The organism is Polaromonas sp. CG_9.5 (assembly GCF_035984465.1).
Classification (GTDB): domain Bacteria; phylum Pseudomonadota; class Gammaproteobacteria; order Burkholderiales; family Burkholderiaceae_C; genus Polaromonas.
The window spans coordinates 1-57,671 of the sequence record NZ_JAXCHR010000013.1 but is presented as its reverse complement, the minus strand read 5'-3'; the positions used below and the strand labels follow the sequence as shown (position 1 = coordinate 57,671).

At 57.9% G+C, this 57,671-nt stretch carries 48 protein-coding genes and 2 pseudogenes (1 of these 50 running past the window's edge); 20 read left to right on the top strand and 30 right to left on the bottom strand.

The window, feature by feature from the left end; genetic code table 11:
* The 13 genes and pseudogenes from RCH06_RS11600 to RCH06_RS11540 all read right to left on the bottom strand — a co-directional run.
* Window positions 1-423: the beginning of a glutamate synthase-related protein gene (locus RCH06_RS11600; protein WP_327081622.1), read on the bottom strand. It extends 4,320 nt beyond the left edge of the window; only the first 423 of its 4,743 coding nucleotides appear in the window; the start codon lies at window positions 421-423; the stop codon falls past the left edge of the window.
* A gap of 202 nt (window positions 424-625) precedes the next feature.
* A complete protein-coding gene (locus RCH06_RS11595) occupies window positions 626-1,324 on the bottom strand; it encodes an REP-associated tyrosine transposase (RefSeq protein WP_327081621.1) in 699 nt (232 codons plus the stop codon).
* Window positions 1,325-1,532: 208 nt separating this feature from the next.
* The gene (locus tag RCH06_RS11590; protein WP_327081620.1) at window positions 1,533-2,339 is read right to left on the bottom strand and encodes an MFS transporter; all 807 of its coding nucleotides are present in this window, start codon (window positions 2,337-2,339) and stop codon (window positions 1,533-1,535) included.
* A 68-nt stretch (window positions 2,340-2,407) separates the two neighbouring features.
* Window positions 2,408-2,812: pseudogene (locus RCH06_RS11585) on the bottom strand (MFS transporter); the annotation flags it as partial.
* The gene (locus tag RCH06_RS11580) at window positions 2,775-3,974 is read right to left on the bottom strand and encodes a deoxyguanosinetriphosphate triphosphohydrolase (protein WP_327081619.1); all 1,200 of its coding nucleotides are present in this window, start codon (window positions 3,972-3,974) and stop codon (window positions 2,775-2,777) included. The gene RCH06_RS11580 and the pseudogene RCH06_RS11585, both read right to left, overlap by 38 nt.
* A gap of 86 nt (window positions 3,975-4,060) precedes the next feature.
* Window positions 4,061-5,179 (bottom strand): 3-dehydroquinate synthase, encoded by a 1,119-nt coding sequence (aroB, locus tag RCH06_RS11575; RefSeq protein WP_327081618.1) that lies wholly within the window; start codon window positions 5,177-5,179, stop codon window positions 4,061-4,063.
* Between the two features lie 87 nt (window positions 5,180-5,266).
* On the bottom strand, window positions 5,267-5,800 hold the full coding sequence (locus RCH06_RS11570; protein WP_327081617.1) for a shikimate kinase: 534 nt from the start codon (window positions 5,798-5,800) through the stop codon (window positions 5,267-5,269).
* 5 nt (window positions 5,801-5,805) lie between these two features.
* Window positions 5,806-7,548: a hypothetical protein gene (locus RCH06_RS11565; protein WP_327081616.1), complete on the bottom strand. Its 1,743-nt coding sequence runs from the start codon at window positions 7,546-7,548 to the stop codon at window positions 5,806-5,808.
* A gap of 34 nt (window positions 7,549-7,582) precedes the next feature.
* Entirely contained in the window at window positions 7,583-9,721 is a 2,139-nt protein-coding gene (gene pilQ / locus RCH06_RS11560; protein WP_327081615.1) for a type IV pilus secretin PilQ, read from the bottom strand.
* A complete protein-coding gene (locus RCH06_RS11555; protein WP_327081614.1) occupies window positions 9,718-10,269 on the bottom strand; it encodes a pilus assembly protein PilP in 552 nt (183 codons plus the stop codon). The genes pilQ and RCH06_RS11555 overlap by 4 nt, the downstream gene beginning before the upstream one ends.
* Complete coding sequence (locus RCH06_RS11550) at window positions 10,266-10,940, bottom strand: type 4a pilus biogenesis protein PilO (RefSeq protein ID WP_327081613.1); 675 nt, start codon at window positions 10,938-10,940, stop codon at window positions 10,266-10,268. The genes RCH06_RS11555 and RCH06_RS11550 overlap by 4 nt, the downstream gene beginning before the upstream one ends.
* Window positions 10,941-10,961: 21 nt before the next feature.
* Entirely contained in the window at window positions 10,962-11,570 is a 609-nt protein-coding gene (locus RCH06_RS11545; RefSeq protein ID WP_327081612.1) for a PilN domain-containing protein, read from the bottom strand.
* Window positions 11,567-12,646 carry a pilus assembly protein PilM gene (locus RCH06_RS11540; RefSeq protein ID WP_327081611.1) on the bottom strand — a complete coding sequence of 360 codons (1,080 nt, stop codon included), beginning with the start codon at window positions 12,644-12,646 and terminating at the stop codon, window positions 11,567-11,569. The genes RCH06_RS11545 and RCH06_RS11540 overlap by 4 nt, the downstream gene beginning before the upstream one ends.
* Before the next feature lie 258 nt (window positions 12,647-12,904).
* On the opposite strand from RCH06_RS11540, the gene RCH06_RS11535 reads away from it, so the two are divergent.
* Window positions 12,905-15,328: a penicillin-binding protein 1A gene (locus RCH06_RS11535; RefSeq protein WP_327081610.1), complete on the top strand. Its 2,424-nt coding sequence runs from the start codon at window positions 12,905-12,907 to the stop codon at window positions 15,326-15,328.
* Between the two features lie 64 nt (window positions 15,329-15,392).
* On the opposite strand, the gene cyaY is transcribed toward RCH06_RS11535, so the two are convergent.
* Entirely contained in the window at window positions 15,393-15,728 is a 336-nt protein-coding gene (cyaY, locus tag RCH06_RS11530) for an iron donor protein CyaY (protein ID WP_327081609.1), read from the bottom strand.
* Window positions 15,729-15,740: 12 nt separating this feature from the next.
* Between cyaY and lptM the strand changes: the two genes are divergently transcribed.
* Together lptM and lysA are read left to right on the top strand one after the other, a co-directional pair.
* Entirely contained in the window at window positions 15,741-15,968 is a 228-nt protein-coding gene (gene lptM, locus RCH06_RS17895; RefSeq protein ID WP_442799647.1) for an LPS translocon maturation chaperone LptM, read from the top strand.
* A 111-nt stretch (window positions 15,969-16,079) separates the two neighbouring features.
* A complete protein-coding gene (lysA, locus tag RCH06_RS11525; protein WP_327081608.1) occupies window positions 16,080-17,363 on the top strand; it encodes a diaminopimelate decarboxylase in 1,284 nt (427 codons plus the stop codon).
* A gap of 141 nt (window positions 17,364-17,504) precedes the next feature.
* Here lysA and RCH06_RS11520 read toward each other — a convergent pair whose 3' ends face one another.
* The 5 genes from RCH06_RS11520 to RCH06_RS11500 form a co-directional block, all read right to left on the bottom strand.
* The gene (locus tag RCH06_RS11520; protein ID WP_327081607.1) at window positions 17,505-18,167 is read right to left on the bottom strand and encodes a sulfite oxidase heme-binding subunit YedZ; all 663 of its coding nucleotides are present in this window, start codon (window positions 18,165-18,167) and stop codon (window positions 17,505-17,507) included.
* Window positions 18,167-19,165, bottom strand: coding sequence for a protein-methionine-sulfoxide reductase catalytic subunit MsrP (msrP, locus tag RCH06_RS11515; RefSeq protein ID WP_327081606.1), 999 nt, complete (start codon window positions 19,163-19,165; stop codon window positions 18,167-18,169). The genes RCH06_RS11520 and msrP overlap by 1 nt, the downstream gene beginning before the upstream one ends.
* A 73-nt stretch (window positions 19,166-19,238) precedes the next feature.
* Window positions 19,239-20,627, bottom strand: a complete 1,389-nt coding sequence (gene ccsB, locus RCH06_RS11510) for a c-type cytochrome biogenesis protein CcsB (RefSeq protein WP_327081605.1) — start codon at window positions 20,625-20,627, stop codon at window positions 19,239-19,241.
* Window positions 20,624-22,855: a cytochrome c biogenesis protein ResB gene (locus RCH06_RS11505; protein WP_327081604.1), complete on the bottom strand. Its 2,232-nt coding sequence runs from the start codon at window positions 22,853-22,855 to the stop codon at window positions 20,624-20,626. Before RCH06_RS11505 ends, ccsB begins: the two co-directional genes overlap by 4 nt.
* Before the next feature lie 205 nt (window positions 22,856-23,060).
* Window positions 23,061-23,714: a c-type cytochrome gene (locus tag RCH06_RS11500; protein WP_327081603.1), complete on the bottom strand. Its 654-nt coding sequence runs from the start codon at window positions 23,712-23,714 to the stop codon at window positions 23,061-23,063.
* Between the two features lie 201 nt (window positions 23,715-23,915).
* Here RCH06_RS11500 and yihA point away from each other — a divergent pair, with 201 nt between their 5' ends.
* Together yihA and RCH06_RS11490 are read left to right on the top strand one after the other, a co-directional pair.
* Window positions 23,916-24,716 carry a ribosome biogenesis GTP-binding protein YihA/YsxC gene (gene yihA, locus RCH06_RS11495; RefSeq protein WP_327081602.1) on the top strand — a complete coding sequence of 267 codons (801 nt, stop codon included), beginning with the start codon at window positions 23,916-23,918 and terminating at the stop codon, window positions 24,714-24,716.
* 108 nt (window positions 24,717-24,824) lie between these two features.
* Entirely contained in the window at window positions 24,825-25,736 is a 912-nt protein-coding gene (locus RCH06_RS11490) for an alpha/beta fold hydrolase (protein ID WP_327081601.1), read from the top strand.
* 113 nt (window positions 25,737-25,849) lie between these two features.
* Here the strand turns inward: RCH06_RS11490 and RCH06_RS11485 are convergent, their stop codons facing one another.
* Window positions 25,850-26,746, bottom strand: coding sequence for an LpxL/LpxP family acyltransferase (locus RCH06_RS11485; RefSeq protein WP_327081600.1), 897 nt, complete (start codon window positions 26,744-26,746; stop codon window positions 25,850-25,852).
* A complete protein-coding gene (locus RCH06_RS11480) occupies window positions 26,743-27,684 on the bottom strand; it encodes a lysophospholipid acyltransferase family protein (protein WP_327081599.1) in 942 nt (313 codons plus the stop codon). The genes RCH06_RS11485 and RCH06_RS11480 overlap by 4 nt, the downstream gene beginning before the upstream one ends.
* Window positions 27,685-27,760: 76 nt before the next feature.
* Here RCH06_RS11480 and metK point away from each other — a divergent pair, with 76 nt between their 5' ends.
* Window positions 27,761-28,951: a methionine adenosyltransferase gene (gene metK / locus RCH06_RS11475; RefSeq protein ID WP_327081598.1), complete on the top strand. Its 1,191-nt coding sequence runs from the start codon at window positions 27,761-27,763 to the stop codon at window positions 28,949-28,951.
* A gap of 135 nt (window positions 28,952-29,086) precedes the next feature.
* Here metK and RCH06_RS11470 read toward each other — a convergent pair whose 3' ends face one another.
* The 3 genes from RCH06_RS11470 to RCH06_RS11460 all read right to left on the bottom strand — a co-directional run bounded on the left by RCH06_RS11470 (window position 29,087) and on the right by RCH06_RS11460 (window position 33,737).
* Window positions 29,087-29,311 carry a hypothetical protein gene (locus RCH06_RS11470; protein WP_327081597.1) on the bottom strand — a complete coding sequence of 75 codons (225 nt, stop codon included), beginning with the start codon at window positions 29,309-29,311 and terminating at the stop codon, window positions 29,087-29,089.
* 405 nt (window positions 29,312-29,716) lie between these two features.
* The gene (locus RCH06_RS11465) at window positions 29,717-30,406 is read right to left on the bottom strand and encodes a hypothetical protein (protein WP_327081596.1); all 690 of its coding nucleotides are present in this window, start codon (window positions 30,404-30,406) and stop codon (window positions 29,717-29,719) included.
* Window positions 30,407-30,455: 49 nt separating this feature from the next.
* Complete coding sequence (locus RCH06_RS11460) at window positions 30,456-33,737, bottom strand: PAS domain S-box protein (RefSeq protein WP_327081595.1); 3,282 nt, start codon at window positions 33,735-33,737, stop codon at window positions 30,456-30,458.
* 422 nt (window positions 33,738-34,159) lie between these two features.
* Between RCH06_RS11460 and groES the strand changes: the two genes are divergently transcribed.
* Both groES and groL read left to right on the top strand, forming a co-directional pair.
* On the top strand, window positions 34,160-34,450 hold the full coding sequence (gene groES / locus RCH06_RS11455; protein ID WP_011800072.1) for a co-chaperone GroES: 291 nt from the start codon (window positions 34,160-34,162) through the stop codon (window positions 34,448-34,450).
* Between the two features lie 103 nt (window positions 34,451-34,553).
* A complete protein-coding gene (gene groL, locus RCH06_RS11450) occupies window positions 34,554-36,203 on the top strand; it encodes a chaperonin GroEL (RefSeq protein ID WP_327081594.1) in 1,650 nt (549 codons plus the stop codon).
* A 223-nt stretch (window positions 36,204-36,426) separates the two neighbouring features.
* On the opposite strand, the gene pgi is transcribed toward groL, so the two are convergent.
* Window positions 36,427-38,013, bottom strand: a complete 1,587-nt coding sequence (gene pgi, locus RCH06_RS11445; protein WP_327081593.1) for a glucose-6-phosphate isomerase — start codon at window positions 38,011-38,013, stop codon at window positions 36,427-36,429.
* 16 nt (window positions 38,014-38,029) lie between these two features.
* Entirely contained in the window at window positions 38,030-38,977 is a 948-nt protein-coding gene (gene tal / locus RCH06_RS11440; protein ID WP_327081592.1) for a transaldolase, read from the bottom strand.
* A 148-nt stretch (window positions 38,978-39,125) separates the two neighbouring features.
* Here tal and zwf point away from each other — a divergent pair, with 148 nt between their 5' ends.
* The gene (zwf, locus tag RCH06_RS11435; RefSeq protein WP_327081591.1) at window positions 39,126-40,592 is read left to right on the top strand and encodes a glucose-6-phosphate dehydrogenase; all 1,467 of its coding nucleotides are present in this window, start codon (window positions 39,126-39,128) and stop codon (window positions 40,590-40,592) included.
* A 159-nt stretch (window positions 40,593-40,751) separates the two neighbouring features.
* Window positions 40,752-41,597: a MurR/RpiR family transcriptional regulator gene (locus RCH06_RS11430; protein WP_327081590.1), complete on the top strand. Its 846-nt coding sequence runs from the start codon at window positions 40,752-40,754 to the stop codon at window positions 41,595-41,597.
* 132 nt (window positions 41,598-41,729) lie between these two features.
* Here RCH06_RS11430 and RCH06_RS11425 read toward each other — a convergent pair whose 3' ends face one another.
* The 3 genes from RCH06_RS11425 to RCH06_RS11415 form a co-directional block, all read right to left on the bottom strand.
* Window positions 41,730-43,067 carry a M20 aminoacylase family protein gene (locus tag RCH06_RS11425; protein ID WP_327081589.1) on the bottom strand — a complete coding sequence of 446 codons (1,338 nt, stop codon included), beginning with the start codon at window positions 43,065-43,067 and terminating at the stop codon, window positions 41,730-41,732.
* A gap of 270 nt (window positions 43,068-43,337) precedes the next feature.
* Window positions 43,338-44,390: a porin gene (locus RCH06_RS11420; protein WP_327081588.1), complete on the bottom strand. Its 1,053-nt coding sequence runs from the start codon at window positions 44,388-44,390 to the stop codon at window positions 43,338-43,340.
* 352 nt (window positions 44,391-44,742) lie between these two features.
* Window positions 44,743-45,813, bottom strand: a complete 1,071-nt coding sequence (locus tag RCH06_RS11415) for a porin (protein WP_327081587.1) — start codon at window positions 45,811-45,813, stop codon at window positions 44,743-44,745.
* A 687-nt stretch (window positions 45,814-46,500) separates the two neighbouring features.
* On the opposite strand from RCH06_RS11415, the gene RCH06_RS11410 reads away from it, so the two are divergent.
* Window positions 46,501-47,763: a porin gene (locus RCH06_RS11410; RefSeq protein ID WP_327081586.1), complete on the top strand. Its 1,263-nt coding sequence runs from the start codon at window positions 46,501-46,503 to the stop codon at window positions 47,761-47,763.
* A gap of 196 nt (window positions 47,764-47,959) precedes the next feature.
* Window positions 47,960-48,589 carry a 2-polyprenyl-3-methyl-6-methoxy-1,4-benzoquinone monooxygenase gene (coq7, locus tag RCH06_RS11405; protein ID WP_327081585.1) on the top strand — a complete coding sequence of 210 codons (630 nt, stop codon included), beginning with the start codon at window positions 47,960-47,962 and terminating at the stop codon, window positions 48,587-48,589.
* A 61-nt stretch (window positions 48,590-48,650) separates the two neighbouring features.
* Here the strand turns inward: coq7 and RCH06_RS11400 are convergent, their stop codons facing one another.
* Window positions 48,651-49,115 (bottom strand): OsmC family protein, encoded by a 465-nt coding sequence (locus RCH06_RS11400; RefSeq protein WP_327081584.1) that lies wholly within the window; start codon window positions 49,113-49,115, stop codon window positions 48,651-48,653.
* A gap of 327 nt (window positions 49,116-49,442) precedes the next feature.
* Between RCH06_RS11400 and ilvA the strand changes: the two genes are divergently transcribed.
* From ilvA to RCH06_RS11360, 8 genes and pseudogenes are all read left to right on the top strand, one after another.
* Entirely contained in the window at window positions 49,443-51,092 is a 1,650-nt protein-coding gene (gene ilvA, locus RCH06_RS11395; RefSeq protein WP_327081583.1) for a threonine ammonia-lyase, biosynthetic, read from the top strand.
* Window positions 51,093-51,103: 11 nt separating this feature from the next.
* The gene (locus RCH06_RS11390; protein ID WP_327081582.1) at window positions 51,104-51,349 is read left to right on the top strand and encodes a cysteine-rich CWC family protein; all 246 of its coding nucleotides are present in this window, start codon (window positions 51,104-51,106) and stop codon (window positions 51,347-51,349) included.
* The gene (gene cobT, locus RCH06_RS11385; RefSeq protein ID WP_327081581.1) at window positions 51,312-52,373 is read left to right on the top strand and encodes a nicotinate-nucleotide--dimethylbenzimidazole phosphoribosyltransferase; all 1,062 of its coding nucleotides are present in this window, start codon (window positions 51,312-51,314) and stop codon (window positions 52,371-52,373) included. Before RCH06_RS11390 ends, cobT begins: the two co-directional genes overlap by 38 nt.
* A 140-nt stretch (window positions 52,374-52,513) precedes the next feature.
* A complete protein-coding gene (locus tag RCH06_RS11380; protein WP_327081580.1) occupies window positions 52,514-53,350 on the top strand; it encodes an adenosylcobinamide-GDP ribazoletransferase in 837 nt (278 codons plus the stop codon).
* Between the two features lie 9 nt (window positions 53,351-53,359).
* Entirely contained in the window at window positions 53,360-53,974 is a 615-nt protein-coding gene (locus tag RCH06_RS11375) for a histidine phosphatase family protein (protein WP_327081579.1), read from the top strand.
* Between the two features lie 69 nt (window positions 53,975-54,043).
* Entirely contained in the window at window positions 54,044-55,045 is a 1,002-nt protein-coding gene (locus tag RCH06_RS11370; RefSeq protein ID WP_327081578.1) for a 5'-nucleotidase, read from the top strand.
* Between the two features lie 50 nt (window positions 55,046-55,095).
* On the top strand, window positions 55,096-56,928 hold the full coding sequence (locus RCH06_RS11365) for an ABC transporter ATP-binding protein/permease (RefSeq protein WP_327081577.1): 1,833 nt from the start codon (window positions 55,096-55,098) through the stop codon (window positions 56,926-56,928).
* A 12-nt stretch (window positions 56,929-56,940) separates the two neighbouring features.
* A pseudogene (locus tag RCH06_RS11360) lies at window positions 56,941-57,594 on the top strand (MFS transporter); the annotation flags it as partial.
* Window positions 57,595-57,671 lie beyond the last annotated feature (77 nt).

The window sequence follows — 57,671 nt, the reverse complement described above, 5'->3', positions numbered from 1 at the left end:
CGGCATGTCACGGTCTACCGGCACATCGCGCCAGCCCAACAACACCTGACCTTCGGCCTTGACCGTGCGCTCCAATGCCTGTTCGCAGGCTAGGCGCGACGCATGTTCTTTCGGTAAAAACACCATGCCCACGCCATATTCGCCGGGTGGCGGCAGCGTCACGCCTTGCGCGGCCATTTCTTCGCGGTACAACGCGTCAGGCAGCTGGATCAAAATGCCAGCACCGTCGCCCATCAGCTTGTCCGCACCCACCGCGCCCCGATGGTCGAGGTTTTCAAGAATCTTCAGGGCCTGCGCGACGATGGCATGGCTTTTGTGACCCTTGATGTGGGCGACAAAACCGACACCGCAGGCATCGTGCTCATTGGCGCCGGCGTACAAACCGTGTTGTTCAAAATGCTTGATTTCAGCAGCCGTAGTCATCGCGAGTCCTTTTTCAACATCCACCGGGGATTCAAATAATTTTTCCAAGATGCCAAGCATAGTGCAATGATTAACCCCTAACGAAATTTTTAATCGGGGTCAGATTCCAATTAAATTTCAAAATCACACCATTTACTTAAATAAGGGACACATCAAAAATCATAGCTGATAGCGCCCGCACAGCATGCGCAATCGCCTGTTTTTAATCAGATTTAAGCGGTGCAACAGGCCTGCCGGGCTGGTTTTTTTGCACCCGGCGTTCGGTGCGTTTTTGCAAATCAGCCATAAATTTTTCATCGCCCAGCGCCCAGCCGCTCAGTGCTGAGCGCGTCAGCGCGTCTTGCTGGTCTTGCGAGACACCGGCGGCCGTGAGTTCGGCATAAGCCGCTTCTCGGGCAAACGGTGTGTTGCCCAACGCCCAATAAAGCGGGTGCGGCGTGATGAGCCGGTCGGGCCGCAGGCCGACATGGTGGCCGTGGCTTGACCACGGGTAGTCTCTCGGGTCGCTGACCAGGCCGGCGCGCACCGGATTGAGGTCGATATACGCCATGCAGGCCAGCAGATAACGCTCGGTGTCGATCAGCGTCGAGCGGTAGCGCCCTTCCCAGAGCGTGCCCGAGCGGCCTTGGCGGTCATTGAAATAGCGCACGTAACGCCGGCCAATGGCCTGCATCATCTGCGGCAAACCTTCTTCGGTGGTGGGCGTGGCGAGCAGATGAAAATGGTTGCCCATCAGGACATAGGCATGCAGCGCGACGCCGAATTTATGCGCGTTCTCATCGAGCAGCGCCAGCAGCAGCTGGTAGTCAGCCGTGGATGAAAAAATGGCTTGCCGGTTATTGCCGCGCTGGATGATGTGGTGGGGATAACCGGGAACGGTAAGGCGGGGAAGACGGGCCATGAAATGCAATGCCGGAAGTGTGCGCCATGATAAATTGATCCGGCGCCTTCACTTTACTGAGCCGCTTGCCGGACGCTCTTTGCGTGCGGCGTGATAGAGACAAGATCAATGGGTGCCTGATCGGTCTGGTTGTACCCGCCAGCGCCGCTTTGAGGCTCAAGTCCAACTTGTGATGTCGCCATGCACCGCTTGTCACGTGCCCCACGCATCACTTCTTCAGCAATGCAACCGATTCGGCAGACAGCACGCCACGAATTTGCCATGCCAAAAGTATGCCGATGACACAGCAAACCGAGGTGGTCCAGCCCGTCAGTTGCCAGCCCCCGTGTCGCGCGGTGACCCAGGCTACCAGCAACTGGCCCAGCGCCGACCATTGCTGCATCCAGCCCACCGTGGTCGATACGGTGTCGGTGCTGGGTGCCAGCCTGATCGACAAGCTAAAAAGCGTCGCAGGAATCAAGCCGCCCAGCATTGAGAACACCAGAACCCCTGCGTATTGCCCAACAGGAAATGCCGTTGCGCCGAAAGCCAGCAACGCACCGGTGGCCATCGCCACAAAACCGGTGGCCAACAGCGCAAACGGCGGCGTGCCGCGCCCGAGCAAACGTCCGGCCAGCAAGTTCCCCAAAATATTGACCGCCGCCGCTCCTGCCGTCAGCCAGGCAGTAACGCCGCCAGGCAAGCCTGCCTGCGCATAAATTGACGGCAGAAAACCAATCACCGCCAGCCATTGGCCTGAATACATGGCAAAAGTCAGCGCCATCAGCCAGACAGCGCGGGAACGCAAGGTCAGGCTGAGCAGTTTTTTATTCTGTGAATTTTGGCGGCCTTGCCGCGCCCCGGCTGATGCCAGCGACCTTGGCGGATCCGCCGGAAGCTTGCCCGCCAAAAGCAGCGCCAGCACGACCGCCAGCCCGGAAAGAAGCCACCACCACGCTCGACAACCCCAGTCGGGCGCGCCCAGATGCATGACCCACGGGCCGGCCAGCAAGGCCAGCGACGTGCCCAATGGCATGTGGGCACCCAAACGCCCAGCATGCCGTGCAGGCGTTCGGGCGGCACCAGCCGGCGCACGAGACCGGGGGCCGGCAACACAATCCATAAAAATCCCAGCCCTTCCAGCACGCGCGTCGCCAACAGCCAGGTCGCGCTCTGCGCCATGCCGCCCAGCGCACTGGCGCTTGCCAGTATCAGCAAGCCAGCGGCCATGCTGCGCTTGAGGCCGATGCGTTGCGCAGCCAGACCGGTGAACAGCCCCAGCGCCATGCCCGCCAGCTGCACCAGCGACAACAAAAACCCGGCCTGCAGCAGTGAAATGCCCAGCACTTCTTTGAGCACAGGCAGCGCGGGCGGCAATTTGCCGACATGCAGCGCAGCGACGACGCCGGCCGCAATCACATAGCGCGCCGCGCGCAGATTTTGCGCCGCTTCTGGCGTCAGTTTTTCCACGTCACACCGGGAAAATGGCGTGGCCCTTGAGCCTTTCATGCTCTTTGGCGGCAAAGCGGTCGGTCATGCCGGCAATGTAATCGGCCACCACGCGCTCAGGCCGGGCGTTCGGGGCCAGGTCGCTGTCGATGCCGTCAAAGCGGTCAATATGGGCCTGCGGCATTTCCGCCGGGTCGGCCATATAGCTATCGAACAGATCATGCACCACCTGCTGCGCTGCTTGTGTGGTCTGCAACACCTGTGGATGACGGTATAAATTTTGTAGCAGGAAACGCTTGAGGGACGTGGACTGCAACGCCATTTGATCTGAAAAACAGACCAGTGCGGCGTGCTGACGCACGGCATCGACATCAGCGGGCCTGGCGCGCTGCAGCGCCAGCCGCGTGGCGTCAATCACGTCATAAACCTGCGCACTGAGCATGCGCCGTATGGTTTCAAACAGCAGCCGCCGGCCCTGCAAACCCGGATAGACCGTCAGCGTTTCGCGCCGGTACTGGCTGAACAGCGGCACATCTTCCAGCTGCTCCAGACTGAGCAAGCCTGAGCGCACACCGTCGTCCATGTCGTGGGCGTTGTAGGCAATTTCATCAGCCAGATTGGCCAGTTGCGCCTCCAGGCTGGGCTGGCGCCAGACTGGCCCGTTAGGCGCCTGCCCGACAAAACGATGTGCCACACCGCCCGGTTCGCGTGCCTCAATATGCCGCGCATTGCGTTTGGAACAGTGCTTCAAAATGCCTTCGCGCGTCTCGAACGTCAGGTTCAGGCCGTTGTAGGTCGGGTAACGCTCTTCCAGCGTATCGACCACGCGCAGGCTTTGCAGGTTGTGCTCAAATCCCGCGCTCTCGGGGTTGTGGCGTTGCAAACAAGCGTTCAGCGCATCCTGCCCGGCATGGCCGAACGGCGTATGGCCCAGGTCGTGCGCCAGCGCAATCGCTTCGACCAGGTCTTCATTGAGCTGCAGGGTGCGGGCGATGGAACGCCCCAATTGCGCCACTTCCAGCGAATGCGTCAGGCGGGTGCGGAACAGGTCGCCTTCGTGGTTTAGAAAAACCTGGGTTTTATAAACCAGCCGACGAAACGCGGTCGAATGCACGATGCGGTCGCGGTCACGCTGAAAATCCGAGCGAGTTGGCGCAACGGGTTCGGGGATGCGGCGGCCACGCGTCAGCGCTGAATCACAGGCGTAGGCAGCCAAAATCATGATTTATGCATCAAACAGGCCTCTGGCGCAATAAGGACGGGCGCAAGCAGCTATCAAATAGAGAGTAAATTCAAGCTTCAAAAAAATCAGGCGCAGCACCCATCGATGACTTCACGCACCAGCGCATCGGGCGCGGCGCACACGGCCGCCTTGCCAGGCCCGTCAATCACCACGAAACGAATCTCGCCGGCTTCGGATTTCTTGTCAATCCGCATCAGGTCGAGGTAACGGCCGGCATTGTCAGTGGCCGACAGAACAGGCCCCTTGACCGGCAACCCGGCGCGCTCGATCAGCGTCGTCAGGCGCTGGACAAATGCTGCATCCACCCGGCCCAGTCGCTGCGACAGATGCGCCGCCATCACCATGCCGCAACCGACGCCCTCGCCGTGCAGCCATTCGCCATAGCCCAGGCCGGATTCAATCGCGTGGCCGAAGGTGTGGCCGAAATTCAAAATCGCCCGCAAGCCCGATTCACGTTCATCCTGCCCAACCACCCATGCCTTGATCTCGCAACTGCGCTGAACGGCGTGGGCCAGCGCGGCAGGGTCTTTGGCCAGCAGCGCATCGAGGTTAGCTTCCAGCCAGCCGAGAAACGCCATGTCGGCAATCGGCCCGTATTTGATGATTTCGCCCAAGCCGGCGCTCAACTCACGGTCGGGCAGTGTCTTGAGCGCGTCCAGGTCGCAGACCACCAGTTGCGGCTGGTAAAACGCGCCAATCATGTTCTTGCCCAGCGGATGGTTGATGGCCGTCTTGCCGCCGACCGACGAATCCACTTGCGCCAGCAACGTGGTGGGCACTTGCACAAACGGCACGCCGCGCATGTAGCTGGCGGCGGCAAAACCCGTCATGTCGCCGACCACGCCGCCACCCAGAGCAAACAACACGGTCTTACGGTCGCAGCCGTTTTCAAGCAGCGCATCAAAAATCAGTTGCAGCGTCGGCCAGTCTTTATAAACTTCGCCATCGGGCAGCGTCACCTGCAAGACCTTGGAAAAGTGCGGCTGCAGCGCCTGCATCAATTGCGCGGCATACAAAGGCGCCACGGTCGTATTGGTCACGATCAGCGCCGTTGCGGCTTTGGGCAGGTGCTGGTAAGTGAGCGTATCGGCCAGCAGTGAGGTGCCAATCAGAATGGGATAGCTGCGTTCGGCCAGATCAATCTGGACCTGCGCCGCTGCGGGAAGAGAAGAATTTGCGTGCATCACCGAAGTGTAGAGGCACTTTCAGTGCGACTGGACAGGTGAAGCGTCTGCGCTACCCGCCAGGCCAACCCAGGCATAAAAGCTGAACTATTGCCCCGGCACGATGCCGGCCAGTTCCAGTTGCATGGCGATCATGTTGACCAGTGTGGCAACGGAAGGCCTGCCGGTTTCGATCACGAAATGGGCGGTTTCCCGGTACAGCGGGTCGCGCTGCGTGTAAAGGTCTCGCAATCGGCCCAAGGGATCAGCCACTTGCAGCAACGGACGACTGGTGTCGTGACGCAAGCGGCGAAACAACTCTTCAGGCGAAGACCGCAGGTACACGACGTGCCCCCGCTCATGCAGGTGCAGCCGGTTCGCCGGGCGCAAGACAGCGCCGCCGCCCGTCGAGAGAACGCTACTTGCCTGCAGGGTCAGTTCATCAATGACCGACTCCTCAACATCGCGGAAGCTGGCCTCCCCTTCCCGCTCAAAATAGTCACGAATCGCGCAACCGATGCGCTCCTCGATGACATGGTCGGAGTCAAGAAAAGGAAGCTGCAGCCGCCGGGCAAGTTGCCGCCCGACGGTAGATTTACCGGAGCCGGGGAGGCCTACTAAGACGATCTTTTTGGCGTTCACATCAATTAGTTACGCGCATTGCATGCTTTGGAGCCAAAAGGAGGAGTTAGGAATGAACCGTTTCCAACATCTTCCTTCAATACATCTGTGACGTAGCTCTTCGATGCATCACCTTCGGAACCTGCTACGCCAGTCGTGGCTCTCAGCGTATATGCAAGCCAACTCCCCATATTCTGCCCATATGTAATTTGTACAAGCATCTGACCGTTAGCGTCTGTCTTATTTCCGTTGACATAAGAGACAATGATTTCAGCCTTACGCGGTTGCAAAATCCCATCCCGATTCCAATCTTCTTGGCCATCACGGAAACCATTGCGGTTCCAGTCTTCATTAATACACCAAATTTTTTCATCATTGAGAGGCGCATAACTCGAAGAAGATAGATTTTGAATAGCTCCCACTGGTGGCGGTTGCGGCAAATAGTCAGCGTGAAAATTATTGATTTCTGGAATAGAAACATCACGGTACAGATTAGTCCACGTGAGACCTTTTCCATAATGAGTAATATCAACGCTGGCTGAGATAATTGCATCCTTAACTGCTACACCAGAAGAATCGTTTACTTGAATAAGAAATTTCTTTAAATAAGCAATTTCTCCCAAGCCTTTTTCCAGTTTATTGTTATCGGTAATAGTGATGCTCAATGGTGTGCCTGCAACAGTTAAGTTTGCAGTAAGTAACTGCGACGGCAAACATTCTGTTTTAGATGAGAAATCAGTTCGTTTGAAGCATGCTCGAATTGTTACACCGTTAGTTGGACTTGTACGTGTCCCTGCAATATAGTCAGCTTCCGCTGTACCGCTGGAATCCGTATAAACAGTAGCAGTTCCAGTAGAAATTGTTTCTCCGCTGCCAAGTGCAGGCTCAACGATTTCAAAACGCACACGCATATTTGGTATAGCTGCATTACCAGTTGTCAGAAACTTGGCACTTAACTTGGAACGATTTATGTTACTGCCAGTTGCATTGGCCAAAATGGAGGTAGGCAAAGGATTAAGAGAAGCAGAGCTAATAACCACAGAATCAGGTACGACAGGTTTTCCAGAACTAGTAGCAGCAATAACCTCAATCAATTTAGTTGTTGAAACTCCTAAACCCTTGACAACTATTTCATAAGAACCAGCAACTGCAGGGGCACTGAAAACAACTACTTTATTGCCCGATAAATCTGTAATTACTGATCCTGACGCCCCAGATGTACCGCTTAAAACAAGAGCAGTATTCTGAATTGCAACACCAGCACTGTCCGTTGTCGCAATATTCAACGTTACAAGTTGACCAGGTGCAGGAGTCGCAGGCAGCGGAATCACTGTAATCTGACTTCCAGTCACAATAATTGAAGCAATCTTGGATATGCCGTTTACTAAAATAGTTGCATTAATCGTCCGATTAGTTTTATCACCGCCGATGGAAATACTTCCAGAAAATTGACCCTTAGCATCCGTATTGACACCCAAATTACTTGCAAATACACCGCCAGCATCTACGGCCACAGAAACAGGAACACCAGCAACAACGTTACGGTTGCTATCAAGTGCTGTTACTGTGACCAGCGCCTTGTCGTTTCCAGTGTTAAGAATGGTGCTCTTATCAAGTTCAAAAATGAAATCTGCTGCAACTGGCACAACAGTTCCAGTTCCAGTTCCAGTTCCAGTTCCAGCAGTCGTACCCGAACTTCCGCCTCCACCCCCACAGGCAACCAAAGCCACAGTCAGCACGCTCATCGATAAGTATTTAAGCAACTTCATTTCACTCTTCCCCAATTCACAAAATAAATTCTTGTTACCGAGTCGCAGAACGATCAGTAATCATCTTCGGCGTAATGAACACCAGCATTTCCTGTTTCCTGGAAGTGCGTTCGCGGCTTTTGAAGAGGTTCCCCAAATAAGGCACATCGCCCAGCAATGGCACCTTGGTTTCATTATTGGTTTCTTCGAGTGTAAAAATACCCCCAATCACGACCGTGCCACCATTTTCGACCAGTACCTGCGTCTTGATGTGTTTGGTGTCAATGGCAATGCCGGCAGCCGTCGTCTCACCTCGGCTGTCCTTGTTTACATCCAGATCAAGAATGATGTTGCCTTCTGGCGTAATTTGCGGCGTGACTTCAAGTTTCAGATTGGCTTTGCGAAATGCCAGTGAGGTGGCTCCGCTGGAAGTGGCTGTCTGATAAGGGAATTCGGTTCCCTGCTCAATCAGTGCCTTGGTCTGATCTGCGGTGACGACGCGTGGGCTGGAAACGATCTTTCCCTTGCCATCGGCTTCCAGTGCAGACAGTTCCAGATTAAGAAAGCGGTTTGCCGATGCATTAAAAATAGAAACTGCAAAGGAGGCCGCTGAATTGGCGACACCCAGTGTAGAAGCAGGAAAGTTCACAAAATTTCCGGTAGTGTCCGCTGCAGTAGCACCGTAATTAGTCCCCAATGTCACATTGGTGTTGCCTTTGGTCAATGCACCCGTCGCGCCAATCAAGCCCCCTCCGAGCCTGACACCCAAAGACCTGCCAAACGTATCCGATGCTTCCACGATACGGGCTTCAATCAAGACCTGACGAACTGCCACATCCAGCTTGGCCAGCAGGTTTTGCACCTGCTCCAGCTTGGAAGGAATATCGGTCACAAACAGTTGATTGGTGCGCGGTTCTGCAATCACGCTACCGCGAGGGGACAAGATCCGGGGTGTGTTCTGACCGGCGCCAGTAGATGTAATTTGACCTGCAATATCTGAGGCTTTCGCGTAGTTGATTTGAAACGATTGGGTGCGAACTGCTTCAAGATTTTGCAATGCGTTGCGGGACTCCAGTTCCTGCTTGTCTTTTGCGGCCAGTTCGTCTTTGGGCGCGATCAGCAGGACATTGCCTGTTTTGCGCATTCCCAGTCCTTTGGCCTGCAAAATAATATCCAGCGCCTGGTCCCAAGGCACATCTTTCAGGCGCAGGGTGACAGAGCCGGTTACGGTGTCAGAGGTCACGACATTGAAGTTGGTGAAGTCGGCAATAACCTGAAGCAGTGATCGAATTTCAATATTCTGGAAATTCAATGACAGCTTCTCGCCGTTATATCCGGTACCTTGCGTCAGCTTGGAGGTGTCTTCTTTTAGCGGACGAACTTCGAGCACGAATTGATTGTCACTTTGATAAGCACTGTGTTCCCACAAGCCTGTGGGCTCGACCACCATGCGAACCTTGTTGCCCGTCTGGGACGTGGTGACGGTTTGAATCGGTGTGCCGAAATCAGCGACATCCAGACGGCGGCGCAGCCCCTCGGGAAGCGCTGTTTTCAGGAACTCAACCACGACGGTTTTACCCTGCTGGCGAATATCAACGCCGACTTCGTTATTGGGCAACGAAACGACGATCCGGCCCGAGTTATCGGGGCCACGGCGAAAATCGATGTCCTTCAAGGGGAGCGTTTCGCGGTTACGGCTTTCTGCAAATACAGGCGCCGCCGAAACAGAAGGGGTAGCCACCGCTTGCGAATCCAGAATAATCAGCAGCGACTTGCCTTGAAGCTCGGCCTTGTAGGCCGTTGGCGTCTTCAGATTGAGCACCACCCGGGTTCGGTCACCGGCCTGGACCACGTTGGCAGATCGCATATTGCCCAAATTGATTTCAACGGCTGAACGTCCAATGGCGTTGCTGACACCCTGAAAATCAAGCGCAATCCGGGCAGGCGTCTGAATGCTGAATCCTGAGGGGACTTCAGTCAGCGGCTCAGCCAAATCAATGCGAATGACTTCGGAGCCGCCCTGCACGGAGCCGGAAACAGCCTTGATGGCGTTTTCTGCCCTTGCCAGCAGGGGCATGGCGCTGGCCAACATCACAACACCCAATAAGGCACGACGCACGACACGTCCAAGAAAACGCTGCAGACTTTCCTCCACCCTCGCCTCCGCTGCCAATAACGCTGTCTGCTTGTTCATTTCGTTCCCTCTAAAAGCTGTAAAGTCGTCGGTCGCTCTATCCATTCACCCGCTGCGTCCTGCACGATTTCACGCAACACCAAACTGGATTCCGTCACTGCAGTTATCCGTCCGTAGTTCTGGCCCAAATAATTGCCCACCCGCACCTGATAGATCAAATTGTCCACACGAACCAGTGCCACCGGTACGCCCGCCTTGGTCAGGCTGCCCACCATTGACACGGCATCCAGAGGCGAGGCCTCAAGCGGCTCCTTGCGCCGGTTCAGCTCGGGCGTGATGAGTGCAGCGTTGGCGGTTGACTGGGTGGAATCGCGTTTCAGCGCTTGCACCAGTTTTTGTTTGCTGAAAGGTTCGATTGAACCTGCCTGACCATAGGTTTCAGGCGTGAACTTGGTCGGTGCAGCCAAAGGCGTCACCTTTGGCCGGGCAGCGTTGCGCTGCGCTGTCATCCATTGCTGTAATTCCTCTTGGTCTGATGAACCGCAGCCCGTCAAAGCGAGCAATGCAAATGTCAGGCTGGCAACCAGGGCTTGTTGAATACCGCTCATTTTTTTGCCCCGTTGGGCGAAGCATTCTTGCGCTGCAAGGCCACTTCTTCGTTATCCAGATAGCGGAAGGTTTTGGCGGTGGCGTCCATGACCAGATTGCCATCCTTGACGGGCGTGATGGAAATATTATTCAGCGTCACGATGCGTGAAAGATTGGCAATGTCAGAAGCAAAAGCACCCATGTCGTGGTACTGGCCAGTCACGCGAACTGCAATGGGCAACTCTGCGTAATAGTCCTTGATGATGACCTGACCCGGCCGAAACAGCTCAAACTGCAGGCTGCGCCCAAGACCTGCCTGGTTGATGTCGGACAGCAACGCGTCCATTTCGGCCTTGCTGGGCAATTGCTTTTCAAGCTGCGTGACATATTGTTCGACTTGCTCACGCTGCTTCTTCAGCGCTTCCAGATTGACGGCCTGCGCCAGCTTGCTGTCGTAGTCTTGACGCAGCTGGACTTCCTTGGCTTTTTCTGCAGTCAACTCTTCATCTGACGCACTCAGCCATACAAACCATAAACCGACGACGACAGCGACGGTAAGCGCGGCACAAAGCAGATAACGCGGAAAAGCGGGCCACGAAGCGGGATCATTGGGATTAAGGCCAATAAATTGGGACTGGATGCGGCTTTGAAGGCCCGCAAAATCGATAGCGGGTCTGGAAATTTTTACCATGATCAGTTCATTCGCGCCACGTCAGGTCTTGGCTGCAACAGAAGCAGAAGATGCTGCACCTTTGGGTGAGCTGGCACGCTGGATCTCCACCCGCATCGAAAAATTAGAGACTCGCCGCTGATCACGCTGACTTAATGCCACCGTGCCGGACGTAATTTCAACAAGCTCAGGCTTGGACAGCCAAGGGCTGTTGTTGGCAAAGTTACGCAACAATTCCGACACGCGTTCATTGGACTGGGCAACGCCAGTGATCAGGACAGTCTGACTCTCTTGCTTCAAGCTGGTGATATAGACCCCGTCAGGCAGCTGTTTGACCAACTCGCTCAGCAGATATACGGGCAAATTCCGGTTTCCCTGCAATTCTTCGACCGCGTTTTGACGTGCCTTGAGGGACGTAATCTCCGACTGCAGCGTGGCGATGTCCTTGATTTGCGCATCAAGACGGGTAACTTCTGTCTTTAAAAAGGTATTTCTTGCGCGCTGACCCTCAATCTGCGTCAAGTACCAGGAATACATGACACCACAGACAAGCACGCCGGCCAGTGCAGCCAGGCCCAGCGTTACAAAAAATATTTCTTTCCTGCGTTTGCGCGCAGCTTCCCGGTGCGGGAGCAGATTGATCAAAATCACTGCGTGAACCTTCGCAAAGCAAGGCCACAGGCCGTGAGATAGAAGGAGGCTTCACGGCGCAACTTGCTTTCCTTGATGCCACTGCCAATTTGCATGCCTTCAAATGGATTTACCAACAGACAGGCAAAGGAAGTCTGCTGGGTTACCGATTCAGTCAGTCCGGTCAATGAAGATGAACCTCCTGCCAGCATCACATAATCAACCCGGTTATTCGGCGTGCTGGTAAAGAAAAATTGGAGCGCCCGCGCAATTTCTTGCGTCAAACTCTCGATAAAGGGTTTCAGAACCCCCAATTCATAGTCTTCCGGCAAGTCACCACTGCGTTTTTTCACTTCTGCTTCTTCGGCAGAAAAACCATATTGCCTGACGATCAACTGGGTTAGCTGGGCGCCGCCAAACGGCTGATCGCGCTCATACAGCACTTCATCATTCCTTATGACCTGCATGCTGGTGGTGAGTGAGCCCACATCGAACAGGGCCACCATGGTGTCAACGCCCCTGTTGGGCATGTTTTCGATCAGCCTTGTCGTGGCCAGACGCGAAGCATAGGACTCGACATCAACGACCACAGGCTTCAGTCCTGCAGCCTCGGCGAGTCCTTGGCGGTCCTGAACCTTTTCTTTTCGGGAGGCGGCAATCAAGACCTCAACATCACCGCTTGAGGTGGCACTGGGTCCGAGCACACAAAAATCGAGGCTGACCTCATCCAGGGAAAACGGGATGTACTTGTTGGCTTCGGATTCGACCTGGATTTCAAGCTCTGCTTCACTCAGGCCACCGGGCAGCATTATTTTTTTGCTGATGACTGCCGAGGGCGGTAGCGCCATCGCTACGTTATGCGTTCGGGTACCGCTTTTTTTAACTACCCGTCGAACCACCTCGGCCACTTCATCGAACTTTTCGATGTTTCCATCTACCACCCAACCCGCCTCTAAAGGCTCAATGGCGCAGCGGTCAAGCACCAGGTTACCGGTCTTGTCATGGCTCAATTCAACCAGCATGACGCTGGAAGAACTGATGTCTATCCCCAGCAAAGCGGGTTGTTGACGGCTGAATAGAGATCCCAGTGAGATCAAGGAGTGTCCCCAAATGGCGGCTACTATGTAACCTGTTACTTATTAAATCAGACGAATGTTAGCAGTAAGGGCCTTCGCCACTGAGCCTATTTCTTGAAGAAAACTGCAAACACGTTGTCAAAACCCGACCATCATCAGGGATGTCTGGACTGTAAATAGTTGCTTTTTACTGTAACAGTGTAGTTCCACCCAACATACCGGACACGTGTATGTTTTTGAGCTTTTTATAATGCGGTTGCGACCCTACGATTGACCTACATGCCTTCTTCTCTCCCGAAGCCACCCGCCCGAGCCAAATCCCCGCCCAAAAAACGATCTTCTTGGCTGAGTTCGCTGGTCAAGTTCTTTCTGGGAGGCTTGGGCTTGCTGGTGGCAGGCGTCATTGGCCTGGCGTTTTTTCTCGCTGTTGCTTTGGCTGTGGCCTACCCCAACCTGCCCGATATTTCAGCGTTGTCCGACTACCGTCCGAAGCAGCCCCTGAGAATTTACACATCTGACAAGGTGCTGATTGGAGAGTTCGGGGAGGAGCGCCGCAGGCTGACGCCCATCGACGAAATTCCGCAAATCATGAAAGATGCGGTGCTGGCGATTGAAGATGCGCGCTTTTTCTCGCATGGCGGCGTGGATTACCTGGGTGTGGTGCGTGCAGCACTCGCCAATCTGGGCCGGGCAAAAAGCCAGGGTGCCTCCACCATCACGATGCAGGTCGCCCGCAATGTTTACCTGACGACAGAAAAAAGCTACACCCGCAAGATTTACGAAATCTTGCTGACATTCAAGCTGGAGCATTCGCTGACAAAAAACCAGATTCTTGAAATCTACATGAACCAGATCTTTCTGGGAAACCGCTCTTATGGTTTTGCCGCCGCCTCAGAGGCGTATTTTGGCAAACCACTGAAAGACATCACCATTGCCGAAGCCGCCATGCTGGCTGGTCTGCCGAAAGCGCCTTCAGCGTATAACCCCATCGTCAACCCCAGCCGGGCGCGTACCAGGCAGCTCTACATCATTGAGCGCATGGAGCAAAACGGTTTCATTACCGCTGCTCAGGCCAAGACTGCCAAAGAAGAAGAATTACACGTCAAGACCGGCCGTGATGCCGGACGCGTGCATGCCGAATATGTAGCTGAAACCGTGCGCCAACTGGTGTTTAACCAGTATGGCGAAGAAACCTACACCCGAGGCATGAATGTCTACACCACGCTGCTGTCCACCGACCAAACCATGGCTTACAAAGCCTTGCGCAAAGGCATCATGGACTACGAGCGCCGACAAATCTACCGGGGCCCCGAGAAATTCATTGATTTGCCGTCCAATCCGCAAGAAGTCCAGGATGCTGTTGACGATGCGCTGGCCGACAACCCGGACAACGGTGACATCATGTCTGCGGTAGTCCTGGAAGCCAATTCCAAACGAATTGTGGCGTTGCGCCAGAACAGTGAAAAAGTCATCATCACCGGGGAAGGTCTGCGGCCCGGTCAGTCTGGCCTGGCCGACAAAGCCGGCCCGAACATCAAAATCCGTTCCGGGGCATTGATTCGGGTCTCCAAAACGCCCAAGAACACCTGGGAAATTACCCAGCTGCCCGAAGTCGAAGGCGCTTTCGTGGCGATGGACCCGCGGGATGGTTCGGTTCGCGCGCTGGTCGGTGGCTTTGATTTTGAAAAGAACAAATTCAACCATGTCACGCAGGCATGGCGCCAACCCGGCTCCAGCTTCAAGCCGTTCATTTATTCTGCCGCGCTGGAAAAAGGCTTCACCCCGGCCACGGTCATCAATGATGCACCGCTGTTTTTTGACGCCGGCGTCACTGGCGGCCAGCCGTGGGAGCCCAAGAACTATGACGGCGGCTTTGAAGGCCCCATGAGCTTGCGCACGGCACTGAAAAAATCAAAGAATCTGGTGTCCATCCGCATCCTGCAGTCGATTGGTACCAAATACGGTCAGGAATGGACCACGCATTTCGGCTTTGATGCGGACAAGCATCCCGCCTACCTGACCATGGCGTTGGGCGCAGGATCAGTCACACCCATGCAAATGGCCACCGGCTATTCAGTTTTTGCCAATGGCGGCTACCGTGTCAATCCTTACCTGATTGCCAAAATCACTGACCAGCGTGGCAAAGTCTTACTGGAAAGCACGCCGCCGGCACTGAACGAGTCGATGCGGGGCATCTCGGCCCGAAATGCCTTCATCATGGACAGCCTGCTTCAGGAAGTGGCGCGTTCGGGCACCGCCGCCAAAGCCCAGGCCATGCTCAAGCGGCCAGATATTTTCGGCAAGACCGGCACCACCAATGACTCGATAGATACCTGGTTTGTCGGTTTTCAGCCGACGCTCGCCGCCGCAGTCTGGATGGGTTACGACACGCCGAAAAAGCTCGGCGACCGCGAAACCGGTGGCGGCCTGAGCCTGCCCATCTGGATCGATTTCATGAGCTATGCGCTCAAGGGCGTGCCGGTGACCGAATACACAGCCCCTGAAGGCGTGGTGAATATCAATGGTGAGTGGTACTACGACGAGTACGCCAGAGGCGCGGGCATCAGCAGCGTAGGCATGCAATCCAATCGCGAGGCTTCTTCCAGCCCCGAGGCATCATCCAGTCCGTCCACAGATGGCGGTATTCAGGTGCTACCGCCCTCTGAAGAGAAAAAACGGATTCTGGATCTGTTCAAGAACTGATCTGCGCCACTGAAAACAAAAACAGACCCTGCCGGGGTCTGTTTTTAAGGGTGCCGTTGAACGATCAAGCGCCGGCGCTAAAGACCAAAGGCTGTGCGGCCTGTTCACTGGCATAACGCGACAAATTAGCAAAAAACTCGCTGGCGTCCTTGGTATCCAGCCATTGACCACTATTAAATTTATAGTGAAAACCGCCTGCCTTGGCAGCCATCCAGATTTCCTGCAGCGGCTTTTGCAGATTGATGATGATCTGGCTGCGGTTGGCAAAGCTCAAGGTGATCATGCCGCCGGTACGCTGGTTGTCGATATCCACATCGCTCTCATCATTAAGCCGGTCACAAGCCATCTCGACCGCTTCGAGCACGTTCTCGGCCAGATTCTGGTATTCAAGGTCCGTCATTACAATCCTGTTATGGTTTTTTCACATCGAATTTTAGGTCGGCTTTCTGTTTTGACGCGCAGGCATGGCCTTGCGGCAGCTGTGGCGGGTGCTGCAGTGCTTAGCGGCTGTGGCCAGAAGGGGCCGCTATTTCTACCGGTGCCACCAATGGCGCCGCCGCTGGTGGTGATGCAGCCCAGCCCGCCACCCGCCCCTGCCGCAGTGACGGCCGCGACCGCACCCAGCTCAGCTGCCCGCTAATCACGGCATTTTTGCGCTGATGCCGCACGCAAGCATTCCAGGTAGCGCGGCATTTTTCGACAGAGCCTCGGCGCTAATGCTCCACTTTTCACACCTTCTACGAACAGCGTCATGAACTCCCCAATCCTTCCCGGTCATCCCCATTTTTCTTACCGTGACAATGCGCTTTTTGCAGAAGATGTGCGTGTCAGCGAACTGGCGCGAAGCCACGGAACGCCTTTGTTTGTTTATTCAAAAGCAGCCATGCTGTCGGCGCTGGCATCGTACCAGCGCGGCTTTGCAGGGCGCGATGCACAAATCTGCTACGCCATGAAAGCCAACTCCTCACTGGCCGTACTGCAGGTGTTTGCACGCGCCGGTTGCGGCTTTGACATTGTGTCGAGCGGCGAACTCGAACGCGTTCAGGCCGCTGGCGGTGATGTGAAAAAAGTGATTTTTTCAGGCGTTGGCAAAACCCGCGCCGAAATGCGCCAGGCGCTGTTGGCCGGCATTGGCTGCTTCAATGTGGAAAGCGAAGCCGAGCTGGATGTGCTGTCACAAGAAGCTCTGGCGCTGAAGCTGCGCGCGCCCGTCAGCATACGCGTCAATCCGAACGTTGACCCGAAGACCCATCCCTATATTTCAACGGGCCTGAAAGGCAACAAGTTTGGCGTCGCGCATGAAGATGCGCTGCGGATTTACCAACATGCGGCTTCGCTTGCGGGGCTGCAGGTAGTCGGCATCGATTGCCATATCGGCTCGCAAATCACCGAAGTGACGCCCTATCTGGACGCGATGGATCGGGTGCTTGACCTGGTCGCTGCGATTGAGGCGGCCGGCATCACGCTCGCGCATATCGATTTTGGGGGCGGGCTGGGTATCAACTACAACAACGACACGCCGCCCGAAGCAGAAGTGCTTTGGCGACAACTGCTGGAAAAGCTCGATGCGCGCGGCTATGGCGGCAAGAAACTGATGATTGAGCCTGGCCGCTCACTGGTGGGAAATGCGGGCATCTGCGTGAGCGAAGTGCTGTACCTCAAGCCCGGCGAGCAGAAGAATTTTTGCATCATAGACGCGGCCATGAACGACTTGCCACGCCCAGCCATGTACCAGGCTTTTCATGCCATCGTCCCCGTGAGCTTAGCTCCTTCCCAAGTCGAAACCACCCCCTATGACGTGGTGGGCCCGGTCTGCGAAAGCGGCGACTGGATTGGCCATGACCGCAATTTGAATGTTGCAGCTGGCGACTATTTGGCCGTCATGTCGGCAGGTGCTTACTGCATGAGCATGTCAAGCAACTACAACACACGCGGCCGTGCCGCCGAACTTCTGGTTGAGGGCGACAGCGCGCAGTTGATTCGTGCGCGCGAGTCGGCGGCAGATACGTTCAGGGATGAAGTTTTGCTGCCCTGATAGAAAAAGCCGACAACTGGAGGGTGAGCGAGTACCGCCGTCCCTGTCAAAAAGCGTCGAAAATCATTAATTTTAATAAAAAGTGGCTCTTGCGCATACTGAACGTGCGCAAGCAGCTCACTTTTTCATAGCAATAGATCTTTAACTAACCCCGACGGCAGCAGAAGATGCCATTTTCTTTTTCCGGGACTTTGTCCAGGCGTTCCACACTCTCCAGCCCAGCAGCGCTGCCACGATGGCCGCATAGACGAATACTTCAGCAAAATTGTTTTTTCCGGCACGCATCCAGAAAAAATGCAACAGGCCCAGGCCAGCGATCAGATAGACCAGTTTATGCAGCAATTGCCAGCGTTTGGCGCCCATCGCCTTGATCGCCGCGTTGAATGAGGTTGCGGCCAAGGGGGTCAGCAGCAAAAAGGCTGAAAAGCCCACCAAAATAAAAGGCCGTTTGATGATGTCTTTGACAATATCGGGCACATCAAAACCCATGTCAAACCAGCTGTAGCTCAGCAGATGGAGCACGACGTAAAAATAAACGAACAGCCCCAGCATGCGCCGAAAACGCGCCAGTGCCGGCGTTTTGGTTATGACGCGCAAGGGGGTGACCGCCAGCACAATACACAAAAAGCGCAGTGTCCAGTCGCCCAAGGCGCGAATCAATGCCTCGGCTGGATTGGCACCCAGCTGATTGTTGAAAGCCCGATAAAAAAGCCACGCAAACGGCAGCAGGCACAGCCCAAAAATGACCGGTTTTGCCGCAGGATGCAGCAGGATTTTTTGCCGCCCCGCCAACCAGGCCGCCATCAAAAGTACTTCTTGAGGTCCATGCCCGCGTACAGCTGGCCGACCTGCGCTTCGTAGCCGTTGAACATCAGCGTTTTGCGCTTCTTGGCGAACAAACCGTCTTCGCCAATGCGCCGTTCGGTCGCCTGACTCCAGCGCGGATGATCGACTAGCGGGTTCACGTTTGAATAAAACCCGTATTCCTGCGCCGCAGCCTTGTTCCAGGCCGTACGCGGCTCTTTGTCGGTAAAGCGGATCTTGACGATGCTCTTACCGCTTTTAAAACCGTACTTCCAGGGCAGCACCATGCGCACTGGCGCACCGTTCTGGTTGGGCAGCACTTCGCCGTACATGCCGAACGTCAGCATCGCCAACGGATGCATGGCTTCGTCCATCCGCAATGCCTCGACATAAGGCCATTCCAGCACGCGCGAACCGACAAAAGGCATGGTTTTGGGATCAGCCAGCGTGATGAACTCGACGTATTTGGCGCTGCCCAGCGGTTCGACTTTCTTGATCAGCTCGGACAATGAATAACCGACCCAGGGAATCACCATCGACCAGCCTTCGACACAGCGCAGACGGTAGATGCGCTCTTCTTGCGGGCTGAGCTTGAGCAGTTCTTCGAGGGTGAAGGTTTTCGGATTCTTGACCAGCCCTTCGACAGCAACTGACCAGGGTTTGGTCTGCAGCGTGGAGGCGTTTTTGGCCGGGTCGGCCTTGTCGGTGCCAAATTCGTAGAAGTTGTTGTAGGTGGTAGCGTCTTTGTAGTCAGTGATCTTTTCCATCGTCACCGCGCCGGCCACCGCCGATTTTCCGCCTGCCAGTGCGGCCAGCTTGCCCGGTTTTGGAACTGATTGCGCCAGCGCCTCGCGCCCTGCCCAGCCGGCCAATGCCGCACCGGCGGTGCCGGTGGCCATGAGCTTGATCAGGTCACGACGCCCTTGGTAAATGCCTTGCGGCGTGATTTCGCTGGAGGCCGGGTGATTAAACCCACGGGAGTCGGTCTTGATGAGCATGATGGAATCCTTGGAAACTTGAGGGTCGTTGTGTTTGATACGCAGCGCGTGCTTACAAGGATTCAACTTTCTTCTATAAGGTTCCGTAACTGTGCAAACCTGACAGGAACATATTGACACCGATGAAGGCAAAGGTCGTCACCGCCAGGCCCACCAGTGCCCACCAGGCAGCGACTGTGCCGCGCAACCCCTTCATGAGCCGCATGTGCAGCCAGGCAGCGTAGTTGAGCCACACAATCAAGGCCCAGGTTTCTTTGGGATCCCAGCTCCAGTAACCGCCCCAGGCTTCCGCCGCCCAGAGTGCGCCCAGCACCGTGGCAATGGTGAAAAATGCAAAGCCGACGGCAATCGCCTTGTACATCACATCGTCCAGCACTTCCAGGCTGGGCAGGCGCGCGGCAATGTGCTTGCGGCCCAACAACATGCCGGCAGTAATCAAGCCAGCCACCACCAGGTAACCGACCCAATAATTGCTGCCACCTGCCTCCAGGGGTGATTTTCGGAAAACAATCGGCACAAAACACAGCACCACGCCCAACAGCCACAAAGGAGTAAGTTTGTACCAGCGGGTTTCATGCGCCTGTTGTTTGATGTGGTACGACAACGCCACCATCGCCGCCAGAGAGAACATGCCGTAGCCAATGAAGTTGGCCGGTACATGCAGCTTCATCCACCAGCTTTTCAGGGCCGGCACCAAGGGCTGGATTTCATGCGCCTCACGGATCACCGTGTACCAGAGCAAAAATCCGACCGCAGCGCTGACCACCAGCATCACAAAGGCACCCAATGCGCGAGTCTTGTACTCGGATTCAAAATACAGATAAAACGCTGCCGTCATCCAGCAAAACAGCACGAACACTTCGTACAGGTTGCTGACCGGAATATGCCCGACATCCGCGCCAATCAGGTAGCTTTCATACCAGCGCACCAGGGTGCCGATCAGCGCCATGCCGATGCCGACCCAGGCAATTTTGGAGCCCAGCGATTCCAGCGTGGCGCTGTGGCTGGAGCCGACGCTGTTGGGCGTGTTGCTGGCGAACATGCCCAGCCAGTAAAAAATGGTGCTCATGAAAAACAGCACGCTCATCCACAAGATAGCCGACTGGCTGGACAGGAAATACTTGAGCCAGAACACCTGCTCGGCCCGCGCCAGATCGCCTTGGTAAGAGGCGATACCCAACAGCGCAAAGCCGGCAACGACCATCATCAGCACGCGCAAGGGTCGCCAGAACCAGCCCATCGCAATGGTGGCCGGAATGGCGGCAAACAAGATGCCTTTTTCATAGACATCCATGTAGGCGCTGTAGCGTGCAAAGGCATATAAAAAGCCGCCTGCGACCAGCACGGCAAACACCCAGTCAAGGGCATTGCGCTTGGCAAAATAGCCTTCGTTCAGGCGCAGTGTGCTGCCCCGATTCGCTGAAAGGGTCGTCGTGGCGTTGATGCTCGTGGTGGTGTTCATAGGGGCGCCTGCAGCAATTTCGTTTTCAACATCTCAAACTCCTTGTCACCGTCCATGGTTTTACGGTTGGTGGACAAAGCCATCGTGGCCTGACTTTTTCCGGCAGATTCTGACACTGAATGCCCGTCGTCGGCGCGCTCAGGAAAATCGCCATTGCGCTCTGAAGGGCTGTCGCTTTGTGGCGCCAGCCAGACCCAGATGCGGCGTTCGCGGATATAGAGCATGCCAAACACACCCAGGATCAGGAACGCACAGCCCAGATAGACAATTTTCTTTCCGGGCGCACGCGCCACCTGAAAGACGCTAGCCTGGACTTGCTTGAAATCCTTAAGCTGAAAGGCCATCGGGGCGGGGTAATGCGGCGCATCCGACAGGCTCAGCACCATCTGGGACATGAAGGCCTGGGTTTTCTCATCCTGCGGCAAGGGTTTGAGGCCGGCTTGCTCACGGATCATGGACGTCAGCTCAAAAAGCGTTCCATTCAAAATGCGAACCAGCACATCACCGGCGCGGCTGCGTTCTGCCTCGGGCACGTTGGCTTCCATGAAATCGGAAATCGCCTGCAATCCGGCGGCCGGCTTGGCTTTGCCTGCAGCCGATGCAGCAGACTGGGCAGAGGCGTCAGGGCCGGCAAACAGGGCCAGCGCACGCGATGCCGACTCGATCAGTTGTTGCGCCAGCTCTGGCCGGTCGGTGCCGACGGCCAGGCGGGCATAGCGTTTGACGGCCAGTTCACGCTGCGCCGGGTCAGCAAGCGCTGCACGCAGACGAATAAAGGTGTCCATGCTGCTTTCCGCGTCTGCAGGAATGCGCAGGTACTGGAAAGGATCGGCCGGATTTTCGCGCACGCCCATCAAATACATCGACGGGCTGTCGGCGTTCTCGTCCATCTTGACGGGCAGCATGTAGTTCTGGTATTCACGCGCCTGGCCGGAGGCATCGCGCAGCTTGTAGCTGACGCTGGGGCCGACATTGCGAAGCTCTTTTTGCGTCACGGTCTTGTTGGCTGCACCCAGCCGGGTTTCGATGGCCTTGTGCAAATCCACTTTGCGCACATCCACACCGGAACCCGAGGCACCGCCTGAGTTGCCGGCAAAATTCTCGACATTGATAACGCGCAGCGCGGTGTATTCGAGCGTGAGTTTTTCAGCGCCTGTACCCTGCCCGTTGGTCAGGTTGCTGGAGCCACCAATCGTTCCTTCGATCTCGAAGTCCTTGCTGGCAGCCGACATCGGGATCGCCTTGAGCGTGACGCTGGAGCCGCCATCGTCAAAGCTGGACTGGTAAATCTCGACACCTTTGTAGTTGGCTGGATGGTTGACCTCTATTCGCGCTGGCGTTTTTTCGCCCGTCGCCTTGTCATGGATGATGACATCACTGGCGAACAGCTTGGGCATGCCGGTGGAGTAATACTCGACGATGAATTTTTTCAATTCGACCGCAAAAGGGAGTTCTTGCAGCAAAATGCCGCCGGGCTGGTTCAGGATCGCGGTGCTTGACTGCGTGCCTTCAGCGACCAGCAGATTGGCGCGAAAAGTCGGGTTGCGTTCGCTCAGCCGGTGCTCTGCCGGCACGTCGGCAATCAGGCCGCCGCCGGTGTAGGTTGATTTGCCATTGAGCAGCATCTGCGCGCGAACGATCATGTCGCCGTCCAGCAGGCCGCCCAGACAGATCAGGACAATTGCGCTGTGCGCGGCAATGTAACCCAGCTTGTTGGCCGACCCCTTCTTGGCCGCTACCATCCAGCCCGTGCTGCGTTGCTGCAGCTTGACCTTCCAGCCGCTTTGCACCAGGGTCTGGCCAATGCGGCGCGCAGCTACTTCAGGGGACTCAGCCAGCGCCGCGTGCGCGCGGTGGCCAAACGCCTTGAGGCTTTGCTCTCGGACATCTTCCTTGAGATGGTTAAGGTCCGCAAGAATTTTGGGCGTGTTGCGCGCAATGCACAAAGACGTGGATACCACCAAAAAGGCCAGAATCAGCAAAAACCACCAGGCGCTGTAGACGGTATTGAGACTAGCCAGGCTGAACACCTGCGCCCAGAACGGCCCAAACTGGTTGACGTAATTGCTGAGCGGCTCCTGCTGCTTGAGCACCGTGCCGATGATTGACGCGATGCAGATCACGGTCAACAGCGAAATCGAAAATCGCATGGACGACAGCAATTCCACGGACGCGCGCAGGGTGCGCGAGCCCCAGTTGACTTTCATGCCTTCAGTGGAAACTGTCATACGTAAAATTCAGACCTGTGGGCTCTGGTGTGGGGGTGAAATAAGGCCGTCAAAGAAAAAGGCGGACTTTCTACAGAAAGAGCCGCCTTGATGTGATTGATTTTTTCGGTTTGGGTTCAATGGCGCATGGCAATTTATTTGCAGTCCAAAAAAGTGGCCGGGAAATCTGCCAGCTCAGGGCACTAACGGCCCTGACGGCTTGCGCTTAACGCAGGCCGGCAATGTAATCGGCGACAGCGCGGATTTCCTTGTCATTGAGCTTGGCGGCGACCTGGTTCATCTGAAGGCTGTTGGCACGAACACCATCGCGAAAAGCCGTCAGCTGGGCTGCGGTGTATTCGGAATGCTGGCCGCTCAGGCGCGGGTACTGCGAAGGAATACCGGCTCCGTTGGGACTGTGGCAGCCGGCGCAGGCAGGAACCTGGCGATCTGAAATGCCGCCGCGATAAATACGCTCACCCATCGTGACCAGGTCTTTTTCTTTGGCAAACCCCGGTTTTTCTGCTTGCGACGTGGCCCAGTAAGACACATTTTTCATGTCTTGGTCGGACAGCGTTGAGGCGAAGCCTTGCATGATGGCGTTTTTGCGCTTGCCGGACTTGAACTCCTGCAATTGCTTGACCAGGTATTCAGGATGCTGCTTTGCCAGCTTGGGATAAGCCGGTGTTCCTGAATTGCCATCAGCGCCGTGACAAGCAGCACAGACGGCGGTGAAAGTGGCTGCGCCCTTGACCAGATCAGGCTTGGCAACCTTGGCGGGTGCGGCGGCCGCAGCAGGTGCGGCTTCACCAGCAGCAAATGACGACATGGCAGGCAAGACCAGCAAGGCGGCCAGTAGGGAAGTAGCGAACAGCTTCATATCGGGATTTTTCGTGGGTTGGCGCAAAAACTTAATAATCGCTGATTTTACAATGGCTTGAAGCTAACGCCTATTATCAGGATCGGGTTGCTTGCCGGGGCCGCCAGCACCTGGCCAGGCATCTTGCACCAACCCCTCCCTATTTTTTGCCTGCCCTTGCCATGGCAGGGCACGCTACCGAACTTCAGAGACCGCCCGAACATGACTTCCTCCACACCCTTGCCGCCCGCTGCCGCACCCTCATCGGCCCCTTCAGCCGCCCCGGTCAAGCCTGATCCAAAAATCGCCATGGGCTGGCTGCACACGGCCAAATTCCTGACCACCGCGCCCGAACTCAAGCACCTGCCGCGCATTGAAGTGCCAGAAATTGCCTTTGTGGGCCGCTCGAACGCCGGAAAATCGACCTGCATCAACACGCTGACGCAGCAGCACCGGCTGGCGTTTGCCTCCAAAACGCCCGGCCGCACCCAGAGCATCAACCTGTTTTCACTCGGCAAGCAAGGCGTGACCGACGCGGTGCTGGCTGACTTGCCGGGCTACGGTTATGCTGCCGTGCCCAAGGAAGCCAAGTACCGCTGGCAGCAAGTCATGGGCAATTACCTGCAAACCCGCGACAACCTCAAAGCCATCGTCTTGCTGTGCGACCCGCGCCTGGGCCTGACCGAACTGGACGAAGTGCTGCTCGACGTCATCCGCCCGCGCGTGGAAGACGGGCTGAAATTTCTGGTGCTGCTGACCAAATCCGACAAGCTCAACAAGACCGACGCGGCCAAGGCGCTGCAAATCGTCAAGCTGCAGGCGGGCGGCGGAGATGTGAAACTCTTTTCTTCGCTCAAGCGCCAAGGCGTTGAGGAAGTGGCCCAGCATTTGTGGGACTGGGCGCATCCGAAAGAAAAACCGGTCAAAGCCCCTCGGGTAGTGGCCGATGCCGGGGCCGAATCAGCTTCGGAAACAGAATCAGCCCCCGACGAAACGCCGCCGTCAGCGCCTGACCAGTCCTGAAATTCGGCACCTTGTGCCACCCCTCACTCAGCAAAAACAAAATTTCAAGCAAAACATGGCTCTTGTGCAACAAGGACGTGCGCAAGCAGCTATTAAAAAAGTAGCATCATGATTGAAATCAGTTTGAACAAATTGCCGCACGGCATCACCCTGTCGTGTCGCAGCGCCGGCACACCCGGCAGGCCGGTATTGATGTTTTTGCACGGCTTTCCGGAAGCCGCGTTTGTATGGGACGGCCTGCTGAGCCATTTTTCATGTCCTGAAAACGGCGGGTTTCGCTGCATTGCGCCGAATCTGCGTGGCTACGAGCAGTCCAGCGCGCCCGGCGATGTGGCCGCCTACCGCCCCAAACACCTGATGCAGGACGTTGCCGCGCTGATTGCGCAGGAAGGCGGCCCGCTGGCCTGTCTCGTCGCGCATGACTGGGGCGGCGCCGTGGCCTGGAACCTGGCCGCCAGCGCGCCGGGCTGCATGAACAAGCTCGCCATCATCAACTCGCCGCATCCCGGCACCTTTTTGCGCGAGCTGCAGCAGTCGCCGGCGCAGCAGGCGTCCAGCGCGTACATGAATTTCTTGATTCGCCCGGATGCCGAAGCGCTGCTGGCCGAGGACGACTTTCGCCGGCTTTGGGAATTTTTTACCGCGATGGGTGCCGCCGACGGGCCGCACGCGTGGCTGACCGACGCCGTCAAGGCGCAGTACCGCGACATCTGGCGCGCCGGACTGACAGGGCCGCTCAATTACTATCGCGCCTCGCCGCTGCGCCCACCGCGCGCCGGGCCGCCGCACAACGACCCGGCTGCGGCTGGCGTGGTGATTCCGCGCGAAAAACTCGAAGTCCACGTACCGACGCTGGTCATCTGGGCGATGGACGACATCGCCCTGCCCCCGGCGCTGCTGGACGGACTGGAAGACTTTGTGCCGCAGATGCAACTGCAGCGCGTGGAAGGCGCAACGCACTGGATCGTGCATGAGCAGCCGCAAAAAATCATCGGTTATCTGCAGGAATTCTTGCGCTGAGAAAGATTTTTTGTCTGGCAAAACGCTATTAATAGCATAGCTGCTTGCGCATACTAGACGTGCGCTAGAGCCCTAAAAGGCTTGAAATTAACGACTCAAGCAACTTCAACGACTCAATACAGCGAATCCTCGCCCTCGGGCCGTGTCTTGAAGCGTTTATGCACCCAGTAATACTGCGCCGGCATGGTGGCGATGTAATCCTGCAACCTGGCATTCATGCGCGCCGTGTCGGCCACCGCATCGCCGCTGGGAAAATCAGCCCAGGCGGGCAGCACCTGCACTTCATAGCCATAGGCCGTGATGCGCGGCAGCAAAGGCACGACCTTGGCCCGCCCCAGCCGCGCAAAGCGCGACAACGAAGGCACGGTGGCGGTTGAAACGCCATAAAACGGCACGAACACCGATTCATCCGGGCCGAAATCCATGTCAGGCAGCAAATACAGCGGCTGGCCTTCGCGCAGCGCCGCGACGATAGGCTTGACGCCCTCAATCCGCCCAAACAGGCGCAGGTGGCCAAACCGCTGGCGACCCTGCAAAATCCATTGATCGACCAGCTTGTTTGACTGGTCGGTGTAAATCGTGGTCGAGGGCCGGGGCATCGCCAGCGCCATGGCGGCCCAGGCGGCATCCAGCCCGACAAAATGCGGCAAAAAGATCACCGTCGGTTCATTGCCGGCCAGCTCCTCAACCGCGCCCGTCAGCCGCACCCGCTGCTGCACCCAGGCCTTGGGCGCATGCCATAACCAGGCGCGATCCAGCCAGGCTTGTGAAAAACAGACAAACGTCTGCAGCGCCAGCTTGTGGCGTTCAGCATTGGAGAGTTCCGGAAAGCACACCCTGAAATTGGCATGCACCACGCGTCGGCGCGCCCCGATCAGGGCGTATAAAAGCCAGCCCAGCGCCGTGCCCAGCGCCCGCACGACGGGCAGCGGCATATAGGCCAGCCCTTTCATGAAGGCAATGGCCGTCACGGTAACGGCATGGCCGGCCCACTGCGCCAGCGCCTTCAAGCGACGTCCTTGCGCGGGGTTTTGTAGCGCGCATAACCCCACAAATACTGGCCCGGCTGGCTGCGCACGATAGCCTCAATAGCCTGGTTGATGCGCGTGACGGCGTGCAGCATGTCGGACTTTTCCCGGGTTTCCACGCCCTCCAGTGCGGGCCATATCTTCAAAAAATAGCCCCTGCCTCGGGGCAGGCGTTCGCAGCTGACCGGCAACAGCACAGCCCCGCTTTGCAAAGCCAGCCGCGCCGCCAGCGTCATGGTGTAGGCGGGCCGGCCAAAAAATGGCGCCCAGAGCCCCAAGCCCTCGGGCGGCACCTGGTCGGTAAGCATCGCTACGGCCTGGTTGGCCTTGAGTGCTTTGTGCATCAGCCGGATGCCGCTGAGGCCGGCGGGCACCATGGTGAGATGGCGGCGGTCACGGGCGATGGCTTCCAGCCGGGCCAGCCAAGCCTTGCGGGCCGGCCGATAGATGGCGGTCAACGGTCCGTACAGCTCGGCCAGCGCCTGCGTTCCCAACTCAAAACTGCCGCAATGGGGTCCGAAAAAAATCACGCCCTTGCCCTGGGCAAACGCGTTGTTGGCATGCGCCTGGCCTTCAACCCGGACATTGCCCAGACACGATTGCGAACGCGGCCGCATCCACAGCTTGGGCAACTCACCGACAAAACGCCCGGTTTCGGCAATCGCTGGCCGGGCGGCTTCAAACGGCAGACCGGCCTGCGCCACATTGGCCCGGAACTGCGTGCGGTAACGCGCACTCAGCCCCCAGACCAGCCAGCCCAGAGCCGCACCCAGCGCGTGCAGCACCGGCAGGGGCCAGCGAGAAAAAAAACGGAATAACCAGAGCATGAAAAGGGTGCTAACGAGCGAATCAGCCCAAAATGAGGGCAGTCTTATAATTGCGGCTGTCGCCGAGTTACTGAACAACTTGCAGGGCGACATTAAACCAAACTGCTAAAGCGTTCGCCAAAGCACTTCTTGCTGGCAACGCGCCAGCAAAACTTATGGAGTGTACGCAATGGCGAACGATTTTCTCTTTACTTCCGAATCCGTCTCCGAAGGCCATCCCGACAAGGTGGCCGACCAGATTTCCGACGCCATCCTGGACGCTGTCTTCAAACAAGACAAGCATGCGCGCGTCGCCGCCGAAACGCTGACCAACACCGGCCTGGTCGTGCTGGCCGGCGAGATCACCGCGCGTGAAGACGTGAGTGTTGACTACATCCAGGTTGCCCGCGACACCCTCAAGCGCATCGGCTACGACAACACCGAGTACGGCATTGACTACAAAGGCTGCGCGGTGATGGTCTGCTACGACAAGCAGAGCAAGGACATTGCCCAGGGAGTCGATCACGCATCAGACGACCACCTCAACATGGGCGCAGGCGACCAGGGCCTGATGTTTGGCTATGCCTGCGACGAGACGCCTGACCTGATGCCAGCGCCGATTTACTATGCCCACCGCCTGATGGAGCGCCAGGCCCAGGTGCGCAAGGATGGCCGGCTGCCGTTTTTGCGCCCTGACGCCAAAAGCCAGGTCACCATGCGCTACGTCGATGGCAAACCGCACAGCATCGACACCGTGGTGTTGTCCACGCAGCACAGCCCCGACCAGAGCGAAACCGCGCTGAAAATGAAGGCTTCGTTCATAGAAGCCATCATTGAAACCATCATCAAGCCCGTGCTGCCAGCAGCGATGCTGACCAAAGACACGCGCTACCTGATCAACCCGACTGGACGCTTTGTGGTGGGTGGCCCGCAAGGCGACTGCGGACTGACCGGGCGCAAGATCATTGTTGACACCTATGGCGGCGCCTGCCCGCACGGCGGCGGCGCTTTCAGCGGCAAAGACCCGAGCAAGGTCGACCGTTCAGCCGCTTACGCCGCGCGCTATGTCGCCAAAAACATTGTGGCGGCCGGCTTGGCGCGGCAGTGCCAGATTCAGGTGGCGTACGCGATTGGCGTGGCCAAGCCGATGAATGTGACGGTGTACACCGAAGGCACCGGCGTGATTCCTGATGAGCAGATTGCGGCGCTGATCAACGCGCATTTCGACCTGCGTCCGAACGGCATCATCCAGATGCTCGATCTGCTGCGCCCGATTTACGAAAAAACCGCTGCTTATGGCCACTTTGGCCGCGACGAACCTGAATTCAGCTGGGAACGTACCGACAAAGCCGCCATGCTCAGGGCGGCAGCCGGTCTTTAAACCGAAGCGGGAACCGCGCCTGTGGCTTGTCCACAGGCGCACGGTTTTCAGCGTGCGCCGGGCAAGCCGTTCGCCTTGGCTTGATTAGCTAATCATCAGCCAACGCCCGGACGAACCTGACAGCGCAGCCACTCATCAGCCACGCGTGTAGGGCGACGACGGAATATATTTGGTCTTTGTTCCTTCCAGCTCCTCCGCTGGCGCGGCGTTGGGCAGGGGAACAGAAATGGTCTTGTTGGTGCCTTCGAGGCCAAACTCCTCACCCCTGTGCGGATGCTTGGATGCAGGATCGAGCTGAGACTTGGGCGCGTCGATGGCTGTATCGTCCGGGGCATTCAATGAGCCTGTGTTTTTTGACATGATTGAGACTTTCTGCTGTTGATCAGCTGATAAAACTACCCGTTTCAGAGTGCACCAACGACGGCTTGTCAGCGGTCGTCATTGCAATAGCGCTGCACCGTCATCTACGTTAAAAGTTCAGTGGCACCGCCCGTGCATCAGGTCGCCCAATGGCATGTGGAGCCGCACCCTAAAACTGCGCCGGGCCGTCCGGATTGGGTTATCCGTAAAATTCAAAGCTTCTTTTCGTATGGATAACTTCACACAACAATGGGTAGAAGTTTCACTTTAACGGTGCACTTCTTCACCATCCATAGGAATCAGACGAAAAATCTGTAGGCAACGACTGAGAACTGCCAGTGCACCGCCGCAACAGCTTGCGCTTGCAGGCATCGCGCAAATTTTTTGGGGCAGCCAACCTGCGTCTTACTCCGCATCAGCACCGGGTGGCGCAAGGTAATGCAGTTGTACGCAGTCCGCTGCAGGGTCGAGGCGGACACCTTCGGCCTCTGCGATGGCCTGAACATCAGCCCATTGCAGGGTGCGGTAAATCGGCAGGCGGCTGCCCATGGTGGCAAGCTCAGGGGTGCCGCCTGGCTCCAGCGCGATATTCAAACGGATATTGCCCGTTTCGCCTTCAGCGCTGATCACCACACTGGCAGCCGAATCAACCGAATCCGTCAGGGCGATCAGGCTGGCGGTAAAAACACTGCGCAAAATGCCCTTTGGCAGCATGCTGACGGCCTCAACCGTGTGGTTGACGACAGCAAATCCGCGAAAAGAAAGCTCGGTGGCCATCAAACCCAACGACTCTTCCACCGCGCTGTTCACCACCACCAGATCATTGTCTTTGGGCGCCAGCCAGGCCATCAGGTTCAAGGAAACCGCCGCAGCTTCGCGGGACAAGGTATTCAAGCCCTGGGCACTTTTGCCCAGCTGGGCAAGGTCAGGCGTCGCCGCTTTGATTCGCCTTTCAAGCATCGCGGACATCATGCCAATCGGCTGGAGCGTGCCGGCAATGTTGTGACGGATGGCAGGCAAAAGCCGGCGCATGAGCGCGTAGCGTGCGGCTTCGGCAAGGCGTTCGTTCAAAAAAGGAATAGTGCTGCTGGGCATAAAGAATTTTTACAGGAGTCCACGGGAAATCTAGAGGGTTGCCAGGCTTTCAGCCAGGCGGCTTGGCCTGTGCAGGAAATTCAGCGTTGAGCATGTCGCGTATCTTGGCGGCCATTTCATCCATCGAAAAGGGCTTGGAAATCATCTCCATGCCAGGCGCCAGAAATTCCGAACGGGACGCTGCATTTTGCGCATAACCGGTCATGAACAAAACCGGTAACTGGGGCCGATGCTGGCGGCCGATTTCAGCGATCTGCCGGCCATTCATGCCCGGCAGGCCAACGTCTGAAATCATCAGGTCAATCTTTTGCGCTGACTGCAGAATAGGAATGGCCGTTGGCCCGTCCATCGCTTCGAGCGTGGTGTAGCCCAGTTCATTGAGCTCATCGAGCACGATCATGCGTACCGCCGGGTCATCTTCCACCACCAGCAGTGTTTCGCCTTCGCCCTGCAAGCGGTTGACCAGCGGCGCTTCGGTCGCCTCTTGCGCGCCTTCATCCGGGTGGCGCGGCACATAAAGACTGACCTCTGTGCCCTGCCCCACTTGGCTGTGAATGCGGACATGGCCACCGGACTGCTTGGCAAAGCCGTAGATCATCGACAGCCCCAAACCGGTGCCTTGCCCGATGGGCTTGGTCGTAAAAAACGGCTCGAACACACGCGCCAGCACATCGGGCGGCATGCCGATGCCCGTGTCAGACACGGAAATCACCGCATAGTCGCCGGGCTGCAAGCCTTCATGCATACGGGCATAGCGCTGGTCCAGCGTGGCATTGGCGGTGCGTATCGTCAGCGTGCCGCCGTTGGGCATGGCGTCGCGGGCATTGACGGCCAGGTTCAGCACCGCGCTTTCGAGCTGGTTGTCGTCGCTGCGTGCAAGCCACACGCCTTCGCCGAATTCCACCACCAGCTCAATATGCTCACCCAGCGTGCGGCGCATCAACTCTTCCATGGAACTGACCAGCCGGTTGATGTCCACCGTTTTGCTCTCCAGTGACTGGCGCCGTGCGAACGCCAGCAGACGATGAATCAAGGCAGCAGCGCGCCGAGCCGAATGGGTGGCCGAATCCATGAAATGGTCGATGTCGTCCATGCGCCCCGAGGCCAAGCGCCCGCGCACCACTTCGATGGAGCCTGAAATACCTTGCAGTAAATTGTTGAAATCATGCGCAATGCCGCCCGTCAACTGGCCAATCGCTTCCATTTTCTGGCTTTGGCGCAAGCGTTCCTCAGCTTCTGCCAGGGCCAGCGCAGACTCCCGCTCCATGCTGATATCGCGGCCTACCGCATGAATGTCCTCGTTATCGGGAACCGCACTCCATGAGACAGGTTTATAGCTGCCGTCCTTATGGCGGTAACGATTTTCAAAGCGCTTCGTGGTTCGCCCCGCCGCCAGGCTTTGCAACTCGGTGCTCGTGCGTTTGCGGTCGTCTTCATGCACCAGTTGCATCAGCACCTTTCCGACCAGTTCGTGCTCGTCCCATCCCAGGAGTTTTTTCCAAGCCGGATTGGCTGACTTGATGCGACCATCAAAACCCGCCACCAGAATCAGGTCGGTTGACAGCAGCCAGATGCGGTCGCGGTCGCGGGTGCGCTCTTCAACGCGCTCTTCAAGCGTGGCATTAAGTTTTGCCAAGGCGGCCTGGTCGGCTTTTTGCTCTTCAATGTCAGTATTGGATCCCAGCCAGCGCGTCTCACCTTCGGACACGGAAGGCAAGGCACGCGACAGATGCCAGCGATAAACCCCATCGTGGCGGCGCAAGCGAAACTCGGTTTCGTAGCGCGTCTTGCTCTGCAAAGCGACCTGCCACTCCTTGCTGACGCGTTGCAGGTCGGCCGGATGCACCATTTGGGACCAGTTATCGCTCAGCAATTGATCTTCATCCAGGCCCGAATAGTCAATGACCTTCTGGTTCACCCAGTCCAGTTTGCCCTCGGGCGTGGCCGACCAGACCTGATTGGGAACGGCCTGCGCCAACACCCGAAACCGCGCTTCGCTCTCTTGAAGTGTCACTTCGGCAAGCTTGCGCTCGGTCACATCCTGCACCACGCCGCGCATCCAGATGGGCGCGCCGCTGTCGTCACGCACAAATTCAGCACGCCTTGAAATCCAGCGTACTTCCCCGGTATCTGCTTTTTTGATGCGGTACTCGACATTGAGCAATGCATCGCCGCTTAGGCGACTGGCATGGGTGGAAACCACATTGAACTCACCGCTCAAAACAAGCGCCTCCACGATGCCGCTCGCCACAGTGGAAGACACCGGCAAGCCAAAAAGCTTGAAAAACTCGTCTGAAGCAATGATGAGGGAGGTCTTTATTTCAAGTAAAAAACTTCCAATGCCGCCGGCAGCCTCGGCCAGGCGCAACTGGTCATGCATTTTTCGCAGGTTGCTCTCGGCCTTCTCGCGTGCTTTTCTGACTTGGTGCGTGGCCAGTCGCTCACTGATGTCAGAAAACGTGCAGATGGCACCATCCAGCACGCCCAGCCGCCAGATTGGCTCCACACAGTAATCAACCGGAAAGTCCGTCCCGTCCTGACGGTAGAAACGAACGCCTTCTTTGCGCACGGACAAGCCCGTCTGCGCGGCGCTCTGGATCAGGCTGACCGCCTCCGGGCCCAGTGCTTTGTCGGCCTGCATCGGGCGAATGTCGGGCTGCAGCTTTTGCCCCAGAACCTCATCAGCCGACACATAGCCGAGCATTTTCAGAAAAGCGGCGTTGCACAGCGTCGTGGCACCCGACTGATCCAGGGCATAAAACCCTTCAGAAGTGGAGTTCAATAAAAGCCGGGCAAATTCCTGCTCCGCACGCAGGGCCTCTTCCCTGTCGGCAAGCGCTTTTTCGTCCAGCAGGCGCTGCGTGGTTTCATTGACGATGCACAGCGCGCCTGCCACGGCACCGGTTTCATCGCGCACTGCAGAAAACGAAATATCAAAATAGGCCGTCGTCCGATGCCCCAGGCGGCTGATCGAAAAAGGCCAGTCCTGCGCAGAAAACGTCTCGCCGCTGGCCCATACATCAAGCAGCAGCGGTTCAATATCGACCCATAAATCGCTCCGGTATTGCCCACTGGGCTGACCGAGGGCTTGCGGATGCTTGTCGCCAATCAGCGGCGCGTAAGCATCGTTATAAAAAGCCAGCTTGTCCGGCCCCCAGAAAAGCGCCATTTCCACCTTGGCCGGCAGCACCAGGTTCAACGCGGTCTTCAGGCTTTGCGACCATGTGTCGCAAAGCCCGAGCGACGTTTTATCCCACGCCATCGTACGAATGCGCCTGGCGACCTCGCCGCTTCCCGCAGGCCAGGCGTCGGGAAGTTCAGCCAAACTCATACCACGACCTTTTCACCAGCCGATTTGCGGCCCTTGAGGCGAAGGTCCTCAATATGGCCATGCTGCATCGCTGATCGAATGCCAAAGAATGAATCAGTGAAAGTCTGCATGAATATCGATCGGGAAATAAGAAAATCACACAGGGTAAAAAAACCGGCGCCTCGCTCTGGCAAAGCCCCACGCTAAGTGGGCAAAGAAAGTGGATAGTATCAGCGCCTTCTGTCCAGTGCTGGGCGCTGCAATCACCGCCTGACACATCAATTAAACACCCGGGTCTTGAAATGCAGCCTAAACGCCCATATCATTAGCACTCAATGGGGCGGAGTGCTAACAGCACCTTCAAACCATCAAATTGACAGGCATCCACTCTTCGTGGGTGCTTCTGATTTACCAAACCTATTGTTTAAAACAAGGAGCTTTTCATGAATCTTCGTCCTTTGCATGACCGCGTCATCGTCAAACGTGTGGAAAACGAAACCAAAACCGCCTCCGGCATCGTCATTCCTGATAGCGCTGCTGAAAAGCCGGATCAAGGCGAAGTGCTGGCCGTCGGTCCCGGCAAGAAGAACGACAAGGGCGAACTCGGCGCCATGGCCGTCAAAGTCGGCGACCGCGTCCTGTTCGGCAAGTACAGCGGCCAGACCGTCAAGGTTGACGGCGACGAATTGCTGGTCATGAAAGAAGAAGACCTGTTTGCAGTGGTCGAGAAGTAATTTCTCTTTTACTTCGACATTGCTACTTATTTAATAGCTGCTTAGGCACGCAGGACGTGCGCAAGCAGCCTATTTCATTCATAAATCTCAAGGAATTTGAATCATGGCATCAAAAGACGTAATTTTCGGCGGCGAAGCCCGTGCACGCATGGTTGAAGGCGTGAACATTTTGGCCAATGCGGTCAAAGTGACCCTGGGCCCCAAAGGCCGCAATGTGGTGCTGGAGCGCTCGTTCGGCGCCCCTACCGTGACCAAGGACGGTGTGTCCGTGGCCAAGGAAATCGAACTCAAGGACAAGCTGCAGAACATGGGCGCGCAGATGGTCAAGGAAGTTGCTTCCAAGACCTCCGACATCGCGGGCGACGGCACCACCACCGCCACCGTGCTGGCACAAGCCATCGTGCATGAAGGCATGAAGTACGTGGCCGCCGGCATGAACCCGATGGACCTGAAGCGCGGCATCGACAAGGCAGTGACTGCCCTGGTTGAAGAGCTGAAGAAAGCTTCCAAGGCCACCACCACCTCCAAGGAAATCGCACAGGTCGGCTCGATCTCTGCCAACTCGGATGAGACCATCGGCAAGATCATCGCTGACGCGATGGACAAGGTCGGCAAAGAAGGCGTCATCACCGTTGAAGACGGCAAGTCACTCGACTCCGAACTCGACGTCGTCGAAGGCATGCAGTTTGACCGCGGCTACCTGAGCCCGTACTTCATCAACAACCCGGAAAAGCAGTCCGCCCTGCTGGACAACCCGTTTGTCCTGCTCTACGACAAGAAGATCAGCAACATCCGTGACCTGCTGCCAACGCTGGAACAAGTCGCCAAGGCTGGCCGTCCCCTGCTGATCATTGCTGAAGAAGTTGAAGGCGAAGCCCTGGCAACTTTGGTCGTGAACACGCTGCGCGGCATCCTGAAGGTGGTGGCCGTCAAGGCCCCTGGTTTCGGCGACCGCCGCAAAGCCATGCTCGAAGACATCGCTGTCTTGACCGGCGGCAAGGTCATTGCTGAAGAAGTCGGCATGTCGCTCGAAAAAGTGACGCTGGCTGACCTCGGCCAGGCCAAGCGCATCGAAGTGGGCAAGGAAAACACCATCATCATCGACGGTGCTGGCGAAGCAGGCGACATCGAAGCCCGCGTCAAGCAAGTGCGCGTTCAGATCGAAGAAGCTTCGAGCGACTACGACCGTGAAAAGCTGCAAGAGCGCGTGGCCAAGCTGGCCGGTGGTGTTGCCGTGATCAAGGTTGGCGCTGCTACCGAAGTCGAGATGAAGGAAAAGAAAGCGCGCGTTGAAGACGCACTGCACGCCACCCGTGCAGCCGTCGAAGAAGGCATCGTGGCTGGTGGCGGTGTGGCCTTGCTGCGCGCCAAGCAGACCGCTGGTGTCATCAAGGGTGACAACCCGGATCAGGACGCCGGCATCAAGCTGGTCTTGCGCGCCATCGAAGCCCCACTGCGCGAAATCGTTTATAACGCAGGCGGCGAAGCCTCTGTGGTGGTAGCGGCCGTGATGGCCGGAACCGGCAACTACGGCTTCAACGCCGCCAACGACACCTACGGTGACATGATCGAAATGGGTATCCTGGACCCTACGAAAGTGACCCGCACCGCACTGCAAAACGCAGCTTCCGTCGCATCCCTGATGCTGACGACCGAGTGCATGGTCTGCGAGTCCGCCAAAGACGACGCACCTGCCGGCGGCATGGGCGGCGGCATGGGTGGAATGGGCGACATGGGCGGCATGGGCATGTAATTTAAAAAACAGTGGGGACGGATGCCGGGCTTTGTCAAAGCGCCCGGACGCAGACCCCACGTTTTTTATGCGCTACGCAAAAAAGGGCCACGGTGTGAAAACACCGTGGCCCTTTTTCATGGCTTGCCTGAAATTAAAAAATCTTTTTGTTTATGTAGAACGCTGAAGCGCAACGCCGTCCCACTACGTGCTTTTAATGGAAATGGTTTGACGAGTGAAGCCGTTACGAACCTTCGTGCAACAGCCGGCCAAGCAGCCCGGCCGTCGAGCCATCCAGCCCCGACACATCGCCACTTTGCAAACGCGGCGCAATGTCTTTGGCCAGCACCTTGCCCAATTCCACACCCCACTGATCAAAACTGTTGATGCCCCAGATCGCACCGCTGACGAACACGCGGTGCTCCTGCAGCGCAATCAGCGCGCCCAGGCTGGCGGGCGTGAGTTGCTCCAGCAGCAAAAAGGTGCTGGGCCGGTTGCCCGGAAAGTTGTTGTGGCCGCCGGCGTCTGCTTGTCCGCGCATCAGCGCCTGCGCCTGCGCCAGGGCATTGGCGAGCAGCATGGCATGGTGGCCAGGCAGATCATTCGGCGCATATGCGGCTTTTTTGACGGCAACGAATTCGACCGGAACCACTGTGGTGCCCTGATGCAGCATCTGGAAATAGGCATGCTGGCCGTTGGTGCCGGGCTCGCCCCACAGCACGGGTGACGTGTCGAAGGGCAAGGGCTGGCCGTCCGTGTCGACGCGTTTGCCGTTGCTCTCCATTTCCAGCTGCTGCAAATACGCCGGCCAACGGCGCAAGGCGCTGCTGTAGGGCGCAATGCTGCGGCTCGAAAAGCCGTGAAAGTTGCGGTACCAGACATCGAGCAGGCCCAGCCGCACCGGTAAATTTCCCTCCAGCGGCGCCGTGCGAAAGTGCTCATCCATCGCATGTGCGCCAGCCAGAAATTCACGAAAACCTGCGGCGCCAATCGCAATGGCAATCGGCAACCCGATGGCCGACCAAAGCGAATAACGCCCGCCCACCCAGTCCCAAAAACCAAAGGTGGTGCTGATGCCGAATGCATTTGCCGCTGCCACGTTGGTCGTCAGCGCGGCGAAATGCAGGGCAATGTCACGCCCGCCCTGCGCTTCAAACCAGGCCTTGGCCGAATGCGCATTGGTCATGGTCTCAAGGGTAGTGAAGGTCTTGGACGCCACCAGAAACAGCGTGCTGGCGGGCTGCAGATTTTTGAGGACGCCGGCCAGTTCATCGCCATCAATATTGGAGACAAAGTGGAGCCGTTTGCCCGGCATGGCAAATTCAGCCAGCGCCAGCACCGCCATTTGCGGCCCCAAGTCGGAGCCGCCAATGCCGATGTTAACGATGTCGGTGATGGCCGTGTCGGCGCGCACTTGCTCCGCATAGGCCAGCATGGCGTTCAGGGTCACTTCGACTTCAGCCTGCGCGTCTGCTATTTTATTAATAGCTGCTTGCGCAGGTGTGTAGTGCGCAGAAGGCGGATTTCGCAATAAAAAATGCATCACGGCACGGTTTTCGGTGCTGTTGATCTTCTGGCCGCTGAACAGGGCATCGCGCGCCGGCTCCAGATCGCATTGCCGCGCCAGCGCCAGCAGCAGCGCCTGGCTATCGGCGTCGATCAGGTTTTTGGACAGGTCGGCAAACACATGCGGCGCGTCCTGGCTGAAATTTTCAAAGCGCTGGGTGTCTTGCGCAAAGGCGTGACGCACATCGAAGTGCTGGCCACTCGCATCAAAGTGGCATTTGAGTGCGGCCCACGCCGGCGTCTGGTCGCAACGTAATCTTTTCATGAAAAGCCCTTTCGCTTTAAATCGCCAGCATCAGCTGCTCAAGTTTCACAGCGTCGGCGGCAAAGGCGCGAATGCCTTCAGCCAGCTTTTCGGTCGCCATCGCGTCTTCGTTGAGTGCGTAGCGAAAGCTGGCTTCGTCAAAATTCACGATCGGCAAGTCCGGCCCAGCCGCACCTCCAGCGTCCAGCGCGCGCTCCAGCGGCGCATCGCTGGCCGCAAGTTGGGCCAGCAACTCGGGGCTGATGGTCAGCAAGTCGCAGCCTGCCAATGCCGTGATCTGGCCGACGTTGCGAAAACTCGCGCCCATGATTTCGGTGTCAATGCCCAAGTGCTTGTAGTAGTTGTAGATTTCGCGCACCGACTTTACACCGGGGTCATGGGCGCCCGCATTCGCGGCTTCGTCCCAGCTGCTGCCTGCCGACTTTTTGTACCAGTCGTAAATCCGGCCCACAAAAGGCGAAATCAGCTGCACCTTGGCCTGGCCGCAGGCGACGGCCTGGCAGAACGAAAACAGCAGCGTCAAATTGGTATGAATGCCGCGCTGCTCCAGCTTTTCGGCCGCCTGGATGCCTTCCCAGGTGGCCGCCACCTTGATCAGCACGCGGTCAATATGAATGCCTTCGGCCTGGTACAGCTCAACCAGACGCTCGCCGCGCGTGACCGTGGCACAGGTATCAAAGCTCAGGCGCGCATCGACTTCGGTCGAGACACGGCCCGGGATGATCGACAAAATCTCGCAGCCAAAGCGCACCAGCAGCCGGTCCATGATTTCATCCAGCGCCCGGCCCTTTAAGCGGGTCACCGTGTCTTTCAGCAAGGGCTGATAGTCGGCTTTTTGCACCGCCTTGAGAATCAGCGAAGGGTTGGTCGTGGCATCTTGCGGCTTGAACTGGGCCAGTTGTCTGAAGTCGCCGGTGTCAGCCACCACGGTCGTGAATTTTTTCAGCGCGTCGAGTTGTGTCATGTGCGTCAAGCCCCCACAGGGGCGAAAAGTGGGTCAGGGGCCGGATGCGAGGTGCCGTGTCAACACGAGAGGCACAGGCAAGTCACCGGGTGGAGTTACCATTATGCCCATAGAATATGAAACTTTATTACCACTCCAACTCTTCATCATGAGCTTTGACCTGATCCTGTTTGGCGGTACCGGCGACCTGGCCTGGCGAAAAATCATGCCGGCCTTGTTCCAGGCTTTTCGCCACGGCTCGCTCCCGGTGGAAGGCCGCATCGTGGGCGTGGCGCGCGACGATCTGTCGGACGAACAATACCGGGCGCTCATCAAGTCGCGCTTTGACAGCGTGGAGCTGGCCAAACGCCCCAGCGAAGAGGAGTTTGCGCGCTTTGCCCAGATGCTCGGCTACCTGCGCATGGACTTGTCCAACCCGGCTGACTACGCCGCCCTGGCAGCCAGGCTGCAAGAGCGCCCTGCCGATGTGGTGGTGATGTATTTGGCCACGGCGCCCGGCCTGTTCACCACGGTCTGCGAGCAGATTGCGGTCGCCGGACTGAACGGCCCGACGACCCGCGTGGTACTTGAAAAGCCGCTGGGCCATGATCTGGCGTCGAACCGCGCCATCAACCAGACGGTGCGCAGCGTGCTGACAGAGCAGCAAATTTTCCGTATCGACCACTATCTTGGCAAACCTTCGGTGCAAAACCTGTTTGCGCTGCGCTTTGGCAATGCGTTGTTCGAGCCGCTCTGGCGGCGCGAGCACATCGCCAACATCCAGATCACCATTGCCGAGGAACTCGGCGTAGAAAAGCGCGGCGCGTTTTATGACAGCACCGGCGCGCTGCGCGACATGGTGCAAAACCACGCCCTGCAACTGCTGTGCGCGGTGGCGATGGAGCCGCCCATCAACGCACACGCTGACGCCATTCGCGACGAAAAGCTCAAGGTCTTGCGTTCGCTCAAGCCCTGGACGCCTGAAACCCTGAGCCAGCATGTGGTTCGTGGCCAGTACGCGGCTGGCGCGATAAAAGGCGAAGCCGTGCCGGCTTACCGCCATGAGCCGGGTGTGAATCCGGACAGCCGCACCGAAACCTTTGTGGCTTTGCGCGCCGAAATCGCCAACTGGCGCTGGGCTGGCGTGCCGTTTTACATCCGCACCGGCAAGCGGCTGGCCGGCCACGACGCGCACATCGAGGTGAACTTTCGCCCGGCACCGCACGCCATTTTCAATACGCCGCAAAACTGCAGCGAAGGCAACCGGCTGGTCATCAACCTACAGCCCCGGGACGGCCTGGAACTGCATTTGCTGGCGCAAGGGGCCAACCAGCGCCATCGCCACGGTACGCCCATGCTGCAACCGGTTCAGCTCGACCTTGATTTTGACAAGCGTTTCGGCACCGAGCGTGTGGGCGCTTATGAACGGCTGCTGCTCGATGTGATTGACGGGCGGCTGAACCTGTTTGTACGCAGTGACGAGCAGGAAGAAGCCTGGCGCTGGGTGGAGCCGATTCTGGATCGCTGGAGCAACGACCCAACCGCCCCGCGCGCTTATGCAGCCGGCACTTGGGGGCCGAGCGCTGCCAGCGCCATGATTGCCCGGGACGGTTTTTGCTGGTCTGAAGAATGTTGACCCCCACGCTTGTGGCTTCTCGTACTGCGCTGCCCCCTGAGGGAGCCGCTGCGCCTGCAGCCCGGCAAAGCCGGTTCTGCGTCCCGGGCTGGCTTTTTGACCAGCTCGCTTCGCATCACTTGAGACACGCCTCTTTCGGCGACCCCATGGGAGCTTGCAGTGCTTGAGCGAATCAAAGCTTCTCTGCCCTCGCTGGCACCGGCAGAACAGCGGGTGGCCCGGCTGGTGCTGGCTGACCCGCGTGCGTTTGCCAGCCTGCCGATTACCGAGCTGGCCAATCGCTCGCATGTCAGCAAACCGACCGTGGTGCGGTTTTGCCGCAGTGTGGGTTATGACGGGCTGTCGGATTTCAAGCTCAAACTGGCCGGCAGCGTGAGCGAGGGCGTGCCCTTTATTCACCGCAGCGTGGATGTAGACGACAAGACTGGCGACGTGATGGTCAAGGTCATTGACAACACGGTGGCAGCATTTTTGAAGTATCGCAACGACGCCAGCCCGTTGGCGATTGAAAAAGCCGTCGTGGTGCTGCTGGCCGCCTACAACACCGGCAAACGCATCGAATTTTTTGGCGCGGGCAACTCCGGCATCGTGGCGCAGGACGCGCAGCACAAATTTTTCAGGCTGGGCATCCAGAGCATCGCCTACAGCGACGGCCATATGCAGGTCATGAGCGCGTCGCTGCTCGGGCCGGGCGACTGCGTGGTGGTGATTTCCAACTCGGGCCGCACCCGCGACCTGATGGACGCCTGCGACATTGCGCGCAAGAACGGCGCCACCACCATCGTCATCACCGCCACCGCTTCGCCGCTGGCCACTGCCGGCCACATCCACCTGGCCGCCGACCACCCCGAAGGCTACGACCGCTACAGCCCGATGGTGTCGCGCCTGCTGCACCTGATGATCATCGACATCCTGGCGACCTGCGTGGCACTGCGCATCGGCCCCAGCTTGCCGCCGCTGCTCAAGGAAATGAAAAATAATTTGCGCAACAAGCGCTACACCTGAGCAAAAAACAAGGTGCATCGCGCACAAAACCCTGCAGGCAGTAACTGCGGCAGTAATTCATGATGAATAGTGGCTAATGCGCAACTACAGCGGGCGTTTACAGCTATTATTTTTATAGCTAATTCCAGTCATTCACGCCAAGGGCATCGAGCGTTCCACAATGCCCGCAAACAGTGCTGCACCCAGCGGCAGCACGCTGTCATTGAAGTCATAGCAGCTGTTGTGCAAAAACCGGCTGCCCACGCCGCCCACCATGCCGCCTTGGCCATCAGAAAACTGCTCGCCTTGGCCTAGGCGAAGGTAAGCACCGGGCTTTTCCTTGAGCATGAAAGAAAAATCTTCTGATCCCATGCTGGGCTCCAGATTGCGAACCACGTTTTCAGCGCCGACGAGTTGCTCCGCCACGCTTGTGGCCAGCGTGTACTCAGCCGGGGAATTGATGGTGGCGGGATAGATGCGTTCGTAGTTCACCGTGGCCGTGGCGCCAAAACCTTCGGCCACTGAAGCGCAAAGCTGTTTCAGGCGCTGCTCCACAAAATCCTGGACTTCGGGTTTGAACGTGCGAACCGTGCCTACCAGTGTGGCATTGCCCGGAACCACGCTCATGGCCGCCAGATCACCGGCCTGTATGGCACACAGGCTGACCACGGCGTTGTCCATCGCTTTCACATTGCGCGAAACGATGCTTTGCACTGCCGTGATGATGTGCGCGGCCACCAGAATTGGGTCCACCGTGAGATAGGCATGCGCGCCGTGGCCGCCCTTGCCGGTAATCTCGATCGTGATGCGGTCGGCCGCCGCCATCATCGGGCCGGCGTTGATTCCAATAGTGCCAGGCTGCATGGCGGGCCAGTTGTGCATCGCATAAATCGACTGCATCGGAAAACGGTCAAACAAGCCGTCCTTGATCATGGCCTCGGCACCGCCGCGTCCTTCTTCGGCGGGCTGGAACACCAGCACGGCGTCGCCGGCAAAATTACGCGTTTCGGCCAAATAACGCGCCGCACCCACCAGCATGGTGGTGTGGCCATCGTGACCGCAGCCATGCATCAGGCCAGGCTTGCCCGACACCCAGCCAAACGCGTTGTGCTCGGTCATGGGCAGCGCATCCATGTCGGCGCGTAATCCCACCATGGGTCTTGCGTTGTTGGCAGCAGCATGCCGCTGACCTTTGATGATGGCGACGACACCGGTTTTTCCGATGCCGGCATGCACTTCATCCACCCCGCAGAGCTTGAGCGCATGAATGACGCGGCTGGAGGTATAGACCTCTTCAAAACCCAGCTCCGGGTGCGCGTGCAGGTCACGGCGAAACGCCGTCAATTCAGGATGGAACTGTGCGATTTGCGCAAAGGCACGACCACTGGCGCGCAGCGGGCGGGGTGGGTCGATTACCAAAATATCAGCCCTGTCGGCCGTAGCCACAGAAAGCGGCAATGGGGTTTTTTCAAGAAGGTCCGGTGCGCGCATGGTTTTTCAACTTCGAATTCAGCAAGTGTTAAATATTATTCCCGAAGCTTTGTAGCCGCGCCGATCAGGGCTTGCAGAACAGACATTTTTTCGCGAACAAACGACAGTCGTGCAAAGAAGAGGATTAGCGAGTGCGCCAAAGGCTCTTTGATACAGCGAAAACCGTCAAATCGGCAATCAATGCGAACGCCCATAAAAAAACCCCACCGTGTCGCCACGATGGGGTTTTTGTTTTCTTGGTTTAACAGCTAGCTCACGCTAGCTGGAAAATTAGAACGAGTGGCGAACACCAACGCCGTAAGTTGTGACTTCGGTTTCAGCTACAACATTCAAACCACGAGCACCGGCAGTAGCGGTGGCAGCGGTAGGAATATAAGCTTTGGTGTTTTGAGCACCAAGGTACAAGCCGGTACGCTTGGACAAAGCGTAGGTGGCCAGTACTGAGTAACCCTTGCCGGTGCGCTCAACGCCTGCACCTTCGCTCTTCGAACGGGCATAGCCGGCGGAAATGGCAGCAGCACCGAAGGGAACCGACACGCCGATCTGGCCTTCTTTGTCTTTCATGACGTTGTTCTTGGCGGTGTTGTAGCTGCCGGTCAACTTGGCAACGCCGAGGTCGTAAGAACCACCCAGCAGGTTGTACTTGTTCTTGTCCTGAACGTTACCAACGGCAGCCAGTTTGTCTTGCTGGTATGCGTAACCAACCAAGATAGGGCCATTGGCGTACTTGATGTGAACGCTGGCGCTGTCGGTTGCGTCGCCATTCACGTTGCCAACGGTATTTTTGTTTTCGCCGAAGCCGTAAACCACTGCACCGCTGAAGCCGCCGAAGGCAGGCGTAGCGTAGGCAACAGAATTGCTGATACGGTTTGTGTAGTCAGCGATGCCGTTAGCCGACACGGCGCCACGTGCGCTGAAGGTGAACGCATCGTAGTTGTGGTTGGTTGCACCTTGCAGGTTGTCGTAAGCAGAGTACTGACGACCCACAGACACGGTGCCGAAACCGCTTTGCAGACCGACGTAGGCTTGACGATCAAAAATGCTGCCAGCGGTCTTTTGCGCGCCAGTGTCAAGGTTGAAGCCGCTTTCCAGCGTGAAGATGGCTTTCATGCCGCCGCCCAGATCTTCAGCACCCTTCAGGCCCCAACGCGAACCGTTGACACCGGAGGTGCTAACGTTGTTTTGACGCAAGCCGGTGTTACCGACTTCACTCTTGGTGCTGCCGACGAAAGCGTCAGCGATGCCGTACAGGGTTACCGAAGATTGGGCCATTGCGGCGCCGGATGCTGCCAATACTGCCAGAGCGATGAGTGATTTTTTCATTGAGAATTTCTCCAAGGTTAAACATAGGGCTCCGGTATGAGGACTGTTGCAGGCTTTCGCTTTTTCAGCACCTCCAGAGACCCGGGCCAACCCCCTTTCGGGAAGTTGGGTCTATTGCACCAGAACGAACCTTGATTCGCAAAGGAATGCGCCAAAAAAGGTCTTTTGTGTTGCATTGAGACTACAAAGCAAGTCTGTACGTGAAGCAAAAACAACGACAGCCGTGCCAGCGAAGCTTCTTTACGGATTTCAGCATTTGAATCAGCTCAAGGCAAAACGCAAAAAGCCGCTCCAGGTTTTCTGGAGCGGCTAAGTCAAGTTTTTAACTATCTGGCGTCAAGCCAGCTTTGGCTTAGAACGTATGGCGAACGCCAAGGGCGTAAATACGAATCTTGTTTTCGCCAGTCAAAGCGTAAGCATTTTGTTTGGAGTCTTGAACACCTGCATACAGATTTGTACGCTTGGACAGTGCATACAAGCCAGCCAAACCATAGCCCTTGCGCGTGATGTCAGAACCGCCGGCGTATTGCGTATCCTTGGAGTGCGCATAGCCGCCAGACAGGGTAACTGCGCTGCTTACAGGAACATCAAGACCGATTTGGTATTCAGTCGATTTGGAAACGGCCAGGCCGTATGGGTTGAGGCCATCCTTGACGCGGCCCAAGGCACCCAGCAATTTCACAACACCAAAGTCATACGAAGCGTTTACCTGGGTGAATTTGGTCGCGATGGTGGAACCGGTCGCTTTTTCAGTCTGGTACGACAGCGCAGCACCGACTGGACCGCCAGCGTAGGCGATATTTACGGCGCCGATCTTGCCAGCAGAAACCGTGCCGGTAGGGGTCGCAGTTTTGTTTTCGCCCAAGCTGTACATGGCCGCAGCCGTCACGCCACCAAAGCTTGGAGTTGCGTAATAAACCGAGTTGCCTGGACGGTCGTTGTAGCCATTGCTGGCCCACACGTTACCCGCAGGCGCGAAGATGTTGGCGTCAAACGCAGCAGCGCCGGAACCCTTGACTTCGTCATAAGGCGTCCACATTTTGCCCAGTCGCACTTCACCAAAACCACCCGACAGACCCACCCAGGATTGACGACCGAAGATTGCGCTGTCGGTTTTACCGGTGTAGGGGCTGGTGTAGTTGTTGGCTACGCCAGTACTTGGATCAAACCCAGCTTCAAGGACAAAGTTGGCTTTCAGGCCACCACCGAGGTCTTCGGAACCCTTGAATCCAAAACGGCTGGTGTTCAAACCACCACCCGAGCCACCCGCAGGGCTGGCAAGGTTGACACCACTCTGGGTCAGGCCATTGATCTTTTGGCTGCCGACGTAGGCATCAACCAAGCCGTACAGCGTCACATTCGACTGGGCAGATGCGACGCCCGAGGCGGCCAAAATGGCCAAGGCGATAAAACTCTTTTTCATTAGAAATCTCCGAAAAGTTGAAAACAAATTAAAAACAAAAACTTGGTGCCAGACATGCCTGAAGACCGCTTTGTTTCATCCTGAATTAATTTAATCAAATTGTCACATTCAAGGCAAAGTGTTTTCAACGGGAAAGCAACTTGGATGCCAAACTTGTCGCTTTCAGACAACGCATGCTGAAAACCTTGATTTCGTGTAACCCATCGAATGTTTGTTGATGTTTCACAACGCGTGGCGCACCACCACCAGTCATAGCTGCGAAGGCGTGAATGAAGAACTGCATAGGAAGCTGGAAAGTTACGATTTCGCATAGGAAAGAGTCGCGCAAGACCAGCTTGCCCAGAGTGTCGTTTGGCCACTACACCCAAAGCAATATAGAGGCGCCTCACTATCACGATTTATCAGTGGGCGCCTTCATCGTCAGGGCGACTTTTATATGCCTGATGAATTCATCCTTTTTCAAATGAATGCCCGCAAATCCGAGCCTGTTTGCGAGCGATGCCGGGCCTGTAACGCTTGGCCAAGAACATAGGGTTTTCCCCTGTCCCAAAAGTGATACTTTCGCGTGTTAGCACTCTTTACGCGCCTTTACATCGCCATTAATCTTTGCTTTGTCGACACAGCCCGGCGCGTAGGCGGTGCTTTTGAAATTTCCCTTTTGACTTTATTAATACTTCTGGAGACTCCATGAAAAAACTGACTCTTGTCGCATCGGCGGTGATGGGGCTTTTGTCTGCTTCGGCCGTCATGGCACAAAGCACCGTGACGCTTTATGGCTTGGTTGATGCGGGTTACAACCACGTTACTGGTCTGAAGAACGGCTCGTTCAACGGCATCGCGAGCGGCATCATGGAGGGTTCGCGCTGGGGCCTGCGCGGCACGGAAGATATTGGCGGTGGCTACAAGGCCATCTTTACGCTGGAAAGCCGGTTCGAGGCGGATACAGGGTCAGTGACCAACAGGCCTGCATCGGGCCCACAGATGCCTGCTCGCGTTGGCGCTACAGCCAATGCCAACCTGCCTGTTGGTCTCTCCGGCACGCCAGCTGCACTCGGCGCTATCACAGCCCTTGACAACGCTATCGGCAGCAACGCATTCGGTGTCAACCTTGCCGGCAACCTGTTTGATCGTCAGGCGTTTGTAGGGTTAATTACCCCAGTTGGCGCATTCACACTGGGCCGCCAATACACACCAGGTTATCTGGTAACCGCTGCGTTCGATGCCTCACAGACGCAATCAAGCCTTTCTGCTGGCCAGGTTGCCAGCCTGCCGGCAGCATTCGACATCCGTCTGAGCAATACGCTGCGATACGGCATCAAGACAGGCGGAGTCACCGCGACCTTGATGTATGGCGCGGGTGAAGTCGCAGGCAACAGTTCCGCAGGCCGGTTCCTGGGCGCCATGGCCATGTACACAGGCGATGGTTTTTCTGTCGGCTTTGGACACAACGAGAAAAAGAACGAGTTTGGTCAGAAGTCCCTCACCAACAATGTTCTCGGCGCCACCGTGAACGCTGGACCAGGCACCGTGTATGGCCAGTACGCCACCATCAAGGACGATCATCCTTCTGGCCTTTCACCATTTTTCTCTCCTAGCGGTTCATTGGGCGCACTGGCTCCCGTCTTCCAGAACGCCTACAACCAGGCCTTCAAACAAGACGCCAGACTCATGCACGTAGGCTACAGATTAACCAGCGGCGTGCATACCGTGGTCGTGGCTTACAACCGGCTTGATGACAAACGGGCCGTCAATGCCGACACCGACTCTTATGGTGCGACGTACACCTACGCACTGTCCAAGCGCACCAACCTGAACGCCGTGCTGACGCGCTTCAACAATAAGGGCGCAGGTCAAGTGGCGCCTGGCGGCGGCGGTTTTCTTGGTGGTGTGACAGCGGCTCCGGGCACGGACTCGACCAACATCGCTTTCGGCATTCGCCACACTTTCTGAGCGTAATTCGGCCTTGAGGCCGAACCTCACAAAGTCATGAGCCCCCTTTTTGGGGGCTTTTTCGTTGCTTTGCAGAATTTTGCGTCAGCGCTAACATGGCACCAGGACTCTTCGGACTGACAAAAAAGCACTCGATGCCCAACGTCAGGCTTCCCTCTTCTGTTTCAAATATCTTTAGCCCATGAAAGCCGCGCCCATGACCACCGCTCTTGACCTTGCACTCAACGCCGCAGACGGGGCGTTGCGCACCTTGTTTGCCAAGCCCCGCGCCAGCCGGACTTGCCCCACGGTGCCGTCCGAAGCCACCGATTTGAGCCGCCAGGACAAAGACTTGTCAGGCGCGCTGATGCGCGTCAACCATGTGGGCGAAGTGTGCGCACAGGCGCTGTATGCGGCGCAGGCGCTGGGGACACGTGACCCGGTGCTGCGCAAGCATTTCATCAAGGCCAGCCAGGAAGAAGGTGATCATCTGGCCTGGACGCGCGACCGGCTGGACGAGCTGGGCGCGCGCCCTTCCCTGCTCAATCCGCTGTGGTACGCAGGCGCTTTCGGGCTTGGACTGGTGGCCAGCCGGCTGGGCGACCCGCTCAGCCTGGGGTTTGTCGTGGAAACCGAGCGCCAGGTGGAAGCGCATTTGGCCAGTCACCTGGAACGGCTGCCCGAAGGCGATCACGAGTCACGCGCTATCGTGGCCCAGATGAAAGATGACGAAGCGCAGCATGCGCGTGCCGCTGAAAATGCCGGCGCGCGGCAGTTGCCTGCGCCGGTCAAGCTGTTGATGCGTTCAGCGGCCAAGGTCATGACGACGGTGGCACACCGGATTTAACGCCATCAATCGCCCTCGCAACCCTGTGAGGGTGGCAGAGCTTGCATCGCTTTAAGCCGATTCAGGCAGAGACATCCACCAGCTCAAAACTGGTCGTGATGTCTGCTGTTTTACCCAGCATGATCGTCGCCGAGCAGTATTTATCGTGGCTCATGGCAATCGCGCGCTCGACGACGCTGTCGCTCAGCTTGCTGCCAGTCACTACAAAATGCATGTGAATTTTGGTAAAGACCTTGGGGTCTACGGTCGCCCGCTCAGTGCTCAGCTTGACCGAGCAACCGCGCACATCGTGGCGGCCGCGCTTGAGGATCAGCACCACGTCGTAAGCCGTGCAACCACCCGCGCCGGCGAGCACGGTTTCCATCGGTCGGGGCGCCAGATTGGCGCCGCCGTTTTCAGGCTTGGCGGCGTCGGGTGCACCATCCATGACCAGCGTGTGGCCGCTGCCGGTTTCGGCCAAAAAAGTCATTCCCGATGTAGATCCATTGACCGAATTGCTGCCGGTCCAGCTCACTGTGCATTCCATAACTGTCGTTCCTTGTCCAAGAGGTTGGTTGTTGGCGAGCCTGCCTAACTGCGCCGCGTTGGCGGCTGAGGCTGCGTTTTGTAGGTAAAACTCCCTAAAAGCTGTAATTGTGCGGCTTTCGCCACAGATACATGCTGCAGTGCAGCAATGACTCCGATATACTGAACCCATCGCATCAGTACACAGTCTTTACCGGCTCGCTGTATTTTTGCACTGGTTGTCTCCTCCACCTCCTCAAAAGGGTGGATTTACAGGCCCAGACCGCAAGGTCTGGGCCTTTTTTTTCGTGCGCCTATGATCCTCAGGTTCTGCTGCGAGAAAAAAAACATGCCCTCTGCCAAAAAATCCATCTCTGCTGCTGCCCCTGCAGCCGCCAAGTCACCCCGCCCCAAAGCTTCCGCAAAAACAGTGCCCAAGCCTGTCGCCAAGCCGCTCAAGCCCGCCGATTACCTGAAAAAAATCCTGACGGCACGCGTCTACGACGTGGCGGTCGAGTCGGCACTGGAGCCGGCCAAAAGCCTGAGCCTGCGCCTGAACAACACGGTGCTGCTCAAGCGTGAAGACCAGCAGCCGGTGTTCAGCTTCAAGCTGCGGGGTGCCTACAACAAGATGGCGCACCTGACCCCGGCACAGCTCAAGAAAGGCGTAATTTGTGCCTCGGCGGGCAACCATGCGCAAGGCGTGGCGATGAGCGCGCAAAAGCTCGGCACCCGCGCCGTGGTGGTCATGCCAACAACCACGCCGCAGCTCAAGATTGACGCCGTCAAGGGCTGGGGCGGCGAAGTGGTGCTGCATGGCGACAGCTATTCCGACGCCTACACGCACTCCTTGCTGCTGCAAAAGCAGCAAGGCCTGACGTTTGTGCATCCCTTTGACGACCCCGACGTGATTGCCGGCCAGGGCACGATTGCCATGGAAATCCTGCGCCAATTGCAGACCCTGGGATCGCGCCGGCTGGACGCGGTATTTGTGGCGATTGGCGGCGGTGGGCTGATTTCCGGCGTGTCCAACTACATCAAGGCCGTGCGGCCAGAGATTAAGGTCATCGGCGTGCAGATGAACGACTCCGACGCCATGATGCAGTCCGTCAAGGCGAAAAAACGCGTTACGCTGCCTGATGTGGGCCTGTTTTCAGACGGCACGGCGGTCAAGCTGGTGGGCGAGGAAAACTTTCGCATCAGCCGCGAACTGGTCGATGAATTCATGACCGTAGACACCGATGCGGTCTGCGCCGCCATCAAGGACGTGTTTGTGGACACGCGCAGCATTGTCGAGCCAGCCGGTGCACTGGCGGTGGCCGCGATCAAGCAATACGTTGCCAAAAACAAGACCCAAGGTGAAACCTACGCGGCGATTTTGTGCGGCGCAAACATGAACTTTGACCGCCTGCGCTTTGTCGCCGAGCGCGCCGAAGTCGGCGAGGAGCGCGAAGCGCTGTTTGCCGTGACGATTCCCGAGGAGCGCGGCAGCTTCCGGCGCTTTTGCGAATTGATCGACCAGTTGCCCGGCGGGCCGCGCAGCGTGACCGAGTTCAACTACCGCATCAGCGACAACGCCTTGGCCCATGTGTTTGTCGGCTTGAGCACTTCGAGCAAAGGCGAAAGCGCCAAGCTCGCCACGCATTTCAATCGCCACGGTTTCAAGGCGCTCGACCTGACGCATGACGAACTGGCCAAGGAACACATCCGCCACATGGTGGGCGGGCACAGTGCGCTCTCAAAAGAAGAGCGGCTGCTGCGCTTTGTCTTTCCCGAGCGGCCCGGCGCGCTGATGAAGTTTTTGTCGCACATGCGGCCAGGCTGGAACATTTCGCTGTTTCATTACCGAAATCAGGGCGCCGATTACGGCCGCATTCTGGTCGGCCTGCAGGTGCCCAAGGCCGACAACGGCGCGTTCAAGGAGTTTCTGGACACGCTCGGCTACCCGCACGTGGAAGAAACCCACAACCCGGTGTACCAGTTGTTCTTGAAAAGCTGAGCCTCAGCGTCATGGCATCGCCCGACCTGAAACTGGCCAACACCTCGGTCTGCCCGCGCTGCGGTGCGGGCCTGCGTTGCGGCATGGTGGCGGGCGATGCCCAATGCTGGTGCACCCAGCTGCCCAATGTGATGCCCGTTCCTGCCTTGAATGAACACACGCTGCCGGACAACGGCGCAGCCTCTTGTTTTTGCCCTGCCTGTCTGAAGCAAATCACCGATGAACAACAACACCCCCTTTCAACTCCCCGCGATTGAGTCCACTGCCGACGCTTCGCTGCAAGCCCGGCTGCGTCACAAGATTGACCACAAGACCAAGCCGCTGGGTGCGCTGGGGCTGCTCGAAGATGTGGCGCTGCAGCTGGGCCTGATTCAGCGTAGCGAATCGCCCGCGCTGCACCACCCACAGATGGTGGTGTTTGCTGCTGACCACGGCATCGCCGCCGAAGGCGTGTCGGCCTATCCGCAAGCGGTGACGGTGCAGATGGTCGGCAACATGCTGGCCGGCGGCGCGGCGATCAATGTGTTTGCCCGCCAGCATGATTTTGCGCTGCAGGTGGTGGACGCCGGCGTGGCCGCAGAGTTGCCAGCGCATCCGCAACTCCAGCCGCGAAAAATCGCAATGGGCACGAAAAACCTGTGCAATGAGGCCGCCATGTCGCGGCTTGAAGCGCAGGCAGCGCTCACGGCGGGCATGGAAGTCATGCAGGCCCTGCCGGGCAATGTCGTCGCCTTTGGCGAAATGGGCATTGCCAACACCTCGCCCGCCGCGCTGCTGCTGGCGCGACTGACAGGCGCGAGCATTGAAGACGCCACCGGGCGCGGCACCGGGCTGGACGACGCGCAACTGCTGCACAAGCAAACGGTGCTGACGCGCGCGCTGGCCCGCCACCCGGCCACGCAGCCGCTGGATGCCGTCGGCGAACTGGCGGCGCTGGGCGGCTTTGAAATCGCCATGATGGCCGGTGCCATGCTGCAGGCCGCCAGCGAGCGGCGCGTGGTGCTGGTCGATGGCTTCATTGCCGGGGCAGCGGCGCTGATTGCGCAGACCCTGGTGCCGACCGTGCGGGATTACCTGGTGTTTTGCCACCGTTCCGCCGAAACTGGCCACCGTTTGCTGCTGGCGCACCTGCAAGCCAAACCGTTGCTCGAACTCGACTTGCGTCTGGGCGAAGGCACCGGCGCGCTGCTGGCCTGGCCGCTGGTGCAGTCGGCGGCCAACTTTCTCAATGAAATGGCGAGTTTTGAATCCGCCGGTGTCAGCGACAAGGGCGCCGCCTGAGTTGGGCGCGGCGTGGATGAATCGCTGCCCACGCCGGTTTGACGCCTTAAAAAACCGTTGAACTGACACAAACCACTCCTTTATTAATAGCTGACAATGCCCGTTCTCAGTGCGCTAGCGCCCTAAAACCCGTATAAATCTTGTTTAAATTCATCCGCCACTACCTGCTCGCCCTCCAGTTCTTCACCCGCATCCCGGTCACCGGGCGGCTGGCCAATTGGGTCGGTTACAGCCCCGACATGCTGCGCGCCAGCGCTGCGCATTTTCCGGGCGTTGGCGTGGTCGTGGGCGCGGTCGCAGTGGCTGTTTTTGCGTTGCTGCAACTGCTGCTGCCCGACACGCCGTTCAGGCCTTTGGTGGCGGCCGTGTTTTCCACCATCGCCACCGTGCTGGTGACCGGCGGCTTTCACGAAGACGGCCTGGCCGATGTGGCCGATGGCCTGGGCGGCAGCTACCAGCGCGAGCGTGCGCTGGAAATCATGAAAGACTCGCGCGTCGGCGCGTTCGGTGCGATGGCGCTGGTGCTGGTGCTGCTGTGCAAGGTCGCATTGCTGGCGCTGCTGGGCTCGGTCGAGCTGCTGGATGCCGACGAACAGCCGTTTGCGTTCAGCGGCTGGTATATATGCGCCGCTTTGTGGGCCGGCCATGTTATTTCGCGCGGGTTGCCGCTGATCATGATTCGGCTGCTGCCGCATGTCGGCGACACGGCCACGTCCAAATCCAAGCCACTGGCCGACCAGATCGCTTCCAGCGGGCTGCTGATTGCCTTTTTATGGTGTTTTGGCGCGCTCGTGCTGGCCAGCTTTGCGCTGAGTGCTATTAATTTAATAGTCGCGTGCAATTTTGCAGTCGCGGCGCTGCTGGTCATGATGCGGTTCTTCAGACGCCGCTTGCAGGGGTTTACCGGCGACTGCCTGGGGGCGACCCAGCAGGTCTGCGAAATCGCGTTTTACCTCGGGCTGGCGGTTAGCGTCTGATCGCCAGGCATGAAACTCTGGCTTGTCCGTCATGCCCAGCCACTGATTGACGCCGGCCTCTGCTACGGGCGGCTTGACATGGCGGCGGATGCCGATGCCACCGCCGAATGCGCCGTCCGGCTGGCCACACAACTTCCGGCCGGGCTGCGCGTGGTCAGCTCGCCGCTACAAAGATGTGAGCAGCTGGCGAACGCCCTGCATGCGCTAAGGCCTGATTTGGCTTATAAAACCGATGCACGGCTGCAGGAAATGGATTTTGGCCGGTGGGAAGGCTGCGCCTGGCAAGCAATTCCCCGCGCTGAACTTGAGGCCTGGACTGGCGACTTTGCGCATTACCAAGCGGGGCATGACGGCGAAAGCGTGACGGCGTTCATGGCGCGCGTCGGCGCGGCGTTTGATGGCTTGAAGTTGCTGTCGCAAACCCCTGCGGCGGCTCAAGGAACGATGGCGCAAGAAAGCGGCGTGCTGTGGATTACCCATGCCGGCGTCATCCGCGCGGTGGAACTGCTGGCCAAGGGCGTGCGCCACATCGCGCGCGCCGACCAGTGGCCCGTGGAAGCGCCGAAATATGGACAATGGCGAACACTGGCGCTGCAGTCCGGCCAGAAGCTGCCCCGTCCTTGAAGGCCGGTGGCGCTGCGCATAACCGACCTGCCGAATCACACGGCTAGATAACGCAAAAAAGGCGAATCCATGTCAGCAAATCTAGACGGTCAGCTTGTGGTGGCGATTTCTTCGCGCGCCCTGTTTGACCTTGAAGAAGAAAACCAGGTGTTTGAAACCGGCTCAGCCGCCAACGCCAGCCTGGCACTGCCACCGGACCTGCCGCCCGGCGTGAAGAAAGACGCGGCGTACAGGCAACTGCAACTGGAGCGGCTCGATGTGCCGGCCAAGCCGGGCGTGGCGTTTTCGCTGGTCAAAAAGCTGCTCGCCTTTAACGACGCGCCTGAAAATGCGGGGGAAAGCGCCAGCCCCGCAGCGCCCAAGCAACGCGTTGAAGTCGTCATTTTGTCGCGCAATGACCCGGTGTCGGGCATGCGGGTGTTTCGCTCGGCGCAGCATTACGGCCTGAACATCCAGCGCGGCACCTTCAACCGGGGCGCGCCGCCGTGGCGCTACCTCAAGCCGCTGCACGCCAACCTGTTTTTATCCACCCACCTGAGCGATGTGCGCGCCGCGCTGGAAGCCGGCGTGCCGGCCGCGCAGGTGTACCCGCAGTCGGCCCGCGCCAGCGACGCGCATCCGAACGAAGTGCGGATTGCCTTTGACGGCGATGCGGTGCTGTTCTCGGACGAGGCCGAAATGGTTTACCAGGCGCAGGGCCTGTCGGCCTTTCAGGCGCATGAGCGCGCCAAGGCGGCGCAGTCGCTGCTGCCTGGGCCTTTCAAGCCGCTGCTGGAGGCTTTGCAGCGGCTGCAACAGGCCGGCACTTCGCACATGCGCATTCGCACCGCGCTGGTGACGGCGCGCAGCGCACCGGCGCATGAGCGTGCCATCCGCACGCTGATGAACTGGAACATTGAGGTCGATGAAGCGATGTTTCTCGGCGGCCTGGAGAAAGGCCCGTTCCTGCGCGAATTCGAGCCCGATTTTTTCTTTGACGACCAGACCGGCCATGTCAACTCGGCGGCGCAGCATGTGCCTTCGGGCCATGTGGCCAGCGGCATTTCCAACCCCTCATTGCAAAAAAGCTAGGCGTTTAAAACCGCTGACGTCCTGAACTGTATTTTTGAAGAGAGCGCTCAATGAATCTGCTTTCCCGCATGGCCCAGAAATTTCGCGACTTCCGGCATTTCACCCGCCGCGTCTGGGCGCTGTCGGCACCCTACTTCCGCTCCGAAGACAAATGGAAGGCGCGCGGCCTGCTGGCGGCCATCGTGCTGCTGAACCTGGGCGCGGTCTACATGCTGGTGCTGCTCAACGAGTGGAACCGGGTGTTCTACGATGCGCTGCAAAACAAGGACGCGGCAGTGTTCTGGACCCAGCTCGGGCGCTTCACCTACCTGGCGTTTGCCTTCATCATCATCGCTGTCTACCGCTTCTACCTGACGCAGCTGCTGGAGGTGCGCTGGCGCGCGTGGATGACGGCGCATTACCTGCAGCGCTGGCTCAGCGACCATGCGTTCTACAAGATGGAGCTGGCGCGTTTTTCCGGCAGTGACAACTCGCACGGCACGGCGGACAACCCCGACCAGCGGATTCAGGAAGACATCAACCTGTTCACCACCTACAGCATCTCGCTGAGCATGGGGCTGCTGAACGCGGTGGTCACGCTGGTGAGTTTTGTCGGCATTTTGTGGACGCTGTCGGGCGCGTTTGCGTTTAACTTCAACGGCGCCAGCTACTCCATTCCGGGCTTCATGGTGTGGATGGCGGTGCTGTACTGCGTGGTCGGCAGCGTCATCACCCACTACATCGGTCGGCCGCAGATCAAGCTCAACTTCCAGCAACAGCGCGTCGAGGCCGACTTCCGGCACCACATGGTGCGGGTGCGTGAATACAGCGAATCCATCGCGCTGGACAAGGGCGAAGCAGTGGAGCGCGCGCAGCTCGACACGCGTTTTGCCGCCGTGCTGGCCAACTACCTCAAGCTGATCAAAAAGCAAAAAAACCTGGTCTGGTTCACCAACTTTTTCGGCCAGGCGGCGGTGGTGTTTCCGTTCATCGTGGCCGCGCCGCGCTTTTTCAGCGGTGCCATCCAGCTGGGCGAGCTGATCCAGATTTCGTCGGCCTTTGGCCGCGTGCAGGATTCACTGAGCTGGCTGGTCGACAACTACAGCAGCCTGGCCGCCTGGCGCGCCACGACCGACCGGCTGACCAGCTTTGAAGACAATATAAGGGCGGTAGCGCAACAGGGACGGGCGCAAGCAGCTATTAATTCAGTAGCAAACGAAGCGCAACCGCTGGCCGCCGACACGCTGGCTGTGCGCGACCTGACCTTGACGTTGCCCACCGGCGCAACGCTGCTCAGCGGCGCAACGCTGCAGGCCGGGCCGGGCGAAAGCATCTTGCTCAAAGGCCCGTCGGGCAGCGGCAAATCGACGCTGTTCCGGGCGCTGGCGGGCATCTGGCCGTTCTTCACGGGTCAGACGCATTTGCCAGCCGACGCCATGTTCATTCCGCAACGCCCCTACTTTCCTGATGGCAGCCTGCGCAATGCGCTGGCCTATCCGCAGCCCGCCGCACAGTATGACGACGCCGCCCTGAAGCAGGCGCTGATTGATGCGCTGCTGCCGCAACTGACCGGCCGGCTCGACGACGAGGACGCCTGGAGCCAGAAGCTGTCAGGCGGCGAGCAGCAGCGACTGGCCGTTGCCCGCGTGTTGCTGAAAAAACCGCGCTGGATTTTTGCCGACGAAGCCACCAGCGCACTCGACGAAAGCGCCGAAAAAACCATCTACCAAAAGCTGCTGGCCAGCGTCAGCGCCACCCACGGCAGCCTGGTGTCGATTGCCCACCGCCCGACCGTAGCGGCGTTTCATGGCAAGTTATGGGAACTGGAAAAACTGCCCGAAGGCGCGCCAGCCCTGTACCGGGTGCGTGAAACCCCTCACGCGGTGCTGCCCGAAAAGGCTTGAAAATCTCAGGCCATGCCTGAAGAAGCCACGCCGCCTGCCGAAACCCCGTCCCTGTCGCCCTGGGGCCCGATCAAGCGCCCGGTGTTTCGCATGCTCTGGACGGTCTGGCTGACGGCCAACATCTGCATGTGGATGAACGACGTGGCGGCCGCGTGGATGATGACGTCGATGACCAGCACGCCGCTCTGGGTGGCGCTGGTGCAGTCGGCGTCCACGCTGCCGGTGTTTTTGCTGGGCCTGCCCAGCGGCGCGCTGGCCGACATTCTGGACCGGCGGCGCTACTTCATCATGACGCAGTTCTGGGTGGCCGGCGTGGCCACGCTGCTGTGCATTGCGGTGATTTCAGGCGTCATGACGCCGGCGCTGCTGCTGGCGCTGACCTTTGCCAATGGTGTGGGCCTGGCAATGCGCTGGCCGGTGTTTTCGGCCATCGTGCCCGAGCTGGTGCCGCGCAGCCAGTTGCCGGCGGCGCTGGCGCTGAACGGCATTTCGATGAACGCGTCGCGCATCGTCGGGCCGCTGGTGGCCGGTGCGCTGATTGCCAGCGCCGGCACCGAATATGTGTTCGTGCTGAACGCCCTGCTGTCGATCATTTCGGGTTTTGTCATCATGCGCTGGCGGCGTGAGCATGTGCCCAGCCCGCTAGAGCCTGTTAACGCTATCTCAAGGCCTCTGCGATGAGTGCAACCGTAATAAAGGCAGCGAACATCACATCGGTTTTGTCATAGCGCGTGAACACGCGG

What these genes read in the sequence shown, in the direction of transcription:
- RCH06_RS11595 (WP_327081621.1), bottom strand. Translation starts at nt 1,324, where the DNA reads ATGGCCCGTCTTCCCCGCCTTACCGTTCCCGGTTATCCCCACCACATC.
- RCH06_RS11590 (WP_327081620.1), bottom strand. Translation starts at nt 2,339, where the DNA reads ATGCCATTGGGCACGTCGCTGGCCTTGCTGGCCGGCCCGTGGGTCATG.
- RCH06_RS11580 (WP_327081619.1), bottom strand. Translation starts at nt 3,974, where the DNA reads ATGATTTTGGCTGCCTACGCCTGTGATTCAGCGCTGACGCGTGGCCGC.
- aroB (WP_327081618.1), bottom strand. Translation starts at nt 5,179, where the DNA reads ATGCACGCAAATTCTTCTCTTCCCGCAGCGGCGCAGGTCCAGATTGAT.
- RCH06_RS11565 (WP_327081616.1), bottom strand. Translation starts at nt 7,548, where the DNA reads ATGAAGTTGCTTAAATACTTATCGATGAGCGTGCTGACTGTGGCTTTG.
- pilQ (WP_327081615.1), bottom strand. Translation starts at nt 9,721, where the DNA reads ATGAACAAGCAGACAGCGTTATTGGCAGCGGAGGCGAGGGTGGAGGAA.
- RCH06_RS11555 (WP_327081614.1), bottom strand. Translation starts at nt 10,269, where the DNA reads ATGAGCGGTATTCAACAAGCCCTGGTTGCCAGCCTGACATTTGCATTG.
- RCH06_RS11550 (WP_327081613.1), bottom strand. Translation starts at nt 10,940, where the DNA reads ATGGTAAAAATTTCCAGACCCGCTATCGATTTTGCGGGCCTTCAAAGC.
- RCH06_RS11535 (WP_327081610.1), top strand. Translation starts at nt 12,905, where the DNA reads ATGCCTTCTTCTCTCCCGAAGCCACCCGCCCGAGCCAAATCCCCGCCC.
- cyaY (WP_327081609.1), bottom strand. Translation starts at nt 15,728, where the DNA reads ATGACGGACCTTGAATACCAGAATCTGGCCGAGAACGTGCTCGAAGCG.
- lptM (WP_442799647.1), top strand. Translation starts at nt 15,741, where the DNA reads ATGGTTTTTTCACATCGAATTTTAGGTCGGCTTTCTGTTTTGACGCGC.
- lysA (WP_327081608.1), top strand. Translation starts at nt 16,080, where the DNA reads ATGAACTCCCCAATCCTTCCCGGTCATCCCCATTTTTCTTACCGTGAC.
- RCH06_RS11520 (WP_327081607.1), bottom strand. Translation starts at nt 18,167, where the DNA reads ATGGCGGCCTGGTTGGCGGGGCGGCAAAAAATCCTGCTGCATCCTGCG.
- msrP (WP_327081606.1), bottom strand. Translation starts at nt 19,165, where the DNA reads ATGCTCATCAAGACCGACTCCCGTGGGTTTAATCACCCGGCCTCCAGC.
- ccsB (WP_327081605.1), bottom strand. Translation starts at nt 20,627, where the DNA reads ATGAACACCACCACGAGCATCAACGCCACGACGACCCTTTCAGCGAAT.
- RCH06_RS11505 (WP_327081604.1), bottom strand. Translation starts at nt 22,855, where the DNA reads ATGACAGTTTCCACTGAAGGCATGAAAGTCAACTGGGGCTCGCGCACC.
- RCH06_RS11500 (WP_327081603.1), bottom strand. Translation starts at nt 23,714, where the DNA reads ATGAAGCTGTTCGCTACTTCCCTACTGGCCGCCTTGCTGGTCTTGCCT.
- yihA (WP_327081602.1), top strand. Translation starts at nt 23,916, where the DNA reads ATGACTTCCTCCACACCCTTGCCGCCCGCTGCCGCACCCTCATCGGCC.
- RCH06_RS11490 (WP_327081601.1), top strand. Translation starts at nt 24,825, where the DNA reads ATGATTGAAATCAGTTTGAACAAATTGCCGCACGGCATCACCCTGTCG.
- RCH06_RS11480 (WP_327081599.1), bottom strand. Translation starts at nt 27,684, where the DNA reads ATGTCGCCCTGCAAGTTGTTCAGTAACTCGGCGACAGCCGCAATTATA.
- metK (WP_327081598.1), top strand. Translation starts at nt 27,761, where the DNA reads ATGGCGAACGATTTTCTCTTTACTTCCGAATCCGTCTCCGAAGGCCAT.
- RCH06_RS11470 (WP_327081597.1), bottom strand. Translation starts at nt 29,311, where the DNA reads ATGTCAAAAAACACAGGCTCATTGAATGCCCCGGACGATACAGCCATC.
- RCH06_RS11465 (WP_327081596.1), bottom strand. Translation starts at nt 30,406, where the DNA reads ATGCCCAGCAGCACTATTCCTTTTTTGAACGAACGCCTTGCCGAAGCC.
- RCH06_RS11460 (WP_327081595.1), bottom strand. Translation starts at nt 33,737, where the DNA reads ATGAGTTTGGCTGAACTTCCCGACGCCTGGCCTGCGGGAAGCGGCGAG.
- groES (WP_011800072.1), top strand. Translation starts at nt 34,160, where the DNA reads ATGAATCTTCGTCCTTTGCATGACCGCGTCATCGTCAAACGTGTGGAA.
- groL (WP_327081594.1), top strand. Translation starts at nt 34,554, where the DNA reads ATGGCATCAAAAGACGTAATTTTCGGCGGCGAAGCCCGTGCACGCATG.
- pgi (WP_327081593.1), bottom strand. Translation starts at nt 38,013, where the DNA reads ATGAAAAGATTACGTTGCGACCAGACGCCGGCGTGGGCCGCACTCAAA.
- tal (WP_327081592.1), bottom strand. Translation starts at nt 38,977, where the DNA reads ATGACACAACTCGACGCGCTGAAAAAATTCACGACCGTGGTGGCTGAC.
- zwf (WP_327081591.1), top strand. Translation starts at nt 39,126, where the DNA reads ATGAGCTTTGACCTGATCCTGTTTGGCGGTACCGGCGACCTGGCCTGG.
- RCH06_RS11425 (WP_327081589.1), bottom strand. Translation starts at nt 43,067, where the DNA reads ATGCGCGCACCGGACCTTCTTGAAAAAACCCCATTGCCGCTTTCTGTG.
- RCH06_RS11420 (WP_327081588.1), bottom strand. Translation starts at nt 44,390, where the DNA reads ATGAAAAAATCACTCATCGCTCTGGCAGTATTGGCAGCATCCGGCGCC.
- RCH06_RS11415 (WP_327081587.1), bottom strand. Translation starts at nt 45,813, where the DNA reads ATGAAAAAGAGTTTTATCGCCTTGGCCATTTTGGCCGCCTCGGGCGTC.
- RCH06_RS11410 (WP_327081586.1), top strand. Translation starts at nt 46,501, where the DNA reads ATGAAAAAACTGACTCTTGTCGCATCGGCGGTGATGGGGCTTTTGTCT.
- coq7 (WP_327081585.1), top strand. Translation starts at nt 47,960, where the DNA reads ATGACCACCGCTCTTGACCTTGCACTCAACGCCGCAGACGGGGCGTTG.
- RCH06_RS11400 (WP_327081584.1), bottom strand. Translation starts at nt 49,115, where the DNA reads ATGGAATGCACAGTGAGCTGGACCGGCAGCAATTCGGTCAATGGATCT.
- ilvA (WP_327081583.1), top strand. Translation starts at nt 49,443, where the DNA reads ATGCCCTCTGCCAAAAAATCCATCTCTGCTGCTGCCCCTGCAGCCGCC.
- RCH06_RS11390 (WP_327081582.1), top strand. Translation starts at nt 51,104, where the DNA reads ATGGCATCGCCCGACCTGAAACTGGCCAACACCTCGGTCTGCCCGCGC.
- cobT (WP_327081581.1), top strand. Translation starts at nt 51,312, where the DNA reads ATGAACAACAACACCCCCTTTCAACTCCCCGCGATTGAGTCCACTGCC.
- RCH06_RS11375 (WP_327081579.1), top strand. Translation starts at nt 53,360, where the DNA reads ATGAAACTCTGGCTTGTCCGTCATGCCCAGCCACTGATTGACGCCGGC.
- RCH06_RS11370 (WP_327081578.1), top strand. Translation starts at nt 54,044, where the DNA reads ATGTCAGCAAATCTAGACGGTCAGCTTGTGGTGGCGATTTCTTCGCGC.
- RCH06_RS11365 (WP_327081577.1), top strand. Translation starts at nt 55,096, where the DNA reads ATGAATCTGCTTTCCCGCATGGCCCAGAAATTTCGCGACTTCCGGCAT.